We start from the raw sequence: 55,198 nt of genomic DNA on the forward strand, positions 1-55,198 counted from the left end.
GGTCGACGACGTCTACACGTTCTACGGGCTTCAGCCGGGCACGTTCCCGATCGGTCCGCTGACCGTCACTGTCGATCGGGTCAACCACCCCGTCGAGACCTACGGGGTCCGTGTCGAGCACAACGGGCGGGTTCTGGCGTACTCGTCGGACACCGCGCCGTGTGACGCCCTGCTGCGTCTGGCCGCGGGTGCTGACCTGTTCCTGTGTGAGGCGAGTTACCTCGACGGCGCCCCCAACCCGCCTGACCTGCACCTGACCGGTGGCGAAGCGGGCGAGGCGGCCACCAAGGCGGACGTCGGACGCCTGCTGCTGACCCATCTGGTGCCGGCTTGGGCCAGCGAGGCATCTATTGTGGAAGCGGCCAGCGCCGCGTACGCGGGACCGGTCGAAGTCGTCCGTCCCGGGGCCAGATACGATCTCTGAGCCGGAGTGCGGGGGCGGAGTCGGCTGCACCGATGCACCACGGGTCGTGATCTTGGAGTTGTCGCATTGCGCATCGTTCGGCTCGCCAACTTCGTCACGGTACACACCGGTGGTCTGCGCACCGCCCTGCGACAGCTCGGCCGCGGTTACCAGCAGGCCGGGCACGAAGCCGTTCTGATCATTCCGGGCCGTCGTTACTCGGACAAGATGACAAAGCAGGGCCGGGTCATCACCCTGCCCAGCGCGCCGCTGCCGCGCACCGGTGGTTACCGGGTGCTCGCCGGCCGGCGTGAGATCACGAAACTGCTGGACAGCCTGGAGCCGGACCGGATCGAGGTCTCCGACCGCACCACGCTGCGCTGGACCGGCAACTGGGCACGGCAACGCGGCGTGCCGTCGATGATGGTCTCGCACGAGAGCCTCGCCGGCGTCCTCGGCGTCTGGGGCATGCCGAAACGCGACGCCCTCGCCGACCGGTTCAACAGGCGTACCGCCGAGGCCTTCGACACGATCGTATGCACCACCTCGTTCGCCGCCGCCGAGTTCCGCCGGCTGGACGTGCCGAACCTGGTGGAGGTCCCGCTCGGCGTCGACCTCGACCTCTTCCACCCGAGCCGGATGGACGTCAGCGTCCGGTCCCGGTACGCGCGCCCCGACGAACTGCTGCTCGTCTACGCCAGCCGCCTGTCCGCCGCGAAACGGCCGGAGCTGGCCGTCGACGCGGTGGCCGCGCTGCGCAACGGCAAGATCCCGGCGGTCCTCGTGATGGCCGGTGACGGCACTCGGCGTACCGCTCTGGCGTACCGAGGTGCCCGGCTTCCGGTCCGCTTCGCCGGGCACATCTCCGAGCGTGCCGACGTGGCCGCGCTGCTCGCCAGCGCGGACGTGACCCTCGCGCCCGGGCCGGTGGAGACGTTCGGCCTGACCGCGCTGGAGTCGCTGGCCTGCGGCACCCCGGTCGTGGTGAACGAGCAGAGCGCCCTGCCCGAGGTGGTCGGCGACGCCGGTATCGCCGTGCCGGGCACCGCGGACGCGTTCGCCGACGCGGTCAGCAACCTGATGGAACGTCCCCGGGTGGAACGCCGTGCGGCGGCCCGCGCCCGCGCCGAGAACTTCGGCTGGCCGGCCGCCGTGGAAGGCTTCCTGCGCGCACACGACGCGATCCCGGAGCCGTCGCCGGCGGCGGTCCGCACCGCTGCTCTGCTGCGCCCTGCCGCGCCGCTGATGCGCTCAGCGGTGCCGCCGAGCCGGAAGCCCGGGGCGGACGAAGCCGGCGCGGCGCGTTACGCATAGGGTTGGGGGCATGGCGCGACCCGACGGCCGTACGGCCGACCAGCTGCGACCGGTGACGCTTTCCCGGCATTGGAGCATCCACCCCGAGGGCTCGGTCCTGGTGGAGTTCGGCAACACCCGGGTGCTCTGCACCGCGAGTGTCACCGAGGGGGTGCCGCGCTGGCGCAAGGGCTCGGGCCAAGGCTGGGTCACGGCTGAGTACTCGATGCTGCCCCGGGCCACGAACACCCGTGGCGATCGGGAAAGTGTCAAGGGCAAGCTCGGTGGGCGTACCCAAGAGATCTCCCGTCTGATCGGCCGTAGCCTGCGTGCCTGCATCGACCTCAAGGCGCTCGGGGAGAACTCGATCGTCCTCGACTGCGACGTGCTCCAGGCCGACGGCGGCACCCGCACCGCCGCGATCACCGGGGCCTATGTGGCTCTGCACGACGCGGTCACCTGGCTGTCCGGGCGCAAGTCGCTCGCCGGCAAGGTGGACAAGGTGCTGCACACCTCGATCCAGGCGGTCAGCGTCGGCATCGTCGACGGCGAGCCGCGCCTCGACCTGATGTACCTCGAGGACGTCGCCGCCGAGGTCGACATGAACATCGTCTGCACCGCCGGGGGAGACTTCGTCGAGGTGCAGGGCACCGGGGAGAACGGCGTGTTCAAACGGGCTCAGATGGACGCGATGCTGGACCTCGGTGTGCTCGGGTGCGCCGAGCTGGCGGCCGCTCAGCAGAAGGCCCTCGCGGCATGACCGCCTGCACCGAGCGGCACTCAGCCGCAGCAGTCGCACCTCCTCGCACGCGAGGGCCAGAAGGGCATGCCAAAGGGGGAACAGCATGAGCGCCCGGCTGTTGCTCGCGACCGGCAACAAGAAGAAGCTGGCCGAGCTCCAGCGCATCCTGGACGCTGCTCTCGGCCGCGCCCAGATCGACCTGGCCGGCATCGGCGACTTCCCGGATTACCCGGACGTGCCGGAGACCGGCCTGACGTTCGGCGAGAACGCCCTGATCAAGGCTCGTGAGGGCGCGAGGCGCACCGGCCTGCCCACGGTGGCCGACGACTCCGGCATCGCGGTGAACGCGCTCAACGGCATGCCCGGCGTCTTCAGCGCCCGCTGGTCCGGCAAGCACGGCGACGACCAGGCCAACCTGGACCTGGTGCTGGCGCAGATCTCCGACGTCTCCGACGAGCACCGCGGCGGCGCGTTCGTCTGCGCCGCTGCCCTGGTCCTGCCGAACGGCCGCGAGCACCTGGTCGAGGGCCGCCAGACCGGCAAGCTGCTGCGCAGCCGCCGCGGCGAGGGCGGCTTCGGTTACGACCCGATCTTCATCGGCGACGGCCAGCAGCGCACCAACGCCGAGCTCACCCCGGCCGAGAAGGACGCGATCAGCCACCGCGGCAAGGCGTTCCGCGAGCTCGCAAAGGTGATCGCCAAAGAACTACCCCGCTGACGAACGCCCGGGGTGGGCCGCCGCAAATCGAAAGCCCACCCCGCCGCAAATCGAAAGCAGATCTAGCGGAGCTGGCCGACCGCCTCCTCGATCGCGGCGCGCAGATCCGGCCCGCTCACCACGGCCCGCGCCTGCTCCAGCACCGGCGCCAGGAAAACGTCCGGACCCGGCCCGCCCGCGAACGGTGTCACCGCGGCGACCGCTGCCTGTCCGGCCGGGGACGGGGTCAGCGGGGCCCGCAGCTGCAAGCCGCGTACCGCTGACAGCAACTCCACCGCGAGCAGGCTGGTCAGGTTGTCCAGGACGATCCGCAGCTTCTTCGCCGCGGCCCAGCCCATCGAGACGTGGTCCTCCTGCATGCCGCTTGTCGGCAGCGAGTCGACCGACGCCGGTGAGGCGAGCCGCCGGTTCTCGGCGACGATCCCGGCGGCGGTGTACTGCGCGATCATCAGGCCCGAGTTCACCCCGGCGTCCGGGGAGAGGAACGGTGGCAGGTCGCGGGAGCGGGTCACGTCGAGCAGCCGGTCGACCCGGCGTTCGGCGATGGCGCCCACCTCGGACGCGGCGATGGCCAGGTAGTCGGCGGCGAAGCCGAGCGGCGCCCCGTGGAAGTTTCCTGTCGACTCGACCCGTCCGTCCGGCAGCACCACCGGGTTGTCCACGACCGACACCAGCTCACGGCCGGCGACCAGGCTGACGAAGTCTAGGGTGTCCCGGGCCGCGCCGGCGACCTGCGGGGCACACCGCATCGAGTACGCGTCCTGCACGGCGTGTGCCAGGTCGTCCCGGTGCGAGTCCATGATCGCCGAGTCCTGCAGCAGCCGGTGGATGTTCGCGGCGGACGCGGCCTGGCCCGGGTGCGGGCGGATGCTGTGCAGCTCAGGCAGGAACGGCCGTTCCGAGCCGAGCATCGCCTCGATCGCCAGCGCGGTGGTCACGTCCGCCATGGCGAACAGATGCGACGCGTCGGCGATCGCCAGCAGCAGCATGCCGAGCATGCCGTCGGTGCCGTTGATCAGCGCGAGGCCCTCCTTGGCGGCCAGCTCCAGCGGCTGCAGCCCGGCCGTGCGCAGCGCCTCGGCGGCGGACAGCCGGGAGCCGTCCTTGCCGAGCACCCAGCCTTCGCCGAGCAGCACGATCGCGCAGTGGGCGAGTGGTGCCAGGTCACCGGAGGCGCCGAGTGAGCCGTGCTCCGGCACCCACGGGGTGAGGTCGTGGTTGAGCAGGTCGACGAGGCCTTGGGCGAGCACCGGCCGGACGCCGGAGCGGCCCAGGGCGAGGGACCGCACCCGCAACAGCATCATGGCGCGGACGACCTCGCGGGGCATCGGCGCGCCGATCCCGGCCGCGTGCGAACGGATCAGCGCGTGCTGAAGTTCGGCCCGGCGCTCCGGGGCGATCGAGGTGTTGGCGAGCGCACCGAATCCGGTGGAGACGCCGTACACGGGACGGCCGGACGCCTCGATGCCGTCGACGATGGCACGGCTCGTGGCCATCGCCTCGACCGCGGCGGGGGAGATCTCGACCTGGGCGTCGCCGCGGGCTACGGCGATGACGTCGGCGGCGCTGACGCCGGTGGGCTGGACGATGACGGTCACTGCGGCACTCCGTTGTGCAGAATGGTGCGGATCATGGGAACACCGGGCCGGTAGGCCAGGTGCACGTGTGAGGGCGCGTCGAGGATGACCAGGTCGGCGCGGGCGCCGACCTGGACGACGCCGAGGTCGTCGCGACGCAGGGCCGCGGCCCCACCGGCGGTTGCCGCGAAGACGGCCTCCGCGGGGGTCATCCGCATTTCCCGTACGGCCAGCGCGATGCAGAACGGCATCGAGGACGTGTACGACGAACCGGGGTTGCAGTCGGTGGCGAGCGCGACAGTGACGCCGGCGTCGAGCAGCCGCCGCGCGTCCGGGTACCGAGACCGGGTGGAGAACTCAGCACCGGGCAGCAGCGTGGCGACGGTGTCCGAGCCGGACAGAGCGGCCACGTCGGCGTCGTCGAGGTGGGTGCAGTGGTCGGCGCTGGCGGCGCCCAGTTCGACGGCGAGCTGCACGCCGGGTCCGTGGACGAGCTGGTTGGCGTGCAGCCGCAGCCCGAGGCCGCGTTCGGCGCCGGCCTTCAGGATCGCGCGGGCCTGGTCGCCGTCGAACGCGCCGCGGTCACAGAACACGTCGACCCATTTCGCGTACGGCACGGCGGCGTCGAGCATCTCGCCACGGACCAGGTCGACGTAATCGTCGGCTCGGCCCGCGTACTCGGCCGGGACCACGTGCGCGCCGAGGAACGTGGTCTCCTCGACGATCTCGGCTGCCAGGCGCAGGGACCTGGCTTCTTCGGCCACGCTCAGGCCGTACCCGGATTTGATCTCGATCGTGGTGGTCCCTTGCCGCAGCGCTTCGCTGACCAGGCGCCGCGCGTTGCGGCGCAGATCGTCGTCGGACGCCGCGCGCGTCGCGGCGACGGTGGTCCGGATCCCGCCGCCGGTGTACGGCTGACCGGCCATCCGCGCGCCGAACTCGGCCGCCCGATCCCCGGCGAAGACCAGGTGGGCGTGGCTGTCGACGAATCCGGGCAGCACCGCGGCGCCGTCCGCGTCGAGGCGCGAGTCGGCGTCCGGCGCCTGGGACGAGGGCCCGATCCAGGCGATCCGATCGCCTTCGACCACGACTGCGGCGTCGTGCACGATGCCGAGGTGCGGATCGTTGGTGACCAGCTCACCGATGCTGGTGACGACAAGACTCATGACAACACCTCAGCGATCGATTCTCGAAGGGCCCGGGGGACGTCCATCGCACGGTGCCGGCCCTCGGTGACGATCGGCCGCCCGTCCACGATCACGTCGGTGACGTCGGCGGCGGTGGCCGCGAAGATCAGGCCGCCGGGGTCGGTGCCCGCGGTCCGGACACTGTCCAGCGAGACGGCGACAAGATCGGCCCGCTGACCCACGGCGATCTCACCGGTGCCGGCCCAGCCGAGCGAGGCGTGCCCGGCACTGGTCGCGGCGGTCAGCAACTCGGCGGCACTGAAGTGCCCTCGCTGCCGGGTGGCGAGCCGTTCGTCGAGTTCGACGCCGCGCGCCTCCTCGAACATGTCGATGACCGCGTGGCTGTCGCTGCCGAGGGTGAGTACCGCGCCGGCGTCGGCGAGGGCCCGGGCCGGGCCGATGCCGTCGGCCAGATCCCTTTCGGTCGTCGTGCAGAAGCAGGCGTACCGCCCGCGGCCGAGGATCGTGATGTCGGCGGGGGACAGGTGGGTGGCGTGCACGGCGGTGGTCATCGGCTGCCAGAAACCCATCGCGTCGAGCAACTCGGTGGGCGAGCAGCCGTGCACGGCCTGGCAGGCCTCGTTCTCGGCCGGCTGCTCGGAGAGATGAACGTGCACCGGGAGCCCGTCGGTGCGTTGCGCGAACGTCGCCATCCCGTCGGCGGGGGCGGCCCGTACCGAGTGCAACGCCGCGCCGATCTTGACGCCGTCGCCGCCTTTCAGCTGCTCGAACCGGGTGTGCCAGCCGTCGTAGTCGCCGTCGCCGAACCGCCGCTGCACGCCTTCGAGGGGTTTGCCGTCGACGCCGGCGGTCAGGTAGACCGTGTCCAGCAGCGTGATCCGGATCCCGGCCTCGCGAGCGGCCGCGATGAGCGCGTGACCCATCGCGTTGGGGTCGGCGTACGGAACACCGTCCGGCCCGTGGTGCAGGTAATGGAACTCGCCGACGCTGGTGATCCCGGCGAGAGCCATCTCGCCGTAAACCGCCCTGGCCAGCGTGAAGTAACTGTCCGGGTCGAGCCGGCCGGCCACCTGGTACATCAGCTCACGCCAGGTCCAGAAGCTGCCACGATCGCCGTGGGTACGCCCGCGCAGCGCCCGGTGGAAGGCGTGCGAGTGCGCGTTGGCGAAGCCGGGGAGAACGAGGCCCGTCAAGAGAGACCCGTCGGCGGGGGAATCAGGCGTAACCGAGTTGATCAATCCGCCGGAAACCTCGATGCGGACATTCCGGGCGAATTTCCCGGCCACCCACGCGTGGTCCGCATGAAAGACCGTCACAGCTCCTCCAGCACCTTCGCCAGCGCGTCGATCCCGGCTTCACAGTCCGCGTCCTCCGCGTACTCGGCCGGCGAGTGCGACACCCCGGTCGGGTTGCGGACGAAGAGCATCGCGGTCGGGATGTGCGCGGAGAGCACTCCGGCGTCGTGCCCGGCGCCGGTCGGCAGGATCGGGGCGTCACCCAGCGTCTTGGCGAGCCGGTCGGCCAGCGCCGTGTCGAACGCGACCTCACCGGTCACCGACTCGGGGCTGATCGAGAACGACGTGCCGTCCCGCCCGGCCCGCTCGGTGGCCTTGCGGACCACCCCGTCGACCAGCCGGTCCAGCGTGGCGGTGTCGGCGGCGCGGGCGTCGAGCCATCCGCGTACCAGCGACGGGATCGCGTTGGTGGCGTTCGGCTCGACCTGCACCCGCCCGACGGTGGCGTGCGCGCCGGTGAGCCGGGCCTCCTTGTTCGCCGCGAGCACGGTGAACGCGAACGTCAGCATCGGGTCGTGCCGGTCTTCCATCCTGGTGGTCCCGGCATGGTCGCCAACCCCGGCGAAGTCCATCCGCCAGCGCCCGTGCGGCCAGATCGCGCTCGCCACACCGACCGGCACGTCGAGCGCCCGCCCCTGCTCGACGTGCAGCTCGACGAACGCCTTCAGGTTCTTGACCTTGTCGAGCTGAGCGCCGGCAGGCGTCGTGCCGAGAGCCGCACCGAACGAGATGCCATCGCGATCTTCGAGCGCGGCGGCCTGCTGCGGCGCGATCGCGCCGGTCAGCAGCCGAGACCCGAGACACGGTACGCCGAACCGCCCGCCTTCTTCTTCGACAAAGGCGGCGATTGCAATTTTTCGTGACTTGTCTATTTTATCGGCGGCGAGAAATGCACTGACGATTCCGAGTGGACCGTCATAGCCGCCACCGTGCGGAACCGAGTCGAAATGCGATCCAGTGAGAATCGTTCCCGGCGCCCACGGTTCGCCCCGCCATGCGAAGAGATTCCCATTGCCGTCATCGGTGACCAGCATGTCCCTTCGCGCGGCCTGAGAGCGAAACCAGTCGCGCAGCGTCAACTCCGGCTCGGTGAGCGCATACCGCAGGTAACCGCCGCCGGGCGCCCGGCCGATCGGCGCGATCTGGTTCCAGAGGTGGGTGAACGCGCTCATCGGCTCATCGGGATGTGCACGCCGCCCGCGGAATCGGACTGGTAACCGGCGTCGACGTGCCGCAGCACACCCATCGCCGGGTCGTTGGTGAGCACCCGCTCGATCTTCTGACCGGCCAGGGCGGTGCCATCAGCGACACACACCTGGCCGGCGTGGATGCTGCGGCCGATGCCGACACCGCCGCCGTGGTGGATGGAGACCCAGCTGGCCCCGCTCGCCGTATTCACCAGGGCGTTCAGCAGCGGCCAGTCGGCGATCGCGTCGGAGCCGTCGAGCATCGACTCGGTCTCCCGGTACGGCGACGCCACCGAACCCGAGTCCAGGTGGTCCCGGCCGATCACGAGCGGCGCCTTCAGTTCTCCGGACGCCACCATGTCGTTGAACCGGACTCCCGCCTTGTCCCGCTCGCCGTAGCCCAGCCAGCAGATCCGGGCCGGCAGTCCCTGGAACGCGACCCGCTCGCCGGCCATCTTGATCCACCGCGCGAGGTGCTCGTTCTCCGGGAAGAGATCGAGCATCGCCTTGTCGGTGGCGGCGATGTCGGCCGGGTCGCCGGAGAGCGCCGCCCAGCGGAACGGGCCCTTACCCTCGGCGAACAGCGGCCGGATGTACGCCGGAACGAAGCCGGGGAAGTCGAATGCCCGGGTGAAACCGGCAAGCTGGGCCTCGCCACGGATCGAGTTGCCGTAGTCGAAGACCTCGGCGCCGGCGTCCATGAACCCGACCATCGCGGCGACCTGCTTCGCCATGCTGGCCCGGGCCCGGTCGGTGTACTCCTCCGGCTTGGTACGGGCCAGCTCGGCGGAGTCCTCAAGCTCGACACCGACCGGCAGGTAGCTCAGCGGGTCGTGCGCGCTGGTCTGGTCGGTGACGATGTCGATCTCGACGCCCTTCACCAGGAGCTCGGGGAAGACGACTGCGGCGTTGCCGACCACACCCACACTGAGAGGCCGGCGTTGCTTCTTGGCTTCGAGCGCCATTTTTACAGCTTCGTCCAGATTGTCGGCGACGACATCCAGATACCGCGTGTCGACCCGGCGCTGCAGCCGCGTCCGGTCCACGTCGACGATCAGGCAGACGCCGCCGTTCATGGTGACCGACAGAGGCTGCGCGCCACCCATGCCGCCGCAGCCGCCGGTCAGGGTCAGCGTCCCGGCCAGGGTGCCGTTGAATCGTTTGGCCGCCACGGCGGCGAACGTCTCGTAGGTGCCCTGCAGGATGCCCTGCGTGCCGATGTAGATCCACGAGCCGGCAGTCATCTGGCCGTACATGGTCAGGCCCAGCTGCTCCAGGCGGCGGAACTCGGGCCAGTTCGCCCAGTCGCCGACCAGGTTCGAGTTCGCGATCAGCACCCGCGGCGCCCACTCGTGGGTGCGCAGCACGCCGACCGGCTTGCCGGACTGCACCAGCAGTGTCTCGTCATCCTTGAGCAGGTCCAGCTCGCGGACGATCGCGTGGAACGACGGCCAGTCACGGGCCGCCTTGCCGGTGCCGCCGTAGACCACCAGATCCTGCGGCCTTTCGGCCACATCCGGGTCGAGGTTGTTCATCAGCATGCGCTTGGCGGCTTCTTGCGGCCAGCCCTGAGCGGTGTACGACGTACCGCGCGGCGCGCGAATCTCGGACATTGTCGGTTCTCCTGTCACGCCAGAAATATGTGCCGCTGAGCGGCTGTCGCTTCGAACTGCTCAAGGCGGCGCTGCACCGGCTCGGGCGCCGCGTCGCACATCGCCTGCAGCAGGACCATGGCCATCGCCATCGGGCCGGTGTGCAGGTCGAAGACCAGCTGGGTGCCCACTGCGGCGGGCAGCACCACGTCGGCCGACTCGGCGACCGGGCTGACCGCCGAGTCGGTGATCGCCACCACGGCGAGGCCGGCCGCCTTGGCCTCGCGTACCGCTTCCACTGTCTCGCGCGGGTAGCGGGGGAGCACGATCGCCAGCATCGCACCGGCGCCGGCCGCGCGGGCCTGATCGAGCCGGTCCAGCAGGCTGGTGCCACCACCGTCGAGCACCCGCACGTCCGGGAACGCCTTGGCGGCGAAATAGCCGAAGTACGCGGCCAGCGGCGCGGCGGCACGCAGACCCAGCACCGGCAGCGGCCGGCTCGCGACCAGCAGCTCGGCGGCGGCCCGCACGTCGTCGAGCCGGTCCAGCTGCTCACCGAGGCGGCGCAGGTGATCGGTCTCGGCCGCGACGGCGCGCTGCATGGCGTTCTGCCCGGCCGGCTCAGCAGGCCCGCCGTCGGTGAGCGTGCGCAGCTCCCGCCGCAGCGCCGGATAACCGGAGTAGCCGAGCGCCATCGCGAACCGGGTCACCGACGGCTGACTCACACCGGCCAGCTCAGCCACCTCAGCCGCCGACAGGTACGCCGCCTTCGCGCCGTGCTCCACAAGACAGTGCGCGATCCGCCGCTGGGTCGGGGTGAGCCGAGCGCCCTGAACGAGCTTGACTACTCCGTCATTCACTCTCGCAGCTTATGCATAAAAAATTTCAGAAGCCAGAGGTTCGCCCTAACCGGCGACTGTGAGCTTTAGTTTTAGTTGGCGCTTTGTGAGTTAGTTGGCGCGTCTGTTAGGGATAGTTGGCACCCGGCGCCCCGGGAGGGGCGCGCAAGCGGCCTCCGGCGGCGCGGTTGCCTTGCCCTTCGATGCTCTTGAGGCGTCTCGGCAGAGCGAGGCTGGCGCTCCCCGTACGAGACGGGCAGCCGACTCGATGTAAGCCACCATCCACCCCCTCCTTGCCGGTACAACTAGCCACCGCGCGGACCGGATGCGAGTGCGAGGTCGTCTGCTGGGGTTCGTCGCGTGATCCTTGTTGGGGCCGGCATGCCTGGGTTCAACCATCGAACTGTCAGTAGTCCGGGAGTGTGAACGCGTTGAATAGTGAATCGCGATTCACTATTCTTTGCGCATGGCAGGGCAGGGGGTGCGGCAGGTTTCATCCGCGATCTTCGGCAACAAGTACCGGCTCGAACTGCTGCTCGCACTTGCTTCGGCGGCCGATGAGGGGATCTGCGTGAAGGACTTGGCCGACGCGTGTGACGCGCCAACGAGTGTGTTCCAGCCGCAGCTCCGTGCGCTCATGTCCGCTGGTCTCGTGCGACGGCTGCCACAGTTGGGCCAGAACCGGCGCGTGTTCTATGCGTTGACCGATATGAGCACCTGGACAGGGCTCCGGCGGCTGGTGCAAGATCTCCAGCCTGACGAGTTGCGGACCGGCGTCAGGGAGGGGGCGAACCGATGAGCGTCGCAGCGACGTTGGAGCGGTTCGCGGCCACGATGCCGCAGGCCGCCGCGCAGGACGAGATCGGTGTCGCCCGAGTGAGGTGGCTCGGGACACGCGGCTGGGTTGCCTACAGTCCTGATCGAGCGCAGCAGCAGGTGAGGAAGGCGCATCGGATTCCGCCGATCCTCGCCCTCGACCTGCTCGACACGCTGATGTACCTGCCCTTCGGGCATGAGGTCGCGGTGCAGTCGGTAGCCGCGGCCGCGCAGCGGCGCCTGCGGCGCCTGCCCGCCGGTGCAGTGACCTGGTCTTCGACCACGGTCACCCGGCGCATCGCTCCGCCGGTCACGCCGCTGCTTGCGATGGTGCAGGCCACAGATTGGGCGACCGGGCTACGAGCGGCGTCGCGGTTCGCGATGTACTGCCGCCGTCTCATGGTGATCCCCGAGCTGCCGGCTGATGAGCAAGTCGCCTTGGCGGAGGCCTCGTTCTACGGCATCGGCGTCGCCGTGCGCCGTGGCGAGTCGCTGACGATGGTGCTCGAGCCGGAGGAGTTCACCGAGTGGCAGCCGACAGCGGCCTGGTGGCGGTTCACTGAAGAAGTCGCCCGTGGAGCCGGGAAGGAATCCTGAACCCGGCTCACCCGGCGTCAGGATCACTCGGCCGGCCACGCCGGTAGCGTCGCCCACCGCTTCAGCGGTGCCTGTGGCTCGAAGGCGTCAGGCCGGCGCAGCCGCTTGGCGAGCATCTCGTGTTCGTTGAGCGCGCCCACGCAGATGTTTCGCCAGTACGCGGCGCGCTCCCGCACGGTCGGCTGATCGAGCAAACCCTCAGCGATGACGGTCCAGGCCGCGACGGCGTGCGCGATCGCTTCAGGCTGATCCTCCTTCTGCAGGAACCGGGTCAATGCCTGGTCGCCGCAGGTACCGCAGCGGCATCGGGGAGCACGGCTCGGCGCCGCACCGCTCAGCTCGTTGATCTTCGAGCCCTTCCACCAGCACATGAGATCCGGAACCAGGACGCTGGGCGACTTGTCCCGGCCGTTGAACGACAACGGCTCACGCGGATACGGAACGGTGTGCCGGATGCTGCCGCCGGTGCCGATCGCCGCGGCGAACGCGCCGTGGGCGACCAGGTCCAGGCCGTTGAAGTCGGTGCAGATCGGCATGAGCGGCACGGTGGCTGCCAGGGTGCGCAGGTTCGGGATGATCCGCACGGACTGGGTCAGAGGATCGCCCTGTTTGCCGAGAACGAGTGCGATCGGGCAGCCGACATCGTGCAGGATCGCCTGGGTCTGGGTGAAGAAGGCCCGGTCGATAAGCGAGATGTCCAGCGGCGCCACGAAGAGTGTGTCGGTGCGTCCGAGCGCTTTGACCTGCTGCGCGGCGGCCGCAAGGCTGGCGATGTCCCCGGCGCCGATATAGCCGGTCGGGGTGCACGCCACCGTGTAACCCGCCCTGAGCTGGGCGTCCAGGACCTGGTCCAGGGTGGGGTTGGTGCCGGCCAGGCCGTCGTCCGGCAGCAGGAATGGCTTGTCCGGCGTGGCCTGGTGGTGGCCGTAGGCATCGGGGTCGATCGCGATCGGGCCGTCGTAATCGAGACCGGTGACCTGGGGGATCGGTTTGCCCGGGCCGGGGCCGGTGATCATGAGGCCGCTGCGGGCGGTGGCGAGCGCCGGCAGAACGGTGGGGATGTGGGTGCGGCGGGTGTACACCAGCACCCGATTGGCCAGCGTGCCGACGGCGCCCGCAGGGACGGGCGGATGCGGCTGATGACCCAGCCACTGCCAGCGTTCTGCCAGGTCACTCGCCGGGTTACCGTGCGTCGGGGCGGCGGAAGCCACCACCTTGTCGCCAGGTTCGGTCATTGTCCATCCTGGTGCAGGCTCAGTCGGCGACGGCGTCACCGAACAAGTTGGTCAGGCGTGCCGGTGTCGTTCCGGCGGCTGCGGCCGCGGCATCGAGCCCGCCGGTCGCATGGATCGCTGCCCGGACGATCTCGGGCACCCGGCGGGGTCGTTCTGCCGGTAGCGGCTCCGGTTCCTCGGTTCGCCAGCCGAGGGCGGAGATCTGCGCGTTGATCGTCCGGTAGCGAGAGTCGGTGATGACCGCAAGGTCAGCAGCACGGCGCAGGACGGCGGCGGCGGAGATCCGCCACTTCGCCTTGAGCTGCAGCAGTCGGGCCGGCGTGACGGGCGCCGCCGTCAGATCGGGGTAGATGCCGGCGTTAGGGGCGAGGAACTCCCCGGCGAACGCCTGGGCCATCTCCTCGGCGTCCACCCCGGCGCCGGGAACGCAGACGCAGTGCCCGAGCTCGTGGATCAGCGTGAACCGTTGGCGGTCGATCGGCGCATCGGTGTTGATCACGAAGATGGGTGCCTCGCCGGGTGGATGCAGGCTCGTCGCGTCGACCTCACGCCCGCCCAGTGACATCGGCACCACCAGCGCCCCGAGCTGCTCAGCGATGGCGGTGGCGGAGGCGATCGCGCCGGGCGGAACGGCGAGTTGGGCCCGGAGCTGTGCGGCGACGGCCTGCGGGCCGACGACACCTTCCACCCTGGTTGCCGACGCCGAGAACGTTGGCAGCGGGGTTCCGGCGACGTTCGCCAACCGAGTCAGGTGCAGCCGGGTCAGATTGATCTGGGCGTGCAGCCGCCGCAGCGTCGACGCCTTAGTGGAACGCCGGTTGCGGTGGTACAGGCAGCCTTCGCCCAGGGCCCACAGCTTGACGTCGGCGGTTAGCAGCTCCGGCGTGGTCTCCAGCGCCGTGGCGAACTGCCGCAAGCGCACACCGGTCACCGACAGCGCGCCCTTCTCCGCCCGTGAAACATAGCCTTGGGTGGTTTTGGCGCCGTTTTGGTTCAGGGTGCTGAGGCGTTCGGCGATCTCGGCCTGAGTCAGGCCTGAAGCTTCGCGCGCGGCGACCAGCAGCTGGGGATTCGCTGCCGGTTCATCGATGGTGAAGAGCGCGCTCACAGAAGATACCTTAGCTCATGCCGACGAAAATGCGTGAGAATATTCCGGGCAACATTCCACGAGTCCGGTTTGGTGTCCAGCGGCTGTGGTCGACAGCGCTGCGGCACCCGCCAGGCCGGTGCCGGTCGCCACCTCGCGAGCGGTGATGACCGGCACCTCGCCGCCCCGGGGCGAGATCGATACGCGCCGTCAGGGGCGTTTGCCGCCAGGAAGGTGCCGTCTCAGCCACGCCCATGCGGCTGCGGCCACTGGTCGCAGCCGCCCCGCGAGAGCACCCCAACGCTGGCCCAGAGCACCGGTTGGGTGGCCGCCGGTTGGCTCCGTGCGCCGCGCCGGGGTCTCGGGGGCACGGTCGCGGGCCCACTGGATCCGGTTCTGGCGGATGAAGTAGTGCGAGCGGCACGGTTGATTCCAGTTACCGATCGATGGGTGCAGCGTGACGGACACCCCGTCGAAGGTGAGGCACCAGCCGGTGCGGCTGATCGGAGTGACGATCTCGTTCCCGCACCCGCACGCACACCGATGCAGGGCGGTGGCATACGGGATCGAGACGTAGAGCACCCCGTCGTCGAGGACCTCGGGGGCCGAGTCGACGAAGCGGTGCTCGAAGACGGTTCGCCGGGTGATCATGTCTGGTCGTCACCGACCAGACAGTTGGTGGCGATCGTGTACACACTGTGGTGCTCGTGCTCGAGGTCGGCGTAGAAGCCGCGCTCCTTCTTCCACTTGATCACCGCGAAGACGGCGTTGAGCGCGTTGAGCTCGCCGATCTGGATGTTGGTGCCGTACTCGTCTTCACCGCCGTCGTCGAACGGGATCCGCCGGCGCTCCCGCACGTGATCACGTTTCCGCGGGGTGCTGGTGGTGGTCCGCAACTGCCCGGCGATCATGCCGTCGGCGGTGTAAAGGCCCATGCCGACATCGACGAACGCGATCCCGGCGGCTTCCATCACCTTGACCAGATGCTGTTTCGGGGTGCCCTGGTCCATGCAGAGGAAGACGAACGACATCGAGTTCAGCTCGCCGGCGGTGGACTCGTCGAGGAAATACGGGTGAGCGACGATCCCGCGGCGCATTGCCCCGTACAGCCCCGCGTAGTGATCGACCTTCTTCGGCCGCTCCCGCAGCTGCTGCACCGAGGGCGCTCCGGGCGCCCGGAACGCGTTGTGCTGCAACAGGTCGTCGCCGTCGAACAGATGGATCTCGCCGATCGGCGCCTTCGCGATGAGATCCAGTACATACGAGCCGCTGCCGCCGAGACCGACGATCGCGACCCTGGGCACGGCCAGCTTCGCGTTGATCTCCGGGATGCCGGCGCGGCTGCTGGCCGTGTCGAGGTACCGGAAGATCGACTCCGCCTCGTCGGTCTCCTCGACCCGGAACGTGCACGCGGTCGCCGTGGGGTCCACCACGGCCACGTGCTTGCCCAGCAACGCCACGTAGGTCGTCATCTTGGCGTAGAAGTCCGGATACCCCTCGTCGGGCTTGCAGGAGAACATGAAGTTCACCGTGAGCTCGGGCGTGATCTGTTCCTGGACCGGGCTGTTGATCACGGTATGGGGCCGGCCCTGGTCGTCGCACGGCTGCTCACCCGCGAAACGGACCACGTGGTCCTGCGGGGCGACGGTGATGTCACCGGCCAGGTTGAGCGGGCATACCAGGACACCGAACCGGACCTGCCGCTGCGCGTTGAGGTACGGGACGTGCGAGACCACGAGGTGACCGTTCTCGACGGTCACCTCGTAGCCCTCGTCGCGTAGCCGGCGCAGATCGGCGCTACGAGCGACGAGTACGCGTGACATCGAAGATGGTTCCGTTCTTGACGGTGACCGTGCCGCCCTCGCTGAGGTTGCCGTCGCGCTGCGGACCGGCGGCCCGGTGGTAGGTGACGGTGAAGACCACGTCGGTGCCCTGCGCGCCGGGGAACGCGAGAGCGATGATCTGCGCGAAGCTGAGCGTGCGGTCCTCGACCGTACGCTCCCGGGTATTGACGATGATCTTGTAGCGGTGCCGGACCTGCCGGTGCTGCTCCGCGATGCCGATGTCGGCCATGGGGACCCCCCTTGCTTTGTGCGGTGTGGACGCCGGCGACCCCTCCGGCGTCCTGCTTCTGCCGATCTCTGACGGCGCACCGCCGCCGGTTGTCCGATCTCGAACACCGTCACTGTGTGTGGCGGTGATCACATGTCCGGATTGAGGGTGTGGCGGAGTAGTTGTGGCGGCTTGCGCTGCAGGTGACAGACGATGCCGACTGTCGATGCCGGAGTGTCGGCGAAGGTCACCGAGCACGGTCGGTATCGTGTTTGTCGCCGTTCGCCGACGTGAGCCGGGCGGTAGGCGGGAGAGCAGTCCACGATGACGTGGCCCAACCAGCGGTTGTGGCAGCCGTACGTCGGCTTGGTCGCGGTGTTGCCCCGCGACTACTACAACGAACGGGATCCGCACGCTCGCCGGCCTACGGTCGTGGTGCGTGTCCGGCAGACGGACCGTGCCTGCCTGGTCATGACCCGGACCAGTGATCCGCTGATCAACCACACCGATGACATCTGGCACGACAAGGACCCGGCGCTGCTCTGCGACCGGCAAGGCTGGTGGCAGCCCCACCGGGTGCATCGGGTTGACTTCGGCGCCTACGACGACGAGGACACCAAACCGCACAAGAGGATGACCGGCGACCTGCTCGTCCGCATCATCGCCGCCTACGAGGAGTTCGCATGAGCGCATGGGCGGAGCTGCGGCGCGACGGCGCCTTCGGGACCACCGCGACCGTCGAGCTGTACCGGTGCGTCCGGGCGGTAGCCCGGGCGGGTAACTTCCCCCCGCCGACCGGACACCAGCAGTGGACCATGGACGCGATCATGGAGACCGCGCACGAGGTGTTCGCGGACGCGAAAGGACCGCAGCGCCTCGTCGAGCTCGCGATGAAAGCGCACGACGACGACAGCTTCCGCCGGGTGCTGGAACAGGTCGTCCGTAACTTCCTGCGGGAGAAGGCCCGGGCCACGACCAAGGGCCGGCTGATCCGCCGGCTGCGGGAGGTCCTGGACGACGACGCCCGCTTCCGTGCCGTCGCCGACGGCCAGCCCGGTGCCGGCCGCAACATCGAACTGGCTGACGGCACGACGCCCGGCGTCTGGAATGGCCGGCTCAGCGACCTGGTCACCGCGGCGTACAAGGTGACCGACGTGACGATCGTGCGGTGGCGCCTCGATGCCCGCCGCGAGTCGCCGGTGGCCGACGCGCAGAGCCTGGCCGACGTCTGCGAAGCCACCCTGCGGGCCGCCGGGGCGTCCGTGGCCGTGGCAGAACTGGCAGACGTGGTCGCCGCCCGGTTCGCCGTCGGCCCGACGCCGGTGGTCACCCCGGTCGACGACGTCGACGCGTGGCTGCCCGGCGTCGACAGCATCGACCTGGCCGAGGCCGAGGCCGACATCCGCGCCGGAGCTCAGCGCCTACTCGGTCAGCTCACCTCCCGTGAGCAGCTGGTGCTCGCCTACCTGGATCAGCCGGTCCGGCAGATCGCCGATCACACCGGGCTCGGCAAGAGCGTCGCCGCGCAGGTCGCCGCCCGGGTCAAGGAAATCGCCGGGCAGGTACTCGGCGCTGAACCGCGCCGCGACGACATGCTGAGCCTCGCGCGAGCGCTGGCCACGCCCCGACCGTCTGATGATCATTAACGGTCAGGTGGGGCCGGTCGTCGTGCGTAATGATGACGCCACGACGGCCCCGCGGGGCCGGACAGTACGCGGCGGTGCGCCGTTTCAACTAAGTACACAGGTCAAGTGGAGAGGGCATGAGAATGCGGGGAGATGACCTGCGGAAGGGTAGGCACGTGGTGACCCATCAGCCCATTTGCTCACGACTGCGCCAGGCTGGCACCGGCCTGGCTGGTGTACTGCGATGACCGGTGACTGGTCGAACCGCTACGACCCGGCGCAGCAGGTCTTCGACGACGTCGACCTGAATCCGCCGGTCGCGATCGCCGGAGCGCACCTGCTCGACACCGACCTGTTGGCACCGTCGCAGGCCGGCAGCAAACACCTGGCCGAATGCGGCTGGTGCCAGCAGCGGCAGCGGGCCTCCGGTCACTATGACGACGGCCTCGACGACGACGCTTTTCTTCAGGCCGCCTACCAGCGCGCCGTCGACGGCGGTACCGCCGCCCTCGCGCCGCTGACCACCCTGTCACCCGAACTGCTGGAACTGACCGCGCCCACCGATGCCCGCGACGACGTCGCGGTCGGGCAACTGTGGCGGCTGCGGTGGCAGGACGTCACCGAACTCGCGGTGGTCGTCAAAGTCGACCGCTGGTGGGTGACCGTCGCCCCGGTCACCACCGACGTGAACGCCGCCGACGAGTTCAGCCTGATCATGCCGGCGTCTGCCAGCCTGCTGGGCACCGACTTTGCGGTCTGCTTCAGCCTGGAGAGCACCGTCCCGCTGTTCGTCTTCGACCGCCAGATCACCCCAGCCAGCCGGCCCACCCTCGACGTGCACCAGGCTGCCGCGCAGCTACCACCACCCGAAGTGATTAAAGACGTCTGGCGGGCCTGGCGCCGGGGCATCGCCGGTCCTGCCGGGCTGCCCTACGGCCTCCCTGTCGACGACGCCGACCTGGACCGGCGCGAACTGCGCAAGGCCGTCGCCACCGGATTTACCCACCTCGCCAGCGCCGCCGCCTGTGTGCCCGGTGACCCGGTTGGTGACGTCGTGCCGCTCCTGCAACAGATCAAGAGCCTTGGTCTGCCGCCGGCCGAGATGAAGGCCCGTTCCGGTCTCGACGTGACCGTCTTCGTGCGGATCAAGAAAGGCGGCCGTGTCACCCGTGACGAAGCCGCGCAGCTGACCTCATTGCTCGGCACCGACACCCGCGCCATCCTGAACGCGAATCCGCCGTTCGACGACGCCTTAGTCACCGAAATCAGCCGGCCCGCACACCGCCCCGCACTGCGAACACTGGCCGGAACTCACAGTTCTGAAGACGACCAACGGTGGAGGATGGCGGACAAGATTGCACCGCAGGCCGCTCGCACTGTCAGCACCGCGTCGACAGCCGGAGCCGGCGCCATCGACTGGGCGGCAAAAGTGGCGGTATATCTCCAGCAGCAACTCACGGAGCTCGGCGATCCCTCGGCGGACCAGTGGTGAGAAGCAGCCACCAGCAGTTGATCGACACGCTCGTCCGGGTGACGCTCGATTACCTGACCGGCATCGGCGTTGATGTCCATGACCTGGCCGCCGATCCCGTCGCGGTGATCCAAACCGTCGACGGCATTGTCATTGACTGGGTTGATCCCGCCTCGCTCGGGAACGGTTGCGCAGTCGCCGCGCTGTACTCCGGCACCGAGGCCCCGCCCCGGATCTCGGTGCTGCGCGACGCCTCGCAGGGACGCCGCAACTTCTCCCTGCTACACGAGTTCGGCCACCACCTCTGCGCCCGGATCGACGACATCGCCGCCGCCCTGTGGGAACTGCCCGACGGGGACGAAGGACCTTTCGAGGAAGACCTGGTCAACCAGTTCGCCGCCGCGATCCTGCTGCCCGCCGACGTCGTCAGCAAAGCCTTTGCGGACGGGGTCACCGCCGCCGCGGTGCTGCGCCTCTGGCAGGCCACCACAGCCTCACGCGAGGCCTGCTGCGTCGCTGCCGCCAGCTGCCTGCCCGCACCTGGCTACGTCATGCTGCTCGAACCCGGCGGCAGCAGCCAGTTCGCCGCCCGGCATGGCGACATGCTGCCCATCGCCCGCGACAGCCGGCAAACCGGCACTCGACTGCGTTCCGCGCTGCGCACGGGCAGCGCCCGAGGCCTCGACCGGCCGACCTACGCCAGCGGAGTCAGCGGACAGGAAATGTACCTAGACGCCCAAAAGACCGGCGGCTACACCTTCGCGGTCTGGGTTACCGACTCCCCGGCCTGGCAAACCCTGACGGCGCCCCTTGACAGCGGGCCCGTCAGCCACGACGGCCACTGCTCCGCCTGCGGCAAAGACTTTCAGACCTGGAAGAAACCCTGCGCCACCTGCGGCGAGCCCTACTGCCCCGACTGCAATGCTTGCGAATGCTCGCCCGGAGGCCGCCCGCCCGTCGCCGAGCGACTGTGCACGTCCTGCTTCCTCAAGCTGCCCCTAAAGGAGTTCGACGGCGAGTCGACCATCTGCATGCAGCATTAACAAGCTCTGGCCCGGCGATTCAGGCGGACGGCATAACCGTCGATGTCGAAACGATGCTGCCGGACGGCTCCACCGGAGGCGGGAATGATCACAGCTATCGTCGACACGACTTCGACGTTCGTCAACGTCATGATGGAGTCCACGCCGTGGATTCAACTTCTCACCCTGTGCCACGGCTCGAGGCTTCAGGTAGTCCTGCCCGACGTGGTGCTGAGAGAAACGGCCCGTCACTGGGAGACCAAAGCTAGTGAGGCCATCACAGCCGCGAACACGCAGATCGGCCGTCTTAAGAGCTCCCGCGAGAGACTCACGGCATTCGGTATCGACGCCAGCGGCCTCGTCGACAGTACACCAGTAACTGATGTACCGGACAAAGCCAGGTTCGAGGAGGAAATGCGCGAGAAGTTGATCTCCCTCAGAGTCCAGGTCGCGTCAGTCCCGAACCACGTCGATATCGAGCTCGTCCTCCAGCGTGACCTCGACCGCCGGAAGCCCTTCACCTCCACCGGCAAGGGGTTCCGAGACACTCTCGTCTGGGAGACAGCCAAGCAGGTCGTGATGGACTCCGAGGCAGGTGACAAGATCTTTCTTGTCACAGCGAACTCCGCCGACTACTGCAACGCGGAAGGCAGTCTCACGCCTGAGTTACATGCCGAGGTAGCGAGCGCCGCAGGCGAGTTGATCCACGTAGCGAATCTCGACGAACTTCTGAAACATGATGCGCTCAAGGCGATGGTCGCCGGCCTCACCAAGAATGCCGAGCAGCTCGCTGACTTCCTTGAGCTTGTCAGCAGCCATACGAGTGAAGATGCCGAACCCGTGTCGGTGGACCAGGTCGTCAGGGATGCCGTCATCGGAGCAGTCGAACAACTCGTCAACGAGGATGTCCAGACCGCCAATCCGACCACGTCAGGGCTCGACTTCACACAGCTGAACATCGCGGGTGAGCTCGAAAGCCTGTCGATCAACACTGTAGAACCCGACGAGTCGACGCTGACCTGGCAGACATACGAGACCTACCAAGACACCACACTATTGATTCTGGCCGAGATCGCTGCCGAGGTGACCCTCATCGGGTTCGCCCACCACTATGACGTCGGGTTGCTCGAGGAGCAGATCCACGTCCTCGACTGGGAATGGAACGATCATATGGCTCACGTCAGCACCACCGCTCATACGCGGCTCCGCTTTCAGATCCGTCTAGAGCGCGGCATGGACAACGTCGAGGAGTGCGAGCTCGAAGCAGTCGAACCGCATGGCGACGACAGCCACGACGACCACGACGCGTGGGTTCGCGGCCGTTGACGCAGGCTTGCGGCGCAGTACCGCCCGGACCGAGATATGCGTTGCGGAGTCCGCGCACGCGTTCAACAGCGCACTCTTACCGGCGCCGGCTGGACCTCGGACCAGCAGAGGTCTCGCAGGGCTCGCAGTCTCCTGATCCAGCAAGGCGTTGAGTACAGATAGTTCGTGGGTACGCCCGACAAGATCACTAGGCTGGTTGCCCGCCATGCATACTCCCCGCTTGTGAAGCACGGGATCGTACAAGATCCGGACGCTATCAGTGGGCACACCTGGACCTTCACTGATGTACCGTCCGCGTCGCCGCGCTTTACAACCTCTATCGACGTCATGCGCCGCGCAACGAGCCGGTCCTCGATGCATTCCACATGCTGAATGCCGTTGAGTACTAGAGGGGGAGTTCGTCCTGGTCGTCGACGAGATCGACGAGATCGGTGAGGTCTCTCATCTCGACGCCGAGGCTTCCCCCGAGTTTCAACTCGAGGGGGGTATACGACCCCGTATAGATCATCGCCTTATGGGTGGCCGACAGCGCGTCCGCGGCAACGACGAGTCCAGCCAGCGCCGTATGCATGTTGTGTCCGGACGTTCGAACAGCGATGACGGTCTTCTGGTCACCGCGGTGCACGACCATGTCCGCTCCTGACTCCCTGACCTGAAGATCGGCCACCTCATGTCCCGCCCGGGCGTACAACCGCGACACGAGCGTGGCGAGCTGGTCGATACCGAGGCGATCAAAGATGTTGTCGAGGCCCTGAAGCAGGCGATGGGTCAGCAGGCCGATGTTATCCGGGGAAGCGAAGGAAAGCCCTTCGGCCTGTTCTAGGGTTTCGTCGGAGATGTCGGCGTTGAGGAAGGTCTTGGCGCCGGTCAGGAAGTCGTGCAAGGTGACCATGAGCAGTTCGGCGCCGGCCTCGTCGTACATTTCCTGGACCAGTTCCGGCCGGGCCCGTACCGCATGGCGGTCCTTGTCATCGAGGACCCACAGGTCCTCTTTCACATCAGTGGTGATCCAGACGACCTTCGTGAAACCGCCCTCGCCGGAGCGGAGCCTGTCGAGTATCTGGTACCAGAGGATCACATCGCCGGCCGCGCCGAGCGCGTTCTTGTCCTTGGCGTCCCTGTAGCCCGGCGGGATCTGGTTGGGAAACCGGTACTCGACCGTCTCCTGGACGATTTGCCGTACTCGCGCCGCGTCGTAACGAGGGCCGACCTTGCCGTCGAGGATCGTCGACAGCCGCGCCAGGATGAGATCCGTGGACGCGTCGGCGAAATCCCGGACCGTCACATCATGCCCGCCTTGGATCGCCGAGAGTTCGTCGGTCACAGGGCTGAGCATGTCGGTCAGTCTCGTCTTGATGTCGTCCTTGGCGAGACCATGCTGGGCGGCGTGCCATTCGGCTTCGGCGAGGTACTTCGCCCGGTAGTCGGTGAGCGTCTCCACAGCATCGATGATCGCCGTGATGGCCTTATTGAGGGAGTCGCTGACCTGCTTCTTGGTTTCGCTGTGGCGCTTCTTCTGGTCCGGAAGAACTTTGTCGCGGTTGCGAGCGAACTCCAGGGCTGACTGGTGCGGAACCCACAGCCTGTCCTGGTGGTTCTCGAGGGTGCTCAGGAGTTGCTCGCGGGCGGCCGGACCGATGCGGTAGCAGCCGAGCAGGATGTTCGCGTCCGGGACGAATAGGCCAGACTTGAAGTAATCGTCCTGGGTGCTGGGCTGCCCCAGCCAACCTGGGAACATGCTCCGGAACTCGGTCCGCTCGCCTGTCACGCTGGTCATGGTATTGCGGTCTAGTTGTTGCCCGAAGCCTGGACCTTCCACGTCATGGAACCAGTCCCACGAACAGAGGTTGCATGGCATGCCGCGGATCCGGTAAGTCTCGGGATGAGACTTGTCGGCTGGCGACTTCGGTCCGCACTACGCGACCGTCGGATGCTGGGACGGCGTTGAGCCCAACAGCTCCAGCGGAGGCAGGATTGATCACAGCCGTCGTCGATACGACCTCGACGTACGTCGACGTCATGATGAGGTCCACACCGTGGATGCAACTTCTCACGTTATGCCACAGCTCGAGGCTCCAGGTGGTCCTACCTGACGTTGTGCTCCAAGAGACGGCTCGGCACTGGGGGGCCGAAGCCCGGGAGGCCATCAAGACCGCAAACGCGAAAATCGGCGGCCTCAAGAGCTCCTGGGAGAAGCTCACAGCGTTCGGGATCGACGCTAGCAGCCTCGTCGACAGCACACCCGTGACCGACACCCCGGACAAGGCCAAGTTCGAGAAGGAGACGCGCGAGAAGCTGATGTTCCTCGGCGTCCAGGTAGCGCCGCTCCCGGAGCACGTCGACATCAATCTCGTCCTGCAGCGCGACCTCGCCCGCCAGAAACCCTTCACCTCCACCGGAAAGGGTTTCCGGGACACTCTGGTCTGGGAGAGCACCAAGCAGGTCGTGGCAGACTCACACGCAGGCGACAAGATCTTCCTTGTCACGGCGAGCTCCACCGACTACTGCAACTCGTAAGGCGACCTTGCCCCCGAGCTGCGTGCCGAGGTGGCGAGCGCGGCAGGCGAACTGATCCGGGTAGCGAATCTCGACGAACTGCTCAAGCATGACGCGCTCAAGGGGATGGTGGCCGGCCTCGCCAAGGATCCCGGCCAGCTCGCTGCATTCCTCGATCTTGTCACCAGGCCCGAGGCCGAAGACGAACCCGCGTCGGTGGACGAGGTCGTCAGGAATGCCGTCATCAGCGCGGTCGAACAACTCGCCAATGAAGATGTTCAGACCGCTAATCCGACAACGTCGGGGCTCGACTTCACGCAGCTGAGCATCCCGGTCGGACTCGAAGGACTTTCTATCGACACGGTAGAGCCCGACGAGTCGACGCTGACCTGGCAGACGTACGAGACGTATCAAGACACCACACTTCTGATCCTGGCCGAGATCGATGCCGAAGTGACCCTGATCGGGTTCGCCTACCACTACGACATCGGGCTGCTCGAGGAACAGATCCACGTCCTCGACTGGGAATGGAACGATCACATGGCTCACGTCAGCACCACCGGTCATGCGCATCTCCGCTTTCAGATCCGTTTGGAGCAAGGCATGGACACCGTCGAGGAATGCGAGCTCGAGGGCGTTGAGCCACTCGGCGGCGATGACCATGACGCATGGGGCCGGAACGCCTCACGAGCGACATGCGACGCGACGCTGCTCAGGGCTCAGCGGTTTGTGCGGAGGTCCCAGACCGGAGACCGGGGGGCTAAAATGGACGCCCACCGTACCGAATACAGAGTCCTGCGTCAGCTTCCCTCTAGCGAGGATCAGCAACAGCTCGCCGACAGAGCCGACGCCAGGTGCGGCTACATCGGCACACGAGGGCTCATGCCAGCACACGGCATGTGCGGGAAGTTAGGAGACGGGTTTCGGTTCTCCGGCCGCTTGGCTTCGTTCACAACTAAGGACATGTCCAGCCACCAACGGGCCTACGAGATCAGGGTCGTTAGGCCGTTCTGCGAACACCAGTCGAACACCCATGTCTGACAACAGCCGGACGATTCGCTTCGCCAGCGAGCGACCGTCCTCCTCGGGCGTGCGCGCAGCTGCGGTGACCGACAGGCGAAGTCCTCGATCGGCATCCACGAGCAGCGTGACAGCTGATTGGATGCCCGCCTGTTCCAGGATCGCGTGAACCTCGGTACGCAGGTCGGTCGCGTTACGGTAGTCGATGGCCCGGGCGGCCGCGTAGACGGCGTCGGCGAGTTCCGCGACAACGGCGGCCACCGCTCCTACATTCAGGGTGTTCGGGCCGTAGGTGATCGTCTCGGTTGACGGATCGTAGGCGAATCCCCAGTACTCGAAGGCAGCCTCACGCGGTGACGCGCCAGCGTCGATGCGGCGTCGCTGCGGGCCTCGGCCTTTGCCTAGCGCCCACTCGTCGAAGTGCGTCAGCGCGTTACGCATGTCGACAAGGCCAGGCAGGGCCTCCTCGAACGCCTGCTGCGCATGGTGCAGAGCCCGGCGTGCGTCGGCGAGGCCGAGTTGCTGCAACCGGCCGTTGACAAGGCGTACTGCACCGACCGGCTGCCGTAGCGCGATGACGAGCTGCCGAGCGTCGATCTGCCGCGAGCTGAACCAGGCGATACGGCGATCGTCCGGATCGTGCATCCGCAGGAGAGCCAGGTCGATGGTCCGCTGCCACCACTGAATCTCAGAGAGGGCAATAGCCTCGGGATGGTCTGCGGGCGACCAGTCAACCATGTCTGTCACGGCCGGATTATCTCCATGGAGGGAGACGGGATCCGCGCCGGCTGCGGGTTCCGTACGGTCGCAGGCCTCTGCCATGTCACCAGTCAGTCGCCGCCGAATAGTTCCTTGCGCTCTTTGCGCACTTCGCCGACATCCTCCGGTGACGCCTCGGTCCAGATGGCGCCGACCTCGACGAGCCACAGTGCGAGCCACATCACCGCTTTAGCGCACTGCTCAAAAATCCAGCCGAACCCATCGCCGAGCGCACCGGTCAGGCCCATCACCGCCAGCAGAACCTTGTCGAAAACAGCGCGTAGCCCTGCCCAGATGAATGCGAGCTGGCCGGTGTTGCCACTGCCGCCGGAGCGGATGAGCAGCAGGACGGTAACGACCACGGCGGTCACCGCGGAAACGTAGGCGATCGCGTCACCGATCCACTGCAGCATTGCGCCGATCGTGTACAGAAGCAGAGCGACCAGCATCAGCAGCGCCGCGACGATGAACAGGATGATGGCGCCGATCCAACCCAGGACCAGCAGGATCCAGTCCAGGGCGCTGCGGCCGCTGTCTCCACCGGCGTCCTGCCAGGCCAGTTCGGTCCGGGTCTGCGACAGTTCGGCGGTCAGCGTGTTCAGGTCGTCGGCGATCGACCGGTACTCGTGCAGCGAGGCGGTGATGCGGTCGAAGTCGGCGTCGATCTGGCGCAGCGGTTCGAGGATGTCTGGCAGCGGCTCACCCATCAGGGATTCGAGCCGGCGCACGCCGGACATGTCGATGCCGTACTTGGCCTCGACGTCGGTGCTCATCCGAGGTCTCGCAGCAAGTCCGCGGACTTGGTGTCGGTGTCCTCGTATCGTGCCGCTGCCATCGAGATCCTGCTAGAGGTGTCGGAGAGCATCTGCGACGCCAGCCGCAGACCGTCGGTGAAGACCGGCCGGGCATCGTCCCAGATCGTCGCCGGCGAAACCGCGGATCGCCTCCAGGGACTCCCACCAGCTCAGCGTCGTCACCTCGGAGAGGCCGTCGCCCAGGTCGCGGGTCCACATCTGTGCGCCTCGGTTGCCCGGCGTCTGCCGATAACCGGTCAATCCCGTTCGCTCGACGTAGGTCACGTACTCCGCCACCCGATCGGTGTGAACCTGCCCTCGCCACATGCGCGCAATCATGGGATTCAGCGTATGAGCGCATATGACAAGCTGGCGAGATGCGGATCGCCTCGCTTCACACGTACCCGGTCAAGGGTTGTCATCGGCTGGACCACGACGAAGCCGGAGTCGACCCGTGGGGCCTGACCGGTGACCGGCGGTGGATGATCGTCGACGCCGAAGGCGTCGGGATCACCCAGCGTGAGACGCCGTTGCTCACCCAGCTGATCGCGCGGCCGCGGCCCGGCGGCCTCACGCTCAGCGCACCCGGGCTCGGGCAGCTCGATCTGGACGAGCCGGTCCACGGCGAGAAGGTCGCCGTGCGGGTGTTCAAGAGCAAGCAGCCGGTGCCGGGGCGTGTCGCTTCCGCAGCCAGCGCCTGGGTCAGCTCGCTGCTGGGGCGTGAGGTACGTCTGACCTGGCAGGCCGACCCGACCAGCCGGACCATCGCCGAGTTCGCCCAGCCGGACGACCGGGTCAGCTTCGCCGATGGTTACCCGGTGTTGCTGGCGAACACGGCGTCACTCGACGCGGTCAACGACTGGCTCACCGAGGGTGGCGACGAGCCGATCCCGATGCACCGGTTCCGCCCCAACGTGGTCGTCGCCGGAGCCCAGGCGTGGGCGGAGGACGCGTGGATCGGGCGGCGGCTGCGGATCGGCGACATGACGTTCCGCGCGGCGAAATCGTGCGCACGCTGCCGCGTCACCACGATCGATCAAGAGACCGGCGAAACCGGGCGGCAGCCGCTGCATGTGCTCGGCAAGCACCGGAGGATCGACGGCAGCCTGCTCTTCGCGATCAACCTGATCCCCGACCTGGGCGCCGGCCGAACCGGTCTTATTCGGACAGGTGACACTTTCGATGTCCTCGAAGAGTGAATCCGTCTTAGGGGAGTCTTAGGAAATTTGCCGCCTTCGTGGTGGGCGAGCAGGATGCCCCGGGTGAGTGCTCATCGAAACCCGTTCTCGATCCGATGGCTTGCCGCAGGCGGCGCCGCGGTGATCGCCGGAATCATCGGTGTCGCCCTGGTTCTGCAGACCGGTGGGTCCGCATGCGCCGCACCGCCGAGCACCACGGCCAAGACCGGCAAGGCCACGTTCTACGACCTGGCCGGCACCTCCGGCAACTGCTCGTTCGAGGTGCCCGCCGACGATCTCTACGTGGCGCTCGGCCCGTCCCAGTACTCCGAAGGTGCCTCCTGTGGCGCGTACCTGGACGTCACCGGCCCCAAGGGCAAGGTCCGCGTCAAGGTCTTCGACTCCTGCCCGGAATGCGCCGCCGGTCACCTCGACCTGAGCCGCACCGCCTTCAAGAAGATCGGCGCCGAGATCGACGGCATCATCCCGATCAAATACAAGCTGGTCACGAACCCGTCGGTGCCCGGCCCGATCAGCGTCCGGATCAAGGAGGGCGCGTCGCAGTACTGGTTCGCGGCCCGCATCGACAACCACGCGAACCTGCTCTCCTCGGTCAAGGTCGCGAGCGGCAGCGGCAGCTTCAAGAGCGCCCACCGCACCGACTTCAACTACTGGCTGATCGACAGCGGCGCCGGCCCAGGCCCATTCAAGATCAAAATCACTGATGTGTACGGGAAAACGAGCACTGTCAGTGGCATCAAGATGAACCCCGGCACAGTCCAGAAGACAAGCGTCCGAGCCTCATCAGCATCGAGTTCAGGCACCGCCACCAAGACGGAGTCGACAACGGCCGCGTCAAAGAAGCCCGCCGTCGCCGCGAAGGCATCACCGTCGAAGTCGGCCGCCGCCAAGCCGTCAGCGTCGGTGTCGGTGTCGGCCACCGTTTCGCCGTCGGTTAGCGCCTCGGTAACTGATGCGGCGCCTCTCCTGGAGTCGACAACCACCGCTGAGGAAGCCGAGGCCGCCCTAGCGGGCCCGGCCGTCGACCTGGCTGCCGCCGAACCGCGCTGCTGACGCCCTGCTTCTCTCCTCGAGATCCAGGCGGGTTCTCGCTCCCATGCGGGCCGAACTTGCCTGGATCTCGTCGTATTTCTTGGTGCGGAAGAGGGGACTTGAACCCCCACGCCCTCTCGGGCACGGGCTCCTAAGGCCCGCGCGTATGCCATTTCGCCACTTCCGCACGATTTGCCCGCCTGGGCAACTCGTTGTGAGGAGTCTAATCGCTCAGATCCAATTGCGGCACTTCGGTCACCGCCGTTGTTCCCGCGAGCAGCCGCCAAATCCGGTCCGACCCGGCCACCCGGCCCAACCCGCCCGTGTCGCGTGCCGCAGGCCGCGTGCCGCAGGCCGCGTGCCGCAGGCCGCGTGCCGCAGGCCGCGTGCCGCAGGCCGTGAGTTGCGGGTCGCGGGTCGCGAGTTGCGGGTCGCGGGTCGCGAGTTGCGTGTGGATTTTGGGCGCGATCTGCACCTCAAGTCGACACGGGCAGCGGATTCGCGGTGTGCGTGTGGATTTTGGGCGCGGAGCGAACCCCAAGCCCACACGCTGGACTGGTTGCCGGAGGCCGTGCGCTGAGTGCCGTGCACGGCGGCCGCCTTGCGGGTTGATTACCGCATGACGGCCGCCGTGAGCTCCGGGCTTCCTTGCCCGCCGGGAAATGGTGGCGGCGATTGCCCTCCCCATCGGCGGGGTGGGCCCGGAGTTGCATGGTTTGCCGGACTTTTCCGGCTTTTGGGACGTCAGTCGAGGCCGAGGTCGCGGCGGAGTTTGGCCACGTGGCCGGTTGCCTTGACGTTGTAGAAGGCTCGCTCGATGGCGCCGCTCTCGTCGATGACGAAGGTGGAGCGGATCACGCCGGTCACCGTCTTGCCGTACAGCTGCTTCTCGCCGTACGCCCCGTACGCGATCAGCACGCTCTTGTCCTCGTCGCTGACCAGCGGGAACGTGATGGCGTCGTGCTCGCGGAACTTGGCGAGCTTGGCCGGGGAGTCAGGGGAGATGCCGACCACCTCGTAACCGGCGGCCTGCAGCGAGGCCAGCGAGTCACGGAAGTCGCAGGCCTGCTTGGTGCAGCCGGGTGTCATGGCCGCGGGGTACGCGTACAGAACAACCTTGCGTCCGCGCAGATCCTTGAGCGAAAGGCTGTCCCCGTTGTCGGTGGGCAGGGTGAAGTCGGGCGCGGCGTCGCCGGCGGCAAGGCGCACGTTTTCAGTCATGGGACCGACGATAGTGCGGCTCAGGCGGCGGCTCGCTGGCCGCTCCAGAGCCGGCGCGCGGCGGTGAGGTCGCGGGGCCACTCCTCGCCGCGCCGGGACAGCCTGCGCTCGGTGATCTCGAAGTCGCCGAGCAGCCGGTGGAACTCGTCGAGCACGTCGGACTCCAGGAACGGTTTGCAGGAGAAGACGTTGATGAGGACCTCGCGCAGGTGGGGGTAGGTGTGCACGGCGGCGTGCGACTCGGCGAGGATCACCACGGCGGATTTGCCGGCCTTTTCGGCGGGCCCGCCCTCGGTGGCCACGAGCGGCCCGGCGATGACGGTCATGCCGATGCGGGCGACCAGGTCGCGCATGAAGGTGGTGAGGGTCGCCTCGTCGTCGAGCGGCGAGATGTCGGACACGGCCGAGAGCCGGAGCGTGAGTTCGTCACCGTAATGGTCCATCGGGTCCCCCTAAACGGAATAACTGAACGTTACCGGCCCGATGCGCAGCGTCGGAATCCCCCTGTCGGGGATTGGCACATTGAAAGTTTTTGCAGTTCAGGGTGGGTATGGAATCCGCGAGGAAATGGTCCGGCGGCAATCGATCAGCGCATTGAAATAGCGAAAGAAAGTGTTTTCAGTGGTGCTGTGCACACCGTGTTAAGTACTCGGGGATAGCGGCCGGATGGTGATCGAAAGTAGGCTGCGTCAGCCGTAGCCGTCGAGAGTGGAGATCAATCATGAGCGAGCCCACGAGCGGGACCACCAGCGTCTCCAGCGAGGTCGTGGAGAAGATCGCCGTCGCGGCGGCCCGGGCGGTTCCCGGTGTCGCGGACCTGGGCGGGGACGTGTCCCGGTTCTTCAACAGCGTTCTCGACAAGGTCGGCCTGGACCAGGTCGGTGACGCGAGCCGCGGCGTCTCGGCGAAGGTGGCCGACGGCAACGTCACGGTGAACGTGGTGCTGGTCCTGGAAGCCGGCCGGGTGGTGGCCGAGGTGACCGGTGAGGTGCAGCGCACGGTGACCGAGGCGCTGACCGGTTACGGACTCAAGGTCCTAGCGGTCAACGTCAACGTGGACGACATCAACATCTGAGTCGGTAGCGGCCCGGATCCGCAGCACCCCGGTCAGCGCCAGCCCGGTGCCGACCCCGATCGCGATCATCACGGCGCCCCGGGCGAGCCAGCCCGGCCCGGCCGCCGGGACGACCGGGGCGAAGAAGGCGTCGGCGCTGCCGAAACCGGCGAACGCCGCAAGCACGAAACCGGCGAGCGCCAGATAGAACGGCGGATGACGGTACGCGGCCGCGCAGGCGAGCAGGCCGGCCAGGACCAGAACACCGGACCAGCCCGACCCGTCGGCGGTACGCAGGTACGCGTACCCAAGAGAAGAAAGACCGCCGAGGAGCGCGAGCGACCCGGTGGAGCGGGGCAGGCGATGAGCGGCCAGGGCGACAGCGACGGCCAGTAACGCCGCGCCCACCCACCAGGACCAGGTGCGCGGCGCCGGTTCGTAATCGAGGGTGCCCTGGATCTCGAAGGTGCGGGCCTGATCGCGCAGCGGGACCACCCACTCGCGGAGCCGGTGCTCGGAGTCCGGGTCGGCGACGGCCTGGGGCGGAAGGCCGGACTCCATCCACTGGGTGCGCTGATCGTGCCAGCGGACCGTGGTGCTGGTGTCGACGCGGCGCCAGGCGGGCGCGGCGGTGGGATCGGCGTTCGCCGGCAGCGCGGTGTCGAAGGCGGCGGTCTCGTTCAGGTACGTCGCCGGGGAGTTGACGTTCTGATAGGTGCCGTCCGGGCGGACGTCGAGGTACGGCTCGCCGGAGTAACCGAGCACTTCGATCGACCGGCTGCTGGTGTTGACGAGTTCGAGCCGCGAGCCGCCCTCGACGACCCGCACGCTCAGACCGTCGAGCGAACTGCTGAATCCGGTGGCTACGACCCGATATTTACTGACCTCGGTGGCGTCGCCGGCATGGGCGAAAGCGGGCGTGGCCGGCCCGAGGATCAGGCCGGCCAGCATTGTCAATCCGAGGAGAAACCTCACCCAGCTGCTTTCTCGATGGTCTGGGTGAGCAGTTCGCTGGTCGGCACGGTGTCGTTCGGGCCGGTCAGCTTGGTGCCGTCGACCACGATCGTCGGCGTGCCGGTGAAGTCGCGATCGGAAAACTTCTCGGTCACGTCGGTCGCCCACGTCTTGTAGGTTCCCTCGTTCACGGCGTTCGCGAAAGTCTCGCTGGTCAGGCCCACCGACTTGGCCAGCTCGATGATCTTTTCGTTGCTGAGGCCGTCGGTGTTCTCCTCGGGCTGGTTGTCGTAGAGCACGTTGTGCAGTTCGAGGAACTTGTCCTCCTGCGCGGCGGCCGCGGCGGCGCCGGCGGCTCGGGTCGAGTACTCGGTGCCGTTGGAGTACTGGTCCAGGATCGCCACCGGGTGGATTCGCAGCGTGATCTTGTTGGCTTCCGCCATGTTCTGCAGGCTTTCGCCGCTGGCCTGCTCGAAGTTGCCGCACGCCGGGCACATGAAGTCCTCGTAGACGTCGACGACGACCGGGCCGCTGCCGATTGCGAACGCGGTCCCGTCGTCGACCGCCACGGTGGGCGTCGTGACCTTGCCGTCGTTCTGGCGGGACATCACCGTGTATCCGACCAGGCCCGCGACGAACAGGACCAGGACGACGCCGACCGAGGTCCAGAGCGTCACCTTGCGGCGGCGCTCGGCGGCCTGCTGCTGTGCCACGATCGCCCGGGCCTGGGCGGTCCGGTCCCGTTTCCCCTTGCTCATCGCTGTTCCCCCATAAGAAGGCCGTCTACTGAGAACCTGGTCCGCGGCTTCCACAACAGAATGCCGGCCAGCACGATAAATCCGATATCTCGCAAAATATCGAGCCAATACGCTGCATTCTTGCCCGCAGCCAGTTCACCACCGGAGCTGAAGCACCCGCAGTCGATCTGAAGACCGCGTGTCCAGGCCGAGATGATCCCGGCGATGAACACCACGAGCAGAGCCACCGAGATGCCGGCCGTGAGCCGGGTCGCGAGGCCGATCAGCAGCAGCAGGCCGAGCGCGATCTCCAGGAACGGCTGGACCGCACCGACGATCTTGGCGGTGTCGTAGGACATCAGGTCGTACGCGTGCACCGCGCGCGCCGAAGCGGCGAGATCACCGACCTTGAGCCCGCCGGCGATCAGCCAGACAGCGGCCAGGGCGAGCCGAGCCGCCGTGGAGATCAGCGGCCAGGTTCTTTGCATGCTCACGCCCGTTAGACGCTCGTCCTCACGATCCAGTTCCCGATCATGTCCGGTCCGGGACCGGCGTCACAAACAGGGCCTAAAGCCTCTGAATCAGCTGGCTTGTGCCTGGGAAACGGCTGTGCGCAGTTAGCTGGCTTGTGCCTGGGAAACGGCTGTGCGCAGTTAGCTGGCTTGTGCCTGGGAAACGGCTGTGACCAGCTCATCGCGCGCGCGGGCCACCCGGGACCGGATCGTGCCCACCGGGACGCCCTCGACCTCGGCGGCCTCGGCGTACGAAAGCCCGATCACCTGGGTCAGCACGAACGCCGTCCGGCGCTCGTCACTGAGCCGGCCGAGCAGATCGGCGCTGGTCAGCCTGTGCGCTGGGTCGGGCGAGGGCAGTTCGGTGACGGCCTGCGCGGCGAGCCGGGCGTCGAGCCGGCGGCGGCGCACCACCGACCGCAGGTGGTCGGCGCAGGTGCGGCGGGCGATGCCGAGCAGCCAGGTGCGCACGCTGGAGCGCCCGGCGAACGTGTCCAGCGCGCGGAACGCCCGGAGATAGGTTTCCTGGGTGAGATCGTCAGCCGTTCCCGGATCGATCAGCGCGGCGGTGAAACGCCACACCTCGGCCTGGGTCGCACGCACGAACGCGGACTGCGCCGCCCGGTCACCGTCGCGGGCGGCCAGGGCCAGCGCGGTGGTCTCGTCCGTTTCTTGCTCACCAGCCGTCACGAGCCAGATGGTACGCGAATCGGCGGTTCCGCTCCGCGTCTGGAACCATGCAATGGCTTCATCGTCCTCGGGTGGAAACGGAGTGTGCTGTGACTGACCGACGCCGAGTACTGGCTGTATTGGCCGGGTTACTGCTCGGGTTCTTCGGCACGCTGCTGTCCGCGGCCCCGGCAAGCGCGCACGCGGCGCTTGTCGCCAGTGATCCGGGCAACGGCACGATCGTTCCGGACGCCCCGAACCGGGTGACCCTGAACTTCAGCGAGTCCGTGCAACTCGTCTCCGGCAAGATTCGGGTGATCGCCCCGGACGGATCCCAGGCCGACCAGGGTGATCCGACCGTGGACGGCGGCCAGGTGACGATCCCGCTGCGCTCCGGCGCCGGCCGCGGAACGTACCTGGTCAGCTACCGCGTCATCTCCGCCGACAGCCACCCGGTCGCGGGCACCATCACCTTCTCGGTGGGCGCGGCCTCCACGCCGCCTTCGGCGACCGAAGAATCCGTCCGGGTCGATCCAGCGGTCCGCGCACTCATCCCGATCGGCAAATTCCTGGGGTACGCGGGACTGGTTCTTCTGGTCGGGCCCGTACTCGTGCTGGCCCTGCTGTGGCCGCAGCGGCTGAACCGGCGCGGCCCGGGCCGGCTGATCTGGACCGGCATCGGGCTGGTCACCGGCAGCACGCTGCTCGCGATCTACCTGCAGGCGCCGTACACCCTGGGCACCGGCCTGTTCGACGTGCGCGTCGGTGACCTGCGCGACGTGCTGGGCAGCACCTTCGGCGCGGTCATGCTGGTACGCCTCGGCGTGGTGATCGCCGCGGCGTTCCTGCTCCGGCCGCTGCTCGGCGGCGCCGGGGCGGAGTCGAAGCTCGACCTGGCCCTGCTCGGCGTGCTCGGGGTGGCGGCGCTCGCCACCTGGCCGCTGACCGGCCACCCGACCGCCTCCCCGGTGGCCGGCGTCTCCGTGGTGATCGACGCGATCCACCTGGCCGCCATGTCGGTCTGGCTGGGCGGCCTGGTGATGCTCTTCGGGTTCCTGCTGCCCCGGGCGAACGCGCGCGAACTCGGCGCGATCCTGCCGATCTGGTCCCGCTGGGCGGCGGCCTCGGTCGGCGCGCTGATCTTCGCGGGCGTGGTGCAGGCGCTGATCGAGGTGGCATCGCTGGACGGGTTGATCAACAGCACGTACGGCCGGCTCATCCTGGTGAAGGTGGCTCTCGCAGCGATCGTGATCGGCGTGGCCGCGTACTCCCGCAAGCTCGTGAAACAGCGCAGCGCGGAGGAATCGCCCGGCCCGCTGCGCCGGATCGTCTCGATCGAGCTGGGGATCACCGCGGTGGTGCTGGCCGTCACCGCGGCGCTGGTACAGATCTCGCCGCCGCGCACCGCCGAGGCGGCCGAGACCGCGGCCACCAGCACCACGGTCACCCAGACGATCACCTCGGACAAGATGGCCATGCAGGTCGACATCTTCCCGGCGGCGGTCGGCAACAACTCGATCCATCTGTACGCGTACACGCTGGACAACAAGCCGCTCCCGGTCGTCGAGTGGAAGGCGACCGCGGCGCTGACCAGCAAAGGGATCGAGCCGATCGAGATTCCACTGCTGCGGATCACCGATTTTCACGCGATCGGTGACATCGCGCTGCCGGTCGCCGGTGAGTGGACGTTCAAGTTCACCGCCCGGACCAGCGAGATCGACCAGTCGACGGTGACGATGACCGCGACCGTGAACTGACGTCGTTTCTGCTGCCCTTTTGCGCGGCCCGGCCCCTCGGGGCCGGGCCGTTCGCATATCAATCGGGGATCCCGTACCGATTTGACCACTTTGGGGTTATTTGCACTTGTATGGTCTTGCGGTACTGGCCCGGGAAGGGGGAGATCAGATGCGGGTGTTCCGCACGATTCTCGGCATGCTCCTACTGACCATCGGACTGCCCTCGCTATTGGCGGGGGGCGGACTGTGGACAGCGATGCAGCATCGCGACCCGGGCGGCGCGTTCACCGGTGAGCTGCAAAAACTCGGCGTACCCGGGTACGCCGCAGTCGTCGGCGACATCGACCGGCTGCTGCGCGACGACGCGCCGTTCGCCCGGATCGGCGCCACCGAGCTGCGGCTCACCGCGGCAACCACCGACGGGCCGGCCTTCTTCGGACTCGCTCCGGCCGCCGACGTCGACCGTTACCTGGCCGGGGTTCCGCACTCCCAGGTCCGGACCGTCGACATCGGCACCGGAGCGCTCCCGGTCACCGCGGATCGTGTGAACGGGCCCCGCGTGCCGTTCGGCATCCCGGGACAGCAGGCGTTCTGGACGCGTACCGGCATCGGCGAGATCAGCCTCGTGCCGGGCGAACTCGTCGGCGGGCCGTACAGCCTGGTCATGATGAGCGCCGGGGGGAGCCCGGTGAACCGGCTCGCCGCCGTCGCCGAGGTCCGCCCCAGCTGGCTGAACTCCAGCACGTGGGGCCTGCTCACCCTCGGCACCTTGCTGATCATGGCCAGCATCGTGCTCCTGGTCTGGCCGGGCCGCCGCCGCGAAGTCGTCTACGTCGTCTCACCCGGCCAGGTTCCCGAACTCATGCAGGCCATCGGGGTCCCGCTTCCGTACGGCGCGGGTGGTTCTCGGACGGGCGGTGCGCACCGCCCGCGTACCCTCGCGGACTCGCGACCGGTCCGCCCGCCCGCGCTCCCGCAGTTCGCCTGGCCCCCGTCGTCACCGGGCGCGCCGCTGGCGCTGTCCGCATCCCCAGCGTCTTCCGCACCTGTTTCCGCGCCTCCGGGTGGTTCTGCGGTTTCCGCTGGTTCTGAACCTTCCCCCAGCTCTGGTGCTCCTGCGGTTTCCACTGCTTCCGCTTTTTCTGCGGTTTCCACAGCTTCTGCGGCTTCCGTGAGTTTCGCGGCTTCTCCGGGGTCTGTGGCTTCTGCGGGGACTGCCGCTTCTCCGGGGTCTGCGGCTTCTGCGGGGACTGCCGCTTCCGTGGGCTCTCCCGGCCGGGCTGTCGGAGCGCACACCCCGGCGCCGGGCCGCCCGCTCAACCTGCTCGGTGATACCCCCGCGACGTCCAGCCTGCCGCCGGGCCCGATCCCAGCCCGCCGCAACCGCAAAGAGCCCGCCGCGAACGACATCCCGGAGTTCCACGCCACCGCGGTAGGCGCCTGGGTAGCGGCAACCGCCCCGGAACGCGCCCGCCAAACAGAGGCCCGAGCAGCCGCCCGCCTGCGAGAGGCCGCAGCAGCACGCAGGGGTTCGGGCGACGCGACAGACCTGCCCGAACGGCCGAACCCCCTACCGGGCCAACCAGGCGAACGCCAGCCCGCATCCGCCCAGTCCGAGCCCGCTCAGGCCGCATCCGCCCAGTCCGAGCCCGCTCAGGCCGCGTCTGGGCCGGGGGCTCAGCAGGCTAGGGCTGGTCAGGTTCGGCAGAACCCGGTGGGCAAGCAGTCCACGCCTGGCAAGCAACACACGGCGGCCGACGCCACCACTCAATCCGCGGAGAGCGAGCAACCAGCGGCAAAGCCGTCGCTTGAGCAGGCAGAACAGACGGAGCCGGCGGAGCCCGAAATGTCCGCCCAGAAGCGGTCCGAGCCGGACAAGGCCTCGTCAACCGAGGCCGATCGGAAGGCAACAGCTCCGGTCCACACCGAGCCCCTCCCGAGCCCGGCGGACCCGACGCCGCGCCCCAAGGCTGCGGACCCGACGCCGCTCCCCAAGGCTGCGGACCCGAACCCGCCGGCATCACGCCCGACCACACTCGCTGAGGCTCCCCGACAGGGCGGCCCTGGCAACCGCCAACTCAAGAAGCAGACCCGCAAGGACGGCACCAACCAACCCGGACCGGCATCCCAGGGCAGCGCGCATTCCCCGGCCAGCTCGCAGTCCCCGGCCCGCTCGCAGTCCCCGGCCCGCTCGCAGTCCCAGAGCAGCGCGGAGTCTCGGGACAGCGCACACTCCCAGGCCGAGCCCGCAACCCGAATCGCCTTGCACACCGGCCCAGCAGCCACCGACTGGACCGCCATCGGCCTGACCAGGCTCGGCCCCATCCCGGGCATGCCAATGCCAATCCCAACAGCCCGTCCCGCAACCACCGGCCCGGCAACCGAGCCGGCCACCGTCACGACCCTTGAGGGCGCCGAAACCCCCAAGTCGCCCATCCGGCAGGCGCAGAAGACCCCCACCCAGCCAACGAAGCGACCCGCCCAACCGGTGCCAGCTTCCAAGGCGCCCACCCAGCCGGTCCCTGAATCCACGAAATCGGCCAAGGCTCCCGCATCCGAAATCTCGTATAAATCGCCCGCGCCATCAACCATTCAGGCCGGGACGACTTCCAAGCCCGTCGAACCTGAAGCAGCAGCCACCCTGTCCGATAAGCCCACCGCAGTCGCAGCGCAACCACCCGCGTGGCCGCTCGTAACCCCACCCGAGAAGGTCACCGCCCGTTTTACCGAAAGCGCCCGTTCTACCGAAAGCGCCCGTTCTGCCGAAAGCGCCCGTTCTGCCGAAAGCGCCCGCTCTACCGAAAGCGCCCGCTCTGCCGAAAGCGACCGCACTGGCGATAGCGCCCGCACCGCCGAAACCTCGACCGCACCCGCAAAGGCCGCCGCGACACAGGCAGGCAGCCGACCGGCCGACACGGTCGAGAAGCCGCGAGACAACAGGCCCGACGGCAGCAACCAGGCCACCGCGCCGACCGAGGCGAAGACGACGAGCAAGCCGGAGCTGAAGAAGCCGCCGACCGCTGTCCGGCCAAGCGACCAAGGCAAGTCGAACCCGCTCAACAGCGAGCGCCCCAAGCCGGAAAGCGACAAGCCCAACAGGGACGACGCCCCAGCTCCAAAGGCGCCGATCGTACCGATCCCGGCCCGCCCGCTGAATCCGACAGGCCCCGCCCAAAAGCCCCAAACCCCGGCGGCCAAGACCCTGTCCGAGCCTCGAGCATCCCTGCACACAGCGGAGGCAGGCCTCCCGCCCGCGATGGAGGCAGGCAGCCTGCCCGCTGCGAACTCGCTACCGGCCCAGCCCACCGAGACGCCGGCACACGGTGAGTCCTCAACCTCCGAGACGTCGGCACACGGTGAGTCCTCACCCTCCGAGACGCAGGCACACGGTGAAGCCTCACCCTCCGAGACGTCGGCACACGGTGGGCCCGCATCCGCCGAGGGCGCATCCGGCGAGCCGCGCGCGTCGATGCACGCGGTCGAGGCCAATGGCCTGGGCGAACTAGGCGCCACCAAGGTCCCGACCCAGCCGGAGGGCAGCGGTAAAAACCGCAAGAACAACCCGCTGGCCCGGGCGCAGGGCCGGCTCGCCGGCAAACCGGTAGCCGCCACACCCGCCAAACCGGGAACCGCCCGCCGAGCCCCAGCCGCGTGGATCAAAGCCGCCGAGTCGGTAGCCGCCCGCGTTGCAGGCAAACCCACCGACCCCCAACCCCCGGCGACCGAGAACCCCGCAGCCCAGCCGGCCGAAGCCCCAACCCCAGCGCCCCAGGGCGCCGAGACCCAGGTTGCGGAGACCCAGGTTGCGGAGACCCAAGGCGCCGAGACCCAGGCCCCGGACCGCAAACCGGAACAGGCGAACGCAGCAGCCGCGCCCCAGCAGCCGCCGGCTCAGGCATCCGCGACGACCCGGAGCGCTCCTCGGCCGCAAACGCCGAACGCGGCCCCGGCCGCCGCTCACACCCCGGCTCGCCCGCAAGCGTCGAACTCAGCTCGAAAGCCCCGCCCCGGCAGCGAGAAACCACGCCCCAAGCCGCCGGCCCAGGACGAGAGCGAGCTGAACAAAATCGGCCAGGATAAAAGCGAGCCGAACAAAATCGGGCAGGACAAGAGCGAGCAGAACAAGGGTGAGCAGCCCAACGGCAAGCCGGACAAGACCATGCCAACCAAGCCCGCGCAAGAGAAACCCGCGCAGGCCAAGCCCGCCCCCGCCAAGGCAGCGCAAGCCAAAACCGCCCAGGTGACGGTCACCCGGCAGACCGCACCACCGGACGCGAACGCACGGCCGCTGAGTTATCGGGAGGAAGCCGCCGAACTACTGGCCGCCAGTTCCGAACGCCGCCGTCGGCGCACCGTTTCCGGCCGCCCAGCTCCTGACCGAGACCACACCCCGGAATAGCCGAGAAAGACGAGATCGGGCCGTTGACCACCATGGTCAGCGGCCCGATCTTTTGGAGCCGCGCCCGCCGGTCACCGCCGAGGGAGCTCCGAGGCCGAAGACGCACGTTGCGGACGGGAGCCGTAGACAGGAGCGCACAACAGCGCCGTTCAGCGGAGACGAAGTCACACATTGGCGCTGCGTGTGCCCAGATCACGGCTATAGCGGTGCTGAGGTCGCACACAACCGTTCGGTGCGCCCTGGTCTCCGCAGAACGAGACGGGAGCCCACGGTGGGCCCCGAGCGCCCCGAGACGGGAGCCCACGGTGGCCCCCGAGCGCCCCGAGACAGGAGCCCACGGTGGGCCCCGAGCACCCCGAGACGGGAGCCCACGGTGGGCCCCGAGCACCCCCGAGACGGGAGCCCACGTTGAGCCCTCGCATTGCGGTCAACTACTGGCCTCTTCGACCCCTACCGTGAAACCCATGAGAGTGCTCTCCCCGCGCGAGCTGAACCGGACCTACCTGATCCGCCAGCTGCTCACCGAGCCCGAGCCCGGCCACAACCCCGAGCCCGGCCACAACCCCGAGCCCGGCCACAACCCCGAGCCCGGCCCCAACCCCGAGCCCGGCCCCGAGCCTCATCGCAAGCGCACCCCCAGCCCCGCCGCCGAGGTCATCACCCACCTGGTGGCGTTGCAGGGCCAGGAGTCCGACTCCCCGTACCTCAGCCTCTGGGCCCGCATCCCCAACTTCCACCAGGACGACCTGTCCACCCTGCTCAACGACCGCACCGTCGTCCGCAGCGCCCTCCTTCGCGGCACCCAGCACCTCTGCACCGGTGACGACTTCCTCTGGCTGCGCCCGACGCTGCAGCCATACCTGGACCGATTCGCCAGCCGCGGCGGACGGCTCGACGGCCTGCCGCAGGACGAACTGGTCACCGCGGCCCGGGAGATCATGGACGGCAGGCAGCTCAGCCGTCCGGAACTGACCCGACAGCTGACGGATCGATTTCCCGGCCCCGACCCACAGTGGCTCAAGCTGGTCGTACACCTGCGGTTGGCTCTGCTGCACCCGCCGCCGGCCGGGATGTGGCGGCACCGAGGGCGAGTGGGCTGCGTGCTCGCCGAGGATTGGCTCGCGCGGCCTCTGGCCGCTGAGCCGGCGCCGGAGAAGTTGATTCTGCGATACCTGGCGGCGTTCGGTCCGGCTTCGATCAAGGACATCCAGGTCTGGTCGGGTTTGACCCGCTTGCGCGGGTTGATGGCCGAGCTGCGTGATCAGCTGCGGGTCTTCCAAGATCAAAACCACATTGATCTGTACGACCTAACGGAAGCACCCTTGGCCGATCCTGACCTTCCAGCGCCAGTGGTGTTCCTCCCTGAGTTCGACAATGCGCTGCTCGGGCACGCCGACCGTGACCGGATCATCCATCCGGGTGACCGGGCCCTGGTAACGCCGGGCTGGTCGATCGTGCGGCCGACCGTGCTGGTGGACGGGTTCGTGGCGGCCACCTGGTCGATCGAAGGAACCGTTCTGAGGGTGGCGCCGTTCCGTCCACTGTCCGGTAAAGACCAGGCAGCCGTTGAGGCGGAGGGCGAGCGGCTGATGGCGTTCGTGGCGCCGGGGGAGAAGCCGGAGATCCGGTGGGCGGGGGAGCAGCCGGGTGTCCGCTGGGGCAATAGGCCCGAAAAGGCCCTCCGCGCTGCCGACGCGAAGGGCCTTTTACCGGGGGGAACGGAGTAACCGAAGGGGGGCTTCGTCCGTTAAGTTCACTTTACCCAACAATCGGCCAAGTGGGAAGACCAGGCAGCAAAGCGGACAAACGGCCGGAACTCGGGCCGGGAGCCACCGTAGGCGTCAAACGATGTCGCCGTGCCGGGCGTAGGCTGACACCCGTGGCGGATCTTCTGGTGTGGATCGACTGTGAGATGACCGGTCTCGATTTGGGCAAGGACAAGCTCATCGAGGTCGCGGCGCTTGTCACCGATCCCGAACTCAACGTGCTCGGCGAGGGCGTCGACCTGGTCATTCACGCGGATGACGCGGCGCTCGACGCGATGCCGCCGGTGGTGCGTGACATGCACGCCAAATCCGGTCTGACCGACGAGGTTCGCCGGTCCACGGTCACGATGGCCGAGGCGGAGGAAGCCGTCCTCGCGTACATCAAGGAGTTTGTTCCTAATCCGCGGACCGCTCCGCTCTGCGGCAACTCGATCGCCACCGACCGGGGCTTCCTGGCTCGCGACATGCCGGCGCTCGACGCGCACCTGCACTACCGCATGATCGACGTCTCCTCGATCAAGGAGCTGTGCCGGCGGTGGTACCCGCGGGTGTACTTCGGTCAGCCGGCCAAGGGCCTGTCGCACCGCGCTCTCGCCGACATCCGGGAGAGCATCCGCGAGCTGGAGTACTACCGGCGCGCCATCTTCGTCCCGCAGCCCGGCCCGGACGTCGAGACGGCGAAGGCGATCGCCGCCGGCCTCTAGACCTAACCCGCTCGACAGGCCCCTGGCGGGTGTGGCTATGATTGTCCCGCAACGCAGGGTTCGCCCTGTGGGCATGGTGGTCGTAGCTCAGCTGGTAGAGCGCCGGCTTGTGGTGCCGGATGTCGCGGGTTCAAGTCCCGTCGATCACCCCACGTAATGACGAGAGGCTCGGCCGGCTGGCCGGGCCTTTTTCGTGCTCAAGAGGTGACTGGAAGCGAGTTTGGGAGCGCTCCGAAAAACTTTTGGGAACAGAGCAACCTTTCGGGCCTGAGCGACCACTGGGGTGTGGATCAATCCTCGTGCCCCGGGAGACACCCTTCATGCTTGCCAAGCGCATCGTCGTACCGCTTTCGGTACTGACCGTCGGCGCCGCGGCCGCGGTGGTCGGCGTTCTGAACGCCGACGCGGCCGTTGCCACCTCCTGCTCCGTCACCTATTCCGTCGTCAACCAGTGGAGCAGCGGTTTCACCGGCGACGTGAAGATCCGAAACAGCGGCGGGACGGCCATCGACGGCTGGACGCTGGGCTTCACCTTCCCCTCCGGCCAGAAGGTCGCGAGCGGTTGGAACGGCACCTGGACCCAGACCGGCAGCGTGGTCACGGTGAAGGACTCCGGCTGGAACAAGACGCTCGCTGCGGGCGCCCAGGTGGCGCTCGGTTTCAACGGCACCTGGAGCGGCAGCAACACGGCGCCGACCGGGTTCACCGTGAACGGGGTGGCGTGCGGCGGGGCCGTGGCCACCACGACCGCGACGCCGACCACGACCACGACGCCGAGCACGACCGCTACGGCGAGTCCGACAGCAGCCGCGACAGCGACGGCGTCGGCGAGTCCGAGCGCGACGAAGACCGCGACGGCGACTCCCACGGCCACCACCGCGAGCCCGACGCCCTCAAAAACCGCCACTGCCACGCCGACCGCGACCGTCTCCAAGGGCGTCGAGAACTGCACCGACTACGCCGCCCTCGTCCGCGGCAAGTACTGGGTCAACAACAACGTCTGGGGTAAGGCCGACGGCACCGGCTCCCAGTGCGTCTGGGAGAACGGCCTCAGCGGCGACAACCTGAGCTGGGGCACCAGCTGGACCTGGGCCGGCGACAACACCAAGGTCAAGTCGTACGCAAGTGCCGTGCTTGGTTGGCACTGGGGTTGGAAGGCCACCGGGACGGGGCTGCCGATCCAGCTCAGCGCCGGCAAAGCGGTCAACGCCTCGTGGAACTTCCAGGTCACCCAGACCACCAGCAACGTCATGAACGTCGCGTACGACCTGTGGCTGCACGACATGGCGAACCCGGACTGGCAGAACAACCCGACCGACGAGGTCATGGTCTGGCTCTACAAGTCCGGCGGGGCGGGCCCGGTCGGCACGAAGCAGGCCACCGTGACGATCGCCGGCACCACCTGGGACCTCTACAAGGGCAACATCGGCTGGGAGGTGTACTCGTTCGTGCGTACCTCGAACACCTCGTCGGCGTCGCTGAACCTCACCGACTTCACCAATGACCTGGTCACCCGCGGCTGGCTCGCCAAGACCAAGTACCTGTCGAGCGTCCAGGCCGGCACCGAGATCTTCACCGGTCAGGGCCGTCTGGACACCACCGCGTACTCCGTGAAGATCGGCTGATTTCGGTCGCCCCGGATTCGTCCCTCACACGGCCCGGGGCGGCCGGCACCCCCTGAGAAAATCCCCTGACGGTCAGGAACAGTGGCTTGTCCGACCTAGAGACTGAATACGCCTTCCGGCGATTCTTCGACGACCATCACACCGACCTGTCCCGCCTCGCCTACCTGGTGACCGGCGATTCGCAGGCCGCCGACGACCTGGCGGCCGACGCGTTCGTGGAGGTATGGCGTCACTGGGAGCGTGTCCAGTCGGCACAGAGCCCGATCGCGTACGCTCGCGGCATCGTGACCAACCTGGCTCGTCAATGGATCAAGCGGCAGAGCCGGGAGCGCGCCGGCGTTCTGCGGCTCGGTCTCCTGCGCCGCGAGCGCGGCGAGAGCGACACTTCCGCGGTCCTCGACGTGCGCGCTGCCCTGCAGCGACTTCCGCAGCGGCGTCGCGAGTGCGTCATTCTCCGGTACGCCTTTGACGTGCCGGAGAAGGAAGTCGCAGCGATCCTGGGTATCTCGGTCGGTGCGGTGAAAAGCCACACCTCGCGTGGCGCCGCACAGTTGAGCGAGTTCCTGCGCGGCATGCCGCTGATGATGGGAGGCCTTCATGGCTGAACACCCGGATCTCGGCCGGGTGCTGCGCCAGGAGGCCGGCCGGCATGTGCCCGACCGGGACGCGATCCTCACCCGCGTCGCCCGCCGGCGCAGCGAGCCATCCCGCAGCCGATGGGCCTTCCTGGCACTGCGCCCGGTGGCGGCCGCCGCCTCGGTGGTGGCAACCCTGGTGGTCGGTTTCACCGGCATCAAGCTGGCCGGCGATCGGGAGCCCACACAGCCGCCGGCCGCGACCGGCACCAGCGCCCCGGCGTCGATCTCGCCGTCTCCTTCGGCATCGTTGCCCGCGTCACCCGATGCGTCACCTGGGGATGATCCGCCGGTGGGCGCGACGACCCGGCCGCATCAGCCTCCGGCGACCGCAGGCAGCCCGCCCGCTCCGAAGTGGACCCCGGTCGCCGGTTACCTGAGCTCGGCCGCCGAGGTCGACTCGCACTCGAACGCGACCTGGGCGCAGGGCAACCTGATCCTCACCACAACCGAGACCGTCACGGCCCTCGACGTGCTGGTCAGCGTGGTACGCACGGACGGCGTGGCAAACGCCGGCCAATGGAGTTCGATACCTGCCGAGATGCTCACGATGACCGTGACCGAGGAGAAGGACGCGCTGCTCTACCGCTTCACCCTGCATGACGGCGCGACGCTGGCACCGGGCGCTTACACGTTCGCGGCGCAGTACCTGCACGCCACGGGAGAGCGCGATCAGGACGCGGACAGTTACGGCGCGATCGCCACGGGCGGCACCGACGGCAAGAAGGTGGAGATCAGCGGAGCGTTCCAAGCTGATTGACGCCGGACAGCGGGGACACAGTGTCGTGTTGGATGATCTCCCGATGGTTGCTGTCAGCGCGGACGACTACGCCTGGTTCACCGAGCAGTGCCCGGAGATCGCCGGCACGTGCCGCCTCACCCTGGTCCGGGGCCGCACACCCACCGAAGTGATCGAGCAGTTGGGTGGCTCGACCCCGGCCCGCTCGATCGGCGTACGCCGCCTGACCGAGCAACTCGAGTCCCACCCCGCCCGTTTCGTGGCAGCCGCAGCCATCGACGGCTGGACCCTGATCGTCGAACCGGACACCGAGCCGGACATGAGGGCGGGCCGGCAGCTCTCCCGCGAGACAGTGCTGGTCGCCCACTCGGCCGAGTCGTTCCTCTGGGCGCGGGACGGCGAGATCCTCCTGCAGTTCGACCCCGCCGACCCAGCCCACCGCGCCGGCACCGACCCGAACACCCTGACCCCAGCCATGAGCCGCCTGGGCTTCGACACGGGCGAAGCCCCGGCCGCAGACACCGACGAGAACTCCAGCCTCGACGGCGACGCGGGCTGGGGTGACGCTGCTCGGCACCGGGAGCGGTCCCTTGCGCTCGCGGAGCAGCTCACCGGCGTACGCATCACGCTGGAAGCCCTGGAGGCAGCAACCTTCAGCTGCGCCGCCCTGCCCAACCACAACGAACCCGGGCATCCCGCCGCCGCAGAGGTACCAGCAGCCCAAAGCGTCACAGCCCAAAGCGTGCCGAGCGCTCGCCCGGAACGGTGGGACGAGGAATACGACGCCCCCGCCGAGGACGACGACTGGTCCGACCCGGACACCGACGAACCCGACGGCGACACCGACGACCGGGAGTGGCCCCGCCTGGTAGCCAAGTCCGCCGAGCCTTCACCTGAATACCCGCCGCCGAAGCACTGACCCTGCTGGTCACTCCACGCCCAATGCCGACACGCACGCCACGAAACGGCTGCTTCGTGTCGACTTCAGGTTCGAACCGCACCCTAAATCAACACGCCGCTTCGGGGTTGCGGCGGAGCCGCCCTGCGGAACGGCGGTTCGTGGATAGCCAGACCTGCTTTCGTCGCTCTGCGTATCATGCTCGCGGGGATCAGACCGCGGGGATCACGGGGATCACAGGCCTCCAAAGCAGCACTGTGAACCGCCGGTCGTGCCCTCGACCGCCGGCGGCGACGGCGCGCGGCGGCCCGCTGCGGAGTGTGGCTTGGGTTGTGCGGTGGCTTGGGTCAGGTGGGTAGGTCGGCCAGGTGGGCGTCCAGTTCGGACACCGCTTCGGCGGGGGTCAGGTGGCCGGCCAAGACGTGGACGCTCAGGCCGTCCACCACCGCGTTCAAACGGCGCGCCAGCGAAACCTGCCGCCGCGGTGACTCTGCCGGCAGCAGATGGGTGATCAGATTCAGGCATAGTTCGGACATGCCCACCAGGATCTCGCGCTGAATCGCGGCCAGCTGGGGGTCGCCAAGGCCCAGGGCCAGGAATGCGAACGTGATCGATGCCTCGATGTGGCGCTCGGCGTCGATCGGCATGGTCTCCAGCAGCAGGGCCCGGACCACCTCGTTCGGCGTGCCCTGGGGGTTCAGTGCGGTGATCCGTGCCGTTACCCGGGCCAGTACCTGCTGGCAGGCGAAGGCGAGCAGCTCGTCGCGGGTGGCGAAGTAGTGGCGTAGTGCGCCTGAGGACCAGCCTGACTCGGCGGCCACGGTCCGCATGGACACGTTCGCCACGCCGTCGCGGGTGATCACTCGCCAGACGGCGCCGGCCAATTCGCGGCGGCGTTCTCCGTGGTCGACAACTTTTGGCACATACCGATCATCGCACGGTCGTGCTATAAAGGAAAAAACACAGACGTGCGAAAACAATAACAACGGGGGGAGAAAGATGATCACGCTCATCGTCGCCTGTGAGATTGGCTTCTGGGTGCTGCTCGTGGCCGGTCTGCTGGTGCGCTACCTGCTGCGATGGCGCCGCACCGGCGCGGCCCTGCTCGTCGCCGTCCCGCTGATCGACGTCCTGCTCCTGGTCGCCACCGCGATCGACCTGCGCCGCGGAGCGGAGGCGAGCCTCGCGCACGGCCTGGCCGCGGTCTGCCTCGCCGTGACGGTCGTTTTCGGTCATCGGATGATCCGCTGGGCCGACGTGCGGGTCGCGCACCGATTCGCCGGTGGTCCGGCGCCCACGCGCGGACCGCGCGCCGGGCGCGAGCATGCGGCCGACGAGCGCAGGGCGTGGCTCGAGCATCTTCTTGCGTACGCCCTGGGCGCCGGACTCCTCGGACTGTTCACCCTGGTCGCGGGCGGGATGGAGAACGCGGCGCCGCTGTGGGGAGTGATGGGCCCGTGGACCGTTGTGCTGGTGATCGACTTCGTGATCTCGTTCAGTTATACGGTGATGCCCCGCAAATCGTGAGTTTGCAATGCCTTTGCTGGCGCGAGGGCGATATGCGGCTTATCTGGCGCGGGGGTCGAAAAGGCGTAATAAAAAAGCGCGGGCCTGGTCGGAATCGACCAAGCCCGCGCCCGGCAGACCTTAGAGGTAACTGCCCTTTTTGTACTCTTCGTAGCTGACGTTCCAGTCGGTCCAGCCGTTGCCGTTCTTGAGCTTCTCTTCGGTGCCCGAGACGGTGATCACGTCGCCCATCATCGTGCGGTTGAAGAGCCACTCGCCCATCGCCTCGGAGACGTTGACGCAGCCGTGCGAGACGTTGCGCTTGCCCTGCTGGCCCTCGGACCACGGGGCGGCGTGGATGAACTGGCCGCTGTGGGTGATCCGCTGTGCCCAGTCGATGTCGGTGCGGTAACCGCCGTCGGGGTCGGTGTCGGTGGTGTCGAAGACGGTTTTCGCCTTCTTCTCCATCACGACCATCGTGCCGCTCGACGACGGAGTTTTCGGCTTGCCGAGGCTCACCGGGATGGTCTTGATGACCTTGCCGTCCTGGGTGACGGTCATCTTCTTGGATTTGTTGTCGACCTTCATGATCAGCGAACGGCCGATCTTCATGTCGACGGTGAGGTCGGAGCGGCCGTACCAGCCGTCGCCGAGTTTCACGCCCTTGAGCTGCACCTTGTAGAAGACCTTGGAGCCGGCCTTCCAGTAGGTCTTCGGGCGGAAGTGCACCTCGGTGGAGCTGATCCAGTGCCAGGTGCCCTCTTGCGCGGGAGTCGCCGTGACGACCATGCGGCGCTCGACCTCGGCCCGGTATTTCTCCGGGATGGCGCGGCCGAACCTCATGATCAGCGGCATGCCGACACCGACGACGTTGTTGTCGCCGAGGAAGCTCGTCACGCGAACCAGGTTCGCCGGCTTCTTCATCGTCGTGAAGCTGCTGGTGACGGTGTTGTTCTTGCCCTCGGCCTCGGGCGTGGTGACGGTGACCGTGTACTTCGTGCCCCAGTCCAGCGACTCGCTCGGTTTCCAGACGTTGCCGTCCTTGTCGAGCGTGCCCTTGACCTCGTCACCCTTGGCGTTGGTGACCTTGAGGTCGGTGTTCTCGGGGTCCTCGCTGTTGTACTTGACCTCGGACCATGCCTCGACATCGGTCGCGTCGAGTGCGGGTGAGGTGACCGCCACGGTGCTCAGCGTGGGCTCGGGCGACGGGGCCTCGGCGGCCGGGGCCGCACTGCTGCCGCCTTCCGCTCCGCCGCCCTGCCACGACGGCGAATCGCCGCCGCCACTGCACGCGGCAGTCAGCAGGAGGGTGCCCGCCAGCACCGTGACCACGGCCGCGCGCCATCTGCGGCGACCCGACCGAATTGCATCCATGTCCATGGTCCCCTCAAGGCGTCGTTCTCCCGGCGCCCAATAGTGCTCCAAAAATGTCTCGCGACCAATCCCGGGTTTGTGCCGAAGTACCCCGTGTGCGGGTTCGAGACACTCAGCCGAGGTTCGCCGGAACCTCCAACGCGCTGCCCTTGGCAAACTCTTCCCAGCTGAGATCCCAGGGTGTCCAGCCGTTGCCGTACTCCAGCTTGTCGCCGGTGCCGGCCACGGTGATCGGGTCACCGACGAGAGTCTTGTCGAAGAGCCACCGGGCGTTCGTCGGAGACACGTTGACACATCCATGTGACACATTTCGGCGACCTTGATCACCTGTGGACCACGGAGCCGAGTGAATGTACTGACCGCTCCAGGTCAGTCGCTGTGCGTACTCGATCTCGGTGCGGTAACCGTCCGCGCCGTCGGTGTCGGTGGTGTCGAAGACGGTCTGCGCCATCTTCTGCATGACGACCATCGTGCCGCTCGACGACGGGGTGCTCTTCTTGCCGAGGCTCACCGGCATCGTCTTGATCGTCTTGCCGTCGCGGACCACTGTCATCTTCTTGGTCTTGTTGTCGACCTTCATCTCGAAACTGCGGCCGATCTTCGCGGTCGCCGACCGGTCCTTGTCGCCGTAGATCCCGTCGCCGGTGGGCAGCCCGGCGAGCGCGGCCCGCACCTTGATCTGGGTGCCGGTCTGCCAGTACTCCGGCGCGCGGTAGTAGGCCTGGGTGCCGCTCGGCGTCCACGACCAGGTGCCCGGCTGCGCCGGGGTGATCTCGACGAACAACCGCTTCTGCACGGCCGCCCGGTCCTTCTTCTTGATGCCGGGGTCGAATTCGACCACGACCGGCATGGCGACGCCGTACGTGTGATCGTCGAACAGATAGAGCCCGGTGTCCGTGGTCCGGCCCGGCTGGCTCATCGTGGTGAACGCTGTGGTCTGCTTCGTCGTCGTGCCGTCCTTGCCGGTGGCGACGACCTCGGCCGCGTACTTCTGCTTCGCTTTCAGCGGCTTGCCCGGCACCCAGGCCGAGCCGTCCTCGCGGAAGTCACCGGCGACCTTCTTGCCCGCGGCGTCGGTGAGGGTCACCGAAGTGACCTCGCCACCGCTGACCTTCAGCCCGATCTCGGCGCTGATCGGCACGTTCTTCTTGTCCTTGGCCGGCGTGATCGTCAACGCCACCGGTTCGGCCACGGTGGTGCTCTCCGGCACCGGCCCACCGGAGGGACCACTCGCCACCGCTGCCGGTTCGGCGAAGCTCGGCTTCGGGTCGTCGCCGCAGGCGGCAAGGGGAGCGATCATGGCAGTTGCCAGGATCGCCGCCAGGGAGCGGCGGAGGTCAACCATCGTCATGGCCCCGTTCTGGAGTTCTCAGCGCAGCCATACTGACGCATGTGCGCAAGTCGCGGGTCCTCCTTGAGGTGGCAAGTAACCGATTTCAAGGATCTCCGGAGGCCGTGCTACCGTTTCTCTCGTTGCACGGCGAGCGTCGCTAGCTCAACTGGCAGAGCAGCGGACTCTTAATCCGCGGGTTGTAGGTTCAAGTCCTACGCGACGCACTCTCACCACCCAACATCAGGCCCTGACCTTTGGTCAGGGCCTTTTCGCTGCGCCGGTCCGGCTCCGATAGTTTCGGCCCTTTCAAGATCATTGGGTACGCGCAAAGCAGCTCGCGAGCCACCGAAAGTTTCGAAAAGTTCCGGTTGACTTGACCATGACTGCTCCGAACAATAAGAAAACGACGATCGTCAATCGATGCCATCCCCAGTCCATCGAAAGGTGATCCCCCATGCGTCGATCCCTCGCCGCGGCCGCCGTCCTGGCCGTGGCCGGCACCCTCCTGCTCGGGCAGCCTCCGGCCCAGGCAACGGCGGCTGCCGACTGTGCCAACGGCTACGTCGCGCTCACCTACGACGACGGCCCCAACCCCGGCAACACGAGCACGCTGCTGAACGCTCTGCGGTCGGCGGGCGTGCGCGCCACGATGTTCAACACCGGCCAGAACGCGGCGGCCAACCCCGGTCTCGTCGCCGCTCAGGTGTCGGCCGGCATGTGGGTCGCCAATCACAGTTACACCCACCCGCACATGCTGACGCTCAGTGCCGCGCAGATGAGTTCGGAGCTCTCCCGGACCCAGAGCGCGATCCGGGCCGGTGGCGGCGGCACCCCGGTGCTCTTCCGCCCGCCGTACGGGGAGACGAACGCCACCCTGCAGTCCGCGGCGTCGGCCCTCGGCCTGCGTACGGTTCTGTGGGACGTCGACTCGCAGGACTGGAACGGCGCGAGCACCGCGCAGATCGTGCAGGCCGCGAGCACCCTGACCAACGGCGGCGTGATCCTCATGCACGACCAGTACGCGACGACCGTGGCCGCCGTGCCACAGATCGCGGCGGGCCTGCGCAACCGCGGACTCTGCGCCGGAATGATCTCCCCGTCGACGGGGAGAGCGGTGGCGCCCACCGGTAGCGGTGGCGGTGGTGGCGGCTCTTCGTGTGCCGCCACCTATGCCGAGGGGCAGAAATGGAGTGACAGGTTCAACGGACAGGTCACGGTGACCGGGTCGAACAACTGGACGGTCACCGTCACGCTCACCTCGCCGCAACGGATCATCGCGACCTGGAACGCGACGGTGAGCTGGACGTCGAGCACCGTGATGACGGCTCGGCCGAACGGGAGCGGCAACACGTTCGGATTCACCGTCCAGCACGGCGGAAACTGGTCCTGGCCTGCGCTGACCTGTACCGCGACGTAACGGAAAACCCTCCGTGGGCGTGGAGATCCACGCCCACGGGTTAGGGTGATTTGTGTCATCCACTCAGTTGCTGACCAGTGATGATCTGGACATGATCGGCTACGACGCGTTGCGCGGCGGTGATCCCCGCGCGGCCGTCACCGAACTGCTGGTCGCAGTCGATCAACAAGGGCTCGCCGATCCGGCCGACACCGGGTACGCGCTGATGCTGGCCGCCGAACTCACTGAGAAACAGGGTGAGTTGCCGCCGGCGCTGGCGCTCGTGGAGCGCGCCATCGAGTCGTACCAGCAGGTCGAGGACGCCGCCGGCGGTTTCGCGCGGGCGCGGCGCGGGGAGCTGCTGTCCCGGCTCGGGCGCGAGGACGAGGCGATGGCGGCGTTCACCGCGCTGCGGCCGAAACTGGTCCGGGACCCGGACGCCGCGGCGTACCTCGGCGAGGCCCTGGAGGAGTGCGGCCAGGGCGAGATCGCCGAGCAGTGGCTGACCGCGGCCCTGACCACCGTCCTGGACCGTCCGGACACCACGCTCAACCAGCGTCTCACCGGCGCGCTGCTGCAGTCCCGCCGCCGGGTCCGCCGTGACCTGGAGCTGCCCGCCGACGAGTACGACAACGTCGTGGACCGCAGGCAGGCGCAGCCCGGCCAGGGCGTGATGTTCTGGCCGCACGCCGAGTTCGACAAGGTGCTGCTGCGCTGGCCGGCGTTCGCCGACGTCTACGGGCACACCTGGGACGCGCACCGAGCCGACCTGGAGAAGGCGCTGACCCTCTGGACCGAGGCCGGGCAGTCCGGCTTCCGTCTCTACGCCGGGACGGCCGACGGCCTGGCCGAATACGTGGGCCGCCACGGCGGTGATCCGGGGGACACGGAGGTGCGTGCCGGGTACGCGCGGCAGCTCGAAGGGCACGGTCCGGCAGCCGTCTGGCCGCCCGGTCGTAACGACGCGTGCTGGTGCGATTCCGCGGCGAAATACAAGAGGTGTTGCCTGCCCAGGTCCCGTTAGGGCCTGTTCAGGCGTGTGCTAACGTTCTTTCTCGTTGGCCGGCGCCGCTAGCTCAACTGGCAGAGCAGCGGACTCTTAATCCGCGGGTTGTAGGTTCAAGTCCTACGCGGCGCACATCAACAAGAAACGCCCCGTCCTGAACTCAGGACGGGGCGTTCTTCGTCGTCAGGGAGACGTGGCTTCGTCGTCAGGGAGACGTGGCGAACTGCCCGAAGACGCCCATCCCGCCCAGCACCACGAGGATGAGCAGCGTCACGGCGATGACCAGGTAACCCATCACCAAGCCGGCGATCGCCATGCCCCGGCCGGATTTACGCCCGCCCTTGGTCTCGGCGAGTCCGATGTGGCCGAACACCACCGCGAGCAGCGGGATGATGGCGTAGGTGCACCAGCCGATCAGTACGCCGACGATGCCCAGCACGAGCGACGCCACCGACCAGCCGGAGGTGGGCAGTCCCACGCCGCCCGGCCCGTAACCCGGCGGCGTCCCGTAGCCCGGCGGCGTCCCGTAGCCCGGCGGCGTCCCGTAGCCCGGCTGTGGATAACCCTGGGGATAACCCTTGTCGGCGTACCCGGAGGCGGGCGGGCCGGAAAACGGCTGTGCCTCGTACGGCGACTGTGGCGCGTACGGCTGCGGCGGGAACGGCGTGTTCGCCTGGTACGGCGGCGGGCTGGCCGGCGGCTGGTAGGGCGGCGAGCTGGCCGGGGGCTGGTACGGCGCCGTCGGGTCGAACGGCGCGGTCGGCTCGTAAGGCGAGGCCTGCGGGTAAGCGGGCGCCTCCGGGTACGGCGGCGGGGCCTGCTGGAACGGGGTGGTCGGCGGCGCGCTATCCGGAGCCGGATATGCCGGCGGAAGCGGCGTGGTCGGCTCGAACGGGTCTTGCGGCGTGGGGTGCGACATGAGCTCCGAGTTCCTGTTTTGGACCGTTTGTTCATGCTGCCGTCCGGCGACGCCCGTGGCTACTCGTCGAGCCTCATTCGATACGAAAATCCGATCGGGGTCGGCCGTACGGTGATGTGGCGTGAAGGCCCGTATCGTCGGCAACCATGACGCGTGTCCTGCTGATCTCGGGGAGCACCCGTGGCGGCTCCCTGCACACCGCCGCCCTGCGCACCGCGGCCCGGCACGCCGCTGAGGGGATCGCCGCGGAACTGTACGACGGCCTTGTCGCACTGCCCGCGTTCGTGCCGGGCGAGGTGTACCCGCCGGCGTCGGTGTCCGAGCTGCGTCGCCAGATCACCATGGCGGACGCCCTGCTGATCAGCACCCCGGAGTACGCCGGATCGCTGCCCGGCAGCCTCAAGAATCTGCTGGACTGGCTGGTCGACGGCGGTGAGCTGCGGGGCAAGCCGGTCGCCTGGCTCTCCGTGGTGGAGCCCGGTGTCGACGACGGCGCCCGGACCTCACTGGAGTCGGTGCTGGAGCACGGCGGTGCCCGGCTGCTGCGCCCGGCCTGCGTGCGGATCCCGCTGGACATGGCGACGATCGGCGCGGACGGCCTGATCACCGACGTGCGCCTGCACATGGCGTTGCAGGACATGGTGCACGCGCTGGTCCGCTCGCTCACCGAACGGCCCGCCGCGCCGCAAC

General features: G+C 68.0%; 56 protein-coding genes and 4 tRNA genes (2 of these 60 running past the window's edge). 31 read left to right on the forward strand and 29 right to left on the reverse strand.

The genetic code is table 11. From position 1 onward, the window contains the following. The 4 genes from ACQP2E_RS04680 to rdgB form a co-directional block, all read left to right on the forward strand. Positions 1–424, forward strand: the 3' portion of a protein-coding gene (locus ACQP2E_RS04680) for an MBL fold metallo-hydrolase (protein ID WP_433828640.1). Its footprint begins 323 nt before the window's first position; the window shows 424 of its 747 coding nt (coding positions 324–747); its start codon lies off the left edge, out of view; the stop codon is at positions 422–424. A gap of 66 nt (positions 425–490) precedes the next feature. Further along, the gene (locus ACQP2E_RS04685; protein ID WP_433828641.1) at positions 491–1,717 is read left to right on the forward strand and encodes a glycosyltransferase; all 1,227 of its coding nucleotides are present in this window, start codon (positions 491–493) and stop codon (positions 1,715–1,717) included. A gap of 10 nt (positions 1,718–1,727) precedes the next feature. Further along, positions 1,728–2,456 (forward strand): ribonuclease PH, encoded by a 729-nt coding sequence (gene rph / locus ACQP2E_RS04690; RefSeq protein ID WP_433828642.1) that lies wholly within the window; start codon positions 1,728–1,730, stop codon positions 2,454–2,456. 85 nt (positions 2,457–2,541) lie between these two features. Further along, the gene (gene rdgB / locus ACQP2E_RS04695; protein ID WP_433828643.1) at positions 2,542–3,156 is read left to right on the forward strand and encodes an RdgB/HAM1 family non-canonical purine NTP pyrophosphatase; all 615 of its coding nucleotides are present in this window, start codon (positions 2,542–2,544) and stop codon (positions 3,154–3,156) included. Positions 3,157–3,218: 62 nt separating this feature from the next. On the opposite strand, the gene hutH is transcribed toward rdgB, so the two are convergent. Genes hutH through ACQP2E_RS04725 form a run of 6 tightly spaced genes read right to left on the reverse strand, consistent with a single transcriptional unit; the run spans position 3,219 to position 10,815 of the window. After that, positions 3,219–4,754: a histidine ammonia-lyase gene (hutH, locus tag ACQP2E_RS04700; protein WP_433828644.1), complete on the reverse strand. Its 1,536-nt coding sequence runs from the start codon at positions 4,752–4,754 to the stop codon at positions 3,219–3,221. Continuing rightward, entirely contained in the window at positions 4,751–5,899 is a 1,149-nt protein-coding gene (hutI, locus tag ACQP2E_RS04705) for an imidazolonepropionase (protein ID WP_433828645.1), read from the reverse strand. The genes hutH and hutI overlap by 4 nt, the downstream gene beginning before the upstream one ends. Continuing rightward, positions 5,896–7,197, reverse strand: coding sequence for a formimidoylglutamate deiminase (locus ACQP2E_RS04710; protein ID WP_433828646.1), 1,302 nt, complete (start codon positions 7,195–7,197; stop codon positions 5,896–5,898). The genes hutI and ACQP2E_RS04710 overlap by 4 nt, the downstream gene beginning before the upstream one ends. After that, positions 7,194–8,348 (reverse strand): allantoate amidohydrolase, encoded by a 1,155-nt coding sequence (locus ACQP2E_RS04715; RefSeq protein WP_433828647.1) that lies wholly within the window; start codon positions 8,346–8,348, stop codon positions 7,194–7,196. Before ACQP2E_RS04715 ends, ACQP2E_RS04710 begins: the two co-directional genes overlap by 4 nt. After that, positions 8,345–9,976 (reverse strand): urocanate hydratase, encoded by a 1,632-nt coding sequence (hutU, locus tag ACQP2E_RS04720; RefSeq protein ID WP_433828648.1) that lies wholly within the window; start codon positions 9,974–9,976, stop codon positions 8,345–8,347. Before hutU ends, ACQP2E_RS04715 begins: the two co-directional genes overlap by 4 nt. Positions 9,977–9,990: 14 nt before the next feature. Continuing rightward, on the reverse strand, positions 9,991–10,815 hold the full coding sequence (locus tag ACQP2E_RS04725; RefSeq protein WP_433828649.1) for a MurR/RpiR family transcriptional regulator: 825 nt from the start codon (positions 10,813–10,815) through the stop codon (positions 9,991–9,993). A gap of 445 nt (positions 10,816–11,260) precedes the next feature. Here ACQP2E_RS04725 and ACQP2E_RS04730 point away from each other — a divergent pair, with 445 nt between their 5' ends. Further along, entirely contained in the window at positions 11,261–11,593 is a 333-nt protein-coding gene (locus ACQP2E_RS04730; protein ID WP_433828650.1) for an ArsR family transcriptional regulator, read from the forward strand. Beyond that, positions 11,590–12,207: a hypothetical protein gene (locus ACQP2E_RS04735; protein ID WP_433828651.1), complete on the forward strand. Its 618-nt coding sequence runs from the start codon at positions 11,590–11,592 to the stop codon at positions 12,205–12,207. Before ACQP2E_RS04730 ends, ACQP2E_RS04735 begins: the two co-directional genes overlap by 4 nt. Before the next feature lie 23 nt (positions 12,208–12,230). On the opposite strand, the gene ACQP2E_RS04740 is transcribed toward ACQP2E_RS04735, so the two are convergent. The 5 genes from ACQP2E_RS04740 to ACQP2E_RS04760 all read right to left on the reverse strand — a co-directional run bounded on the left by ACQP2E_RS04740 (position 12,231) and on the right by ACQP2E_RS04760 (position 16,602). Continuing rightward, on the reverse strand, positions 12,231–13,442 hold the full coding sequence (locus ACQP2E_RS04740; protein WP_433828652.1) for a hypothetical protein: 1,212 nt from the start codon (positions 13,440–13,442) through the stop codon (positions 12,231–12,233). Between the two features lie 19 nt (positions 13,443–13,461). Further along, entirely contained in the window at positions 13,462–14,550 is a 1,089-nt protein-coding gene (locus ACQP2E_RS04745; RefSeq protein ID WP_433828653.1) for an ImmA/IrrE family metallo-endopeptidase, read from the reverse strand. A 189-nt stretch (positions 14,551–14,739) separates the two neighbouring features. Continuing rightward, the gene (locus ACQP2E_RS04750; RefSeq protein ID WP_433828654.1) at positions 14,740–15,180 is read right to left on the reverse strand and encodes a DUF6527 family protein; all 441 of its coding nucleotides are present in this window, start codon (positions 15,178–15,180) and stop codon (positions 14,740–14,742) included. Next, on the reverse strand, positions 15,177–16,352 hold the full coding sequence (locus tag ACQP2E_RS04755; RefSeq protein WP_433828655.1) for a ThiF family adenylyltransferase: 1,176 nt from the start codon (positions 16,350–16,352) through the stop codon (positions 15,177–15,179). Before ACQP2E_RS04755 ends, ACQP2E_RS04750 begins: the two co-directional genes overlap by 4 nt. Then, positions 16,327–16,602: a multiubiquitin domain-containing protein gene (locus tag ACQP2E_RS04760; protein WP_433828656.1), complete on the reverse strand. Its 276-nt coding sequence runs from the start codon at positions 16,600–16,602 to the stop codon at positions 16,327–16,329. The genes ACQP2E_RS04755 and ACQP2E_RS04760 overlap by 26 nt, the downstream gene beginning before the upstream one ends. Before the next feature lie 303 nt (positions 16,603–16,905). Between ACQP2E_RS04760 and ACQP2E_RS04765 the strand changes: the two genes are divergently transcribed. From ACQP2E_RS04765 to ACQP2E_RS04785, 5 genes are all read left to right on the forward strand, one after another. Further along, a complete protein-coding gene (locus ACQP2E_RS04765) occupies positions 16,906–17,268 on the forward strand; it encodes a hypothetical protein (RefSeq protein WP_433828657.1) in 363 nt (120 codons plus the stop codon). Beyond that, entirely contained in the window at positions 17,265–18,227 is a 963-nt protein-coding gene (locus ACQP2E_RS04770; RefSeq protein ID WP_433828658.1) for a hypothetical protein, read from the forward strand. The genes ACQP2E_RS04765 and ACQP2E_RS04770 overlap by 4 nt, the downstream gene beginning before the upstream one ends. Positions 18,228–18,450: 223 nt before the next feature. Next, the gene (locus ACQP2E_RS04775; RefSeq protein WP_433828659.1) at positions 18,451–19,698 is read left to right on the forward strand and encodes a hypothetical protein; all 1,248 of its coding nucleotides are present in this window, start codon (positions 18,451–18,453) and stop codon (positions 19,696–19,698) included. Between the two features lie 17 nt (positions 19,699–19,715). Beyond that, entirely contained in the window at positions 19,716–20,720 is a 1,005-nt protein-coding gene (locus tag ACQP2E_RS04780) for an ImmA/IrrE family metallo-endopeptidase (RefSeq protein WP_433828660.1), read from the forward strand. A gap of 84 nt (positions 20,721–20,804) precedes the next feature. After that, positions 20,805–22,025 carry a PIN domain-containing protein gene (locus ACQP2E_RS04785; RefSeq protein ID WP_433828661.1) on the forward strand — a complete coding sequence of 407 codons (1,221 nt, stop codon included), beginning with the start codon at positions 20,805–20,807 and terminating at the stop codon, positions 22,023–22,025. On the opposite strand, the gene ACQP2E_RS04790 is transcribed toward ACQP2E_RS04785, so the two are convergent. Both ACQP2E_RS04790 and ACQP2E_RS04795 read right to left on the reverse strand, forming a co-directional pair. Further along, the gene (locus tag ACQP2E_RS04790; protein WP_433828662.1) at positions 21,921–22,385 is read right to left on the reverse strand and encodes an ATP-binding protein; all 465 of its coding nucleotides are present in this window, start codon (positions 22,383–22,385) and stop codon (positions 21,921–21,923) included. The genes ACQP2E_RS04785 and ACQP2E_RS04790 overlap by 105 nt on opposite strands. A gap of 25 nt (positions 22,386–22,410) precedes the next feature. Continuing rightward, the gene (locus ACQP2E_RS04795) at positions 22,411–23,793 is read right to left on the reverse strand and encodes a PIN-like domain-containing protein (RefSeq protein ID WP_433828663.1); all 1,383 of its coding nucleotides are present in this window, start codon (positions 23,791–23,793) and stop codon (positions 22,411–22,413) included. Positions 23,794–23,999: 206 nt separating this feature from the next. Here ACQP2E_RS04795 and ACQP2E_RS04800 point away from each other — a divergent pair, with 206 nt between their 5' ends. Further along, the gene (locus tag ACQP2E_RS04800) at positions 24,000–24,542 is read left to right on the forward strand and encodes a PIN domain-containing protein (protein ID WP_433828664.1); all 543 of its coding nucleotides are present in this window, start codon (positions 24,000–24,002) and stop codon (positions 24,540–24,542) included. A 30-nt stretch (positions 24,543–24,572) separates the two neighbouring features. Continuing rightward, a complete protein-coding gene (locus ACQP2E_RS04805) occupies positions 24,573–25,562 on the forward strand; it encodes a hypothetical protein (protein WP_433828665.1) in 990 nt (329 codons plus the stop codon). Between the two features lie 809 nt (positions 25,563–26,371). Here the strand turns inward: ACQP2E_RS04805 and ACQP2E_RS04810 are convergent. Together ACQP2E_RS04810 and ACQP2E_RS04815 are read right to left on the reverse strand one after the other, a co-directional pair. Further along, positions 26,372–27,073 carry a hypothetical protein gene (locus tag ACQP2E_RS04810; RefSeq protein WP_433828666.1) on the reverse strand — a complete coding sequence of 234 codons (702 nt, stop codon included), beginning with the start codon at positions 27,071–27,073 and terminating at the stop codon, positions 26,372–26,374. A gap of 72 nt (positions 27,074–27,145) precedes the next feature. After that, the gene (locus ACQP2E_RS04815; RefSeq protein ID WP_433828667.1) at positions 27,146–27,433 is read right to left on the reverse strand and encodes an antibiotic biosynthesis monooxygenase family protein; all 288 of its coding nucleotides are present in this window, start codon (positions 27,431–27,433) and stop codon (positions 27,146–27,148) included. Between the two features lie 38 nt (positions 27,434–27,471). Between ACQP2E_RS04815 and ACQP2E_RS04820 the strand changes: the two genes are divergently transcribed. After that, the gene (locus tag ACQP2E_RS04820) at positions 27,472–28,293 is read left to right on the forward strand and encodes an MOSC domain-containing protein (protein ID WP_433828668.1); all 822 of its coding nucleotides are present in this window, start codon (positions 27,472–27,474) and stop codon (positions 28,291–28,293) included. A gap of 63 nt (positions 28,294–28,356) precedes the next feature. Next, positions 28,357–29,346, forward strand: coding sequence for an expansin EXLX1 family cellulose-binding protein (locus ACQP2E_RS04825; RefSeq protein ID WP_433828669.1), 990 nt, complete (start codon positions 28,357–28,359; stop codon positions 29,344–29,346). A gap of 80 nt (positions 29,347–29,426) precedes the next feature. On the opposite strand, the gene ACQP2E_RS04830 is transcribed toward ACQP2E_RS04825, so the two are convergent. From ACQP2E_RS04830 to ACQP2E_RS04845, 4 genes are all read right to left on the reverse strand, one after another. Further along, a tRNA-Leu gene (locus ACQP2E_RS04830) sits at positions 29,427–29,512 on the reverse strand. A 36-nt stretch (positions 29,513–29,548) separates the two neighbouring features. After that, positions 29,549–29,800: a hypothetical protein gene (locus tag ACQP2E_RS04835; RefSeq protein WP_433828670.1), complete on the reverse strand. Its 252-nt coding sequence runs from the start codon at positions 29,798–29,800 to the stop codon at positions 29,549–29,551. Positions 29,801–30,069: 269 nt separating this feature from the next. After that, on the reverse strand, positions 30,070–30,546 hold the full coding sequence (bcp, locus tag ACQP2E_RS04840) for a thioredoxin-dependent thiol peroxidase (RefSeq protein ID WP_433828671.1): 477 nt from the start codon (positions 30,544–30,546) through the stop codon (positions 30,070–30,072). Positions 30,547–30,566: 20 nt separating this feature from the next. Further along, the gene (locus ACQP2E_RS04845; protein WP_111648226.1) at positions 30,567–30,989 is read right to left on the reverse strand and encodes an S-adenosylmethionine decarboxylase family protein; all 423 of its coding nucleotides are present in this window, start codon (positions 30,987–30,989) and stop codon (positions 30,567–30,569) included. A gap of 278 nt (positions 30,990–31,267) precedes the next feature. Here ACQP2E_RS04845 and ACQP2E_RS04850 point away from each other — a divergent pair, with 278 nt between their 5' ends. Beyond that, positions 31,268–31,621 (forward strand): Asp23/Gls24 family envelope stress response protein, encoded by a 354-nt coding sequence (locus tag ACQP2E_RS04850; RefSeq protein ID WP_433828672.1) that lies wholly within the window; start codon positions 31,268–31,270, stop codon positions 31,619–31,621. Here the strand turns inward: ACQP2E_RS04850 and ACQP2E_RS04855 are convergent. The 4 genes from ACQP2E_RS04855 to ACQP2E_RS04870 all read right to left on the reverse strand — a co-directional run bounded on the left by ACQP2E_RS04855 (position 31,583) and on the right by ACQP2E_RS04870 (position 34,493). Next, positions 31,583–32,575, reverse strand: coding sequence for a hypothetical protein (locus ACQP2E_RS04855; RefSeq protein WP_433828673.1), 993 nt, complete (start codon positions 32,573–32,575; stop codon positions 31,583–31,585). The two genes, ACQP2E_RS04850 and ACQP2E_RS04855, sit on opposite strands and share 39 nt — an antisense overlap. Further along, positions 32,572–33,312 (reverse strand): DsbA family protein, encoded by a 741-nt coding sequence (locus ACQP2E_RS04860; RefSeq protein ID WP_433828674.1) that lies wholly within the window; start codon positions 33,310–33,312, stop codon positions 32,572–32,574. The genes ACQP2E_RS04855 and ACQP2E_RS04860 overlap by 4 nt, the downstream gene beginning before the upstream one ends. Next, positions 33,309–33,779 carry a MauE/DoxX family redox-associated membrane protein gene (locus ACQP2E_RS04865; RefSeq protein ID WP_433828675.1) on the reverse strand — a complete coding sequence of 157 codons (471 nt, stop codon included), beginning with the start codon at positions 33,777–33,779 and terminating at the stop codon, positions 33,309–33,311. Before ACQP2E_RS04865 ends, ACQP2E_RS04860 begins: the two co-directional genes overlap by 4 nt. A 165-nt stretch (positions 33,780–33,944) precedes the next feature. Beyond that, positions 33,945–34,493: a sigma-70 family RNA polymerase sigma factor gene (locus tag ACQP2E_RS04870; protein ID WP_111648221.1), complete on the reverse strand. Its 549-nt coding sequence runs from the start codon at positions 34,491–34,493 to the stop codon at positions 33,945–33,947. A gap of 47 nt (positions 34,494–34,540) precedes the next feature. Here ACQP2E_RS04870 and ACQP2E_RS04875 point away from each other — a divergent pair, with 47 nt between their 5' ends. Next, complete coding sequence (locus tag ACQP2E_RS04875) at positions 34,541–36,229, forward strand: copper resistance CopC/CopD family protein (RefSeq protein WP_433828676.1); 1,689 nt, start codon at positions 34,541–34,543, stop codon at positions 36,227–36,229. Between the two features lie 205 nt (positions 36,230–36,434). Here ACQP2E_RS04875 and ACQP2E_RS04880 read toward each other — a convergent pair whose 3' ends face one another. Together ACQP2E_RS04880 and ACQP2E_RS04885 are read right to left on the reverse strand one after the other, a co-directional pair. After that, complete coding sequence (locus ACQP2E_RS04880) at positions 36,435–36,695, reverse strand: hypothetical protein (protein ID WP_433828677.1); 261 nt, start codon at positions 36,693–36,695, stop codon at positions 36,435–36,437. After that, complete coding sequence (locus ACQP2E_RS04885; protein WP_433828678.1) at positions 36,674–36,967, reverse strand: hypothetical protein; 294 nt, start codon at positions 36,965–36,967, stop codon at positions 36,674–36,676. Before ACQP2E_RS04885 ends, ACQP2E_RS04880 begins: the two co-directional genes overlap by 22 nt. Before the next feature lie 1,729 nt (positions 36,968–38,696). Here ACQP2E_RS04885 and ACQP2E_RS04890 point away from each other — a divergent pair. The 8 genes from ACQP2E_RS04890 to ACQP2E_RS04925 all read left to right on the forward strand — a co-directional run bounded on the left by ACQP2E_RS04890 (position 38,697) and on the right by ACQP2E_RS04925 (position 46,995). Then, the gene (locus ACQP2E_RS04890; RefSeq protein ID WP_433828679.1) at positions 38,697–40,607 is read left to right on the forward strand and encodes a hypothetical protein; all 1,911 of its coding nucleotides are present in this window, start codon (positions 38,697–38,699) and stop codon (positions 40,605–40,607) included. 464 nt (positions 40,608–41,071) lie between these two features. Next, positions 41,072–42,334 carry a winged helix DNA-binding domain-containing protein gene (locus ACQP2E_RS04895; RefSeq protein WP_433828680.1) on the forward strand — a complete coding sequence of 421 codons (1,263 nt, stop codon included), beginning with the start codon at positions 41,072–41,074 and terminating at the stop codon, positions 42,332–42,334. 185 nt (positions 42,335–42,519) lie between these two features. Continuing rightward, the gene (orn, locus tag ACQP2E_RS04900) at positions 42,520–43,077 is read left to right on the forward strand and encodes an oligoribonuclease (protein ID WP_221403070.1); all 558 of its coding nucleotides are present in this window, start codon (positions 42,520–42,522) and stop codon (positions 43,075–43,077) included. Between the two features lie 76 nt (positions 43,078–43,153). Continuing rightward, positions 43,154–43,229, forward strand: a tRNA-His gene (locus ACQP2E_RS04905). A 168-nt stretch (positions 43,230–43,397) separates the two neighbouring features. Further along, a complete protein-coding gene (locus ACQP2E_RS04910; RefSeq protein ID WP_433828681.1) occupies positions 43,398–44,702 on the forward strand; it encodes a GH12 family glycosyl hydrolase domain-containing protein in 1,305 nt (434 codons plus the stop codon). 86 nt (positions 44,703–44,788) lie between these two features. Next, positions 44,789–45,307, forward strand: coding sequence for a SigE family RNA polymerase sigma factor (locus tag ACQP2E_RS04915; protein ID WP_111648214.1), 519 nt, complete (start codon positions 44,789–44,791; stop codon positions 45,305–45,307). After that, the gene (locus ACQP2E_RS04920) at positions 45,300–46,097 is read left to right on the forward strand and encodes a hypothetical protein (RefSeq protein ID WP_433828682.1); all 798 of its coding nucleotides are present in this window, start codon (positions 45,300–45,302) and stop codon (positions 46,095–46,097) included. The genes ACQP2E_RS04915 and ACQP2E_RS04920 overlap by 8 nt, the downstream gene beginning before the upstream one ends. Before the next feature lie 43 nt (positions 46,098–46,140). Then, the gene (locus ACQP2E_RS04925; protein ID WP_433828683.1) at positions 46,141–46,995 is read left to right on the forward strand and encodes a DUF6461 domain-containing protein; all 855 of its coding nucleotides are present in this window, start codon (positions 46,141–46,143) and stop codon (positions 46,993–46,995) included. Between the two features lie 326 nt (positions 46,996–47,321). Here ACQP2E_RS04925 and ACQP2E_RS04930 read toward each other — a convergent pair whose 3' ends face one another. After that, positions 47,322–47,897, reverse strand: coding sequence for a TetR/AcrR family transcriptional regulator (locus ACQP2E_RS04930; protein WP_433828684.1), 576 nt, complete (start codon positions 47,895–47,897; stop codon positions 47,322–47,324). Positions 47,898–47,973: 76 nt separating this feature from the next. On the opposite strand from ACQP2E_RS04930, the gene ACQP2E_RS04935 reads away from it, so the two are divergent. Then, positions 47,974–48,501, forward strand: a complete 528-nt coding sequence (locus ACQP2E_RS04935) for a hypothetical protein (RefSeq protein ID WP_433828685.1) — start codon at positions 47,974–47,976, stop codon at positions 48,499–48,501. 120 nt (positions 48,502–48,621) lie between these two features. Here ACQP2E_RS04935 and ACQP2E_RS04940 read toward each other — a convergent pair whose 3' ends face one another. Then, complete coding sequence (locus tag ACQP2E_RS04940; RefSeq protein ID WP_433828686.1) at positions 48,622–49,860, reverse strand: Ig-like domain-containing protein; 1,239 nt, start codon at positions 49,858–49,860, stop codon at positions 48,622–48,624. Positions 49,861–49,966: 106 nt separating this feature from the next. Continuing rightward, positions 49,967–51,199 (reverse strand): Ig-like domain-containing protein, encoded by a 1,233-nt coding sequence (locus tag ACQP2E_RS04945; protein ID WP_433833768.1) that lies wholly within the window; start codon positions 51,197–51,199, stop codon positions 49,967–49,969. A gap of 139 nt (positions 51,200–51,338) precedes the next feature. Here ACQP2E_RS04945 and ACQP2E_RS04950 point away from each other — a divergent pair. The 4 genes from ACQP2E_RS04950 (at position 51,339) to ACQP2E_RS04965 (ending at position 53,721) form a co-directional block, all read left to right on the forward strand. Beyond that, positions 51,339–51,411 (forward strand) — tRNA-Lys (locus tag ACQP2E_RS04950). 230 nt (positions 51,412–51,641) lie between these two features. Then, the gene (locus ACQP2E_RS04955; protein ID WP_433828687.1) at positions 51,642–52,604 is read left to right on the forward strand and encodes a polysaccharide deacetylase family protein; all 963 of its coding nucleotides are present in this window, start codon (positions 51,642–51,644) and stop codon (positions 52,602–52,604) included. A 52-nt stretch (positions 52,605–52,656) separates the two neighbouring features. After that, the gene (locus ACQP2E_RS04960) at positions 52,657–53,607 is read left to right on the forward strand and encodes an SEC-C metal-binding domain-containing protein (RefSeq protein ID WP_433828688.1); all 951 of its coding nucleotides are present in this window, start codon (positions 52,657–52,659) and stop codon (positions 53,605–53,607) included. Between the two features lie 41 nt (positions 53,608–53,648). Next, a tRNA-Lys gene (locus ACQP2E_RS04965) sits at positions 53,649–53,721 on the forward strand. A gap of 73 nt (positions 53,722–53,794) precedes the next feature. Here the strand turns inward: ACQP2E_RS04965 and ACQP2E_RS04970 are convergent. Continuing rightward, positions 53,795–54,508, reverse strand: coding sequence for a DUF4190 domain-containing protein (locus tag ACQP2E_RS04970; RefSeq protein ID WP_433828689.1), 714 nt, complete (start codon positions 54,506–54,508; stop codon positions 53,795–53,797). Positions 54,509–54,654: 146 nt separating this feature from the next. Between ACQP2E_RS04970 and ACQP2E_RS04975 the strand changes: the two genes are divergently transcribed. Then, on the forward strand, positions 54,655–55,198 hold the 5' portion of the coding sequence (locus ACQP2E_RS04975) for an NADPH-dependent FMN reductase (protein ID WP_433828690.1). It continues 104 nt past the right edge of the window; the window shows 544 of its 648 coding nt (coding positions 1–544); its start codon is at positions 54,655–54,657; its stop codon lies off the right edge, out of view.

Origin of the sequence: Actinoplanes sp. CA-015351, from assembly GCF_050955685.1 — a bacterium.
In the GTDB taxonomy this organism is placed as follows: domain Bacteria; phylum Actinomycetota; class Actinomycetes; order Mycobacteriales; family Micromonosporaceae; genus Actinoplanes.

What these genes read in the sequence shown, in the direction of transcription:
- ACQP2E_RS04910 (WP_433828681.1), top strand. Translation starts at nt 43,398, where the DNA reads ATGCTTGCCAAGCGCATCGTCGTACCGCTTTCGGTACTGACCGTCGGC.
- ACQP2E_RS04820 (WP_433828668.1), top strand. Translation starts at nt 27,472, where the DNA reads ATGCGGATCGCCTCGCTTCACACGTACCCGGTCAAGGGTTGTCATCGG.
- ACQP2E_RS04750 (WP_433828654.1), bottom strand. Translation starts at nt 15,180, where the DNA reads ATGATCACCCGGCGAACCGTCTTCGAGCACCGCTTCGTCGACTCGGCC.
- hutI (WP_433828645.1), bottom strand. Translation starts at nt 5,899, where the DNA reads ATGAGTCTTGTCGTCACCAGCATCGGTGAGCTGGTCACCAACGATCCG.
- ACQP2E_RS04865 (WP_433828675.1), bottom strand. Translation starts at nt 33,779, where the DNA reads ATGCAAAGAACCTGGCCGCTGATCTCCACGGCGGCTCGGCTCGCCCTG.
- ACQP2E_RS04735 (WP_433828651.1), top strand. Translation starts at nt 11,590, where the DNA reads ATGAGCGTCGCAGCGACGTTGGAGCGGTTCGCGGCCACGATGCCGCAG.
- ACQP2E_RS04955 (WP_433828687.1), top strand. Translation starts at nt 51,642, where the DNA reads ATGCGTCGATCCCTCGCCGCGGCCGCCGTCCTGGCCGTGGCCGGCACC.
- ACQP2E_RS04850 (WP_433828672.1), top strand. Translation starts at nt 31,268, where the DNA reads ATGAGCGAGCCCACGAGCGGGACCACCAGCGTCTCCAGCGAGGTCGTG.
- ACQP2E_RS04940 (WP_433828686.1), bottom strand. Translation starts at nt 49,860, where the DNA reads ATGGACATGGATGCAATTCGGTCGGGTCGCCGCAGATGGCGCGCGGCC.
- orn (WP_221403070.1), top strand. Translation starts at nt 42,520, where the DNA reads ATGACCGGTCTCGATTTGGGCAAGGACAAGCTCATCGAGGTCGCGGCG.
- ACQP2E_RS04860 (WP_433828674.1), bottom strand. Translation starts at nt 33,312, where the DNA reads ATGAGCAAGGGGAAACGGGACCGGACCGCCCAGGCCCGGGCGATCGTG.
- ACQP2E_RS04925 (WP_433828683.1), top strand. Translation starts at nt 46,141, where the DNA reads ATGGTTGCTGTCAGCGCGGACGACTACGCCTGGTTCACCGAGCAGTGC.
- ACQP2E_RS04740 (WP_433828652.1), bottom strand. Translation starts at nt 13,442, where the DNA reads ATGACCGAACCTGGCGACAAGGTGGTGGCTTCCGCCGCCCCGACGCAC.
- ACQP2E_RS04765 (WP_433828657.1), top strand. Translation starts at nt 16,906, where the DNA reads ATGACGTGGCCCAACCAGCGGTTGTGGCAGCCGTACGTCGGCTTGGTC.
- ACQP2E_RS04810 (WP_433828666.1), bottom strand. Translation starts at nt 27,073, where the DNA reads ATGAGCACCGACGTCGAGGCCAAGTACGGCATCGACATGTCCGGCGTG.
- ACQP2E_RS04785 (WP_433828661.1), top strand. Translation starts at nt 20,805, where the DNA reads ATGATCACAGCTATCGTCGACACGACTTCGACGTTCGTCAACGTCATG.
- ACQP2E_RS04760 (WP_433828656.1), bottom strand. Translation starts at nt 16,602, where the DNA reads ATGGCCGACATCGGCATCGCGGAGCAGCACCGGCAGGTCCGGCACCGC.
- ACQP2E_RS04920 (WP_433828682.1), top strand. Translation starts at nt 45,300, where the DNA reads ATGGCTGAACACCCGGATCTCGGCCGGGTGCTGCGCCAGGAGGCCGGC.
- ACQP2E_RS04945 (WP_433833768.1), bottom strand. Translation starts at nt 51,199, where the DNA reads ATGGTTGACCTCCGCCGCTCCCTGGCGGCGATCCTGGCAACTGCCATG.
- ACQP2E_RS04770 (WP_433828658.1), top strand. Translation starts at nt 17,265, where the DNA reads ATGAGCGCATGGGCGGAGCTGCGGCGCGACGGCGCCTTCGGGACCACC.
- ACQP2E_RS04790 (WP_433828662.1), bottom strand. Translation starts at nt 22,385, where the DNA reads ATGCATCGAGGACCGGCTCGTTGCGCGGCGCATGACGTCGATAGAGGT.
- ACQP2E_RS04715 (WP_433828647.1), bottom strand. Translation starts at nt 8,348, where the DNA reads ATGAGCGCGTTCACCCACCTCTGGAACCAGATCGCGCCGATCGGCCGG.
- ACQP2E_RS04970 (WP_433828689.1), bottom strand. Translation starts at nt 54,508, where the DNA reads ATGTCGCACCCCACGCCGCAAGACCCGTTCGAGCCGACCACGCCGCTT.
- rph (WP_433828642.1), top strand. Translation starts at nt 1,728, where the DNA reads ATGGCGCGACCCGACGGCCGTACGGCCGACCAGCTGCGACCGGTGACG.
- ACQP2E_RS04815 (WP_433828667.1), bottom strand. Translation starts at nt 27,433, where the DNA reads ATGATTGCGCGCATGTGGCGAGGGCAGGTTCACACCGATCGGGTGGCG.
- ACQP2E_RS04895 (WP_433828680.1), top strand. Translation starts at nt 41,072, where the DNA reads ATGAGAGTGCTCTCCCCGCGCGAGCTGAACCGGACCTACCTGATCCGC.
- hutU (WP_433828648.1), bottom strand. Translation starts at nt 9,976, where the DNA reads ATGTCCGAGATTCGCGCGCCGCGCGGTACGTCGTACACCGCTCAGGGC.
- ACQP2E_RS04775 (WP_433828659.1), top strand. Translation starts at nt 18,451, where the DNA reads ATGACCGGTGACTGGTCGAACCGCTACGACCCGGCGCAGCAGGTCTTC.
- ACQP2E_RS04755 (WP_433828655.1), bottom strand. Translation starts at nt 16,352, where the DNA reads ATGTCACGCGTACTCGTCGCTCGTAGCGCCGATCTGCGCCGGCTACGC.
- ACQP2E_RS04730 (WP_433828650.1), top strand. Translation starts at nt 11,261, where the DNA reads ATGGCAGGGCAGGGGGTGCGGCAGGTTTCATCCGCGATCTTCGGCAAC.
- ACQP2E_RS04875 (WP_433828676.1), top strand. Translation starts at nt 34,541, where the DNA reads ATGCAATGGCTTCATCGTCCTCGGGTGGAAACGGAGTGTGCTGTGACT.
- rdgB (WP_433828643.1), top strand. Translation starts at nt 2,542, where the DNA reads ATGAGCGCCCGGCTGTTGCTCGCGACCGGCAACAAGAAGAAGCTGGCC.
- bcp (WP_433828671.1), bottom strand. Translation starts at nt 30,546, where the DNA reads ATGACTGAAAACGTGCGCCTTGCCGCCGGCGACGCCGCGCCCGACTTC.
- ACQP2E_RS04845 (WP_111648226.1), bottom strand. Translation starts at nt 30,989, where the DNA reads ATGGACCATTACGGTGACGAACTCACGCTCCGGCTCTCGGCCGTGTCC.
- ACQP2E_RS04935 (WP_433828685.1), top strand. Translation starts at nt 47,974, where the DNA reads ATGATCACGCTCATCGTCGCCTGTGAGATTGGCTTCTGGGTGCTGCTC.